Here is a 57,671-nt window from a genome sequence, read left to right as displayed (position 1 = left end):
TCGGCTGGGGATTCTTCACTGGTGACTGGAGCACCGCGGTGCTCAATGCCGTCGCCGTACTCGTGATTGCTTGCCCATGTGCCTTGGGCTTGGCCACACCAGCAGCGATCATGGCGGGTACCGGTATCGCCGCCAAGCACGGCATCCTGATCAAAGATGCCGAAGCGCTGGAAATCGCACACCGCGTCGATACGGTTGCGTTCGACAAGACGGGCACGCTGACTGCGGGACATCCGCAACTGGTGTCGATCCACCCGCTGGCGGGTGCGGAGTCGGATGTCCTGAAACTGGTCGCAGCGATTCAGTCGAACAGCGAGCATCCACTTGCGCGTGCGGCGCTGTCTTCCGCGCAGCAAGCCTCGATCACCTCCGTGGTGGCGACTGATGTTCGGGTACTGCCGGGACGCGGTATTGCGGCAGCCGTCGATGGTCGGTTGTACGAACTCGGCAGCACGCGCCTCATGCAGGAGCATGGTGTGGATATGCAGAGGCTCGACGGTCCACGCGCTGAGCTTGAGAGAGAAGGACGCACGCTATCGTGGTTGGCGGAAGCAGGATCATCGCCTCACCTGATCGGCCTGCTCGCGTTCAGTGATGCACCGAAACCCAGTGCAAGTACCGCAATCGCGCGACTTCGTGATCAGCACATCACGACGGTGATGATCACCGGCGACCTCGAAGCCGCGGCCCGTACCGTGGCGCAGGAACTCGGCATCGAGCAGGTTCGCGCCGAAGTGTTGCCTGCCGACAAGGTGGACGTCGTATCGACTCTGCGCAGCGAAGGCAGAGTCGTGGCAATGGTTGGCGATGGCATCAACGATGCACCGGCACTGGCCGCGGCCGACGTGGGCATTGCGATGTCGACCGGCACCGATGTTGCGATGCAGGCTGCTGGCATCACCCTGATGCGGGGTGATCCGGCACTGGTTGCCGACGCCCTCGACATCTCTCGGAGGACGTATCACAAAATTCGCCAGAATCTGTTCTGGGCTTTCGTATACAACGCGGCAGGCATTCCACTCGCCGCCTTCGGGCTGCTGTCGCCGGTTGTTGCCGGCGCGGCTATGGCACTGAGTAGCGTCAGCGTGCTTGCCAATGCCTTGTTGCTGATGCGCTGGACGCCGCGCCGCGTCAGCAATTCTTGATCAAACGGAGTTCACAATGGCATCGACAACGAAGCGACGCTCGCGCCCGACGCTGGAACTGGCTGATGCGCGCCATGCGGGTTACTTCAACATCGGGCAGGCCGCCGAAGCGACCGGTGTATCCGCAAAGATGATCCGACACTATGAGTCGATCGGACTGATGCCGGTGGCAGACCGCACGTTCTCGAACTATCGCATCTATAGCGACAACGACATCCACACGCTGCGCTTCATCAAGCGGGCACGGACGCTCGGGTTCTCGATGAAGCAGATCGAGGCCCTGCTTGGGCTATGGCAGGAGCGTCGTCGCAGCAGCGCACAGGTCAAGAAGCTTGCACTGCAGCATGTCGCCGAACTGGAACAGCGGATTGCCGAAATGCAGGCCATGCGCGACACATTGCAGGGACTGGCGACACGTTGCCACGGCGATGATCGACCGGACTGCCCGATTCTCGAAGACCTTTCAGGCGCTGGCGGTAGCTGCTGCGCGAAAGGTCATTGAACTTCCGCCATCTCCAGAGTCTAATGCTCGTCATGCGTCGTTTTTCCGCCCATATCGCGTTGCTGCTGATCTGGTGCATCGGGTTCCAGCCCGTTGCGCAGGCTATGGGCATGCACGGTGTGCTCTCTGGCAAGGCGAAGACGGCAGCGCAGGTGATGGCACTCAGTGACGTAGGCCCGCATGAGATGCACGCGATGCACGGCATGCACGGGCAGAAATGCCATATGGAGAAGTCGGCCGCCACGAAGGCTCAGGCGCCAACCGCGTCGAGCTGTCAGTGCGGCGGCCACTGCGTGATGCCGGGCTGTGTGGGTACGGTTGCCGCTATCGCACCGATGACGTTCACCCGTGCCTTCGATCGCTTCACCGATTCTTATGCTGTTGCCGAGGTTCCAGTGCGCCCGCTCGCGGCGCATGGCCTCGATCTGATTCGTCCCCCCAGTAAGTCCTGAAATAAAGCCGCGGTCGCGGCGCAGGTTCTGCCTGCGCGCGACTGTCCGCTGTCGCCGGCGCGATCTGCGTTGCGCGGCATTTTTCAGGGCTTTCTGGGAGATTCCTCGTGGTTCCCCGACATTTTCTGTTTCCTGTATCCCTGATTTTTCTGGGGATAGCAGGCTGTGCGAGCGTACCTGCTGATGGTGGACGTGGCGATGTTCTTCGCCTCACCGCGGAGCACGGCCGTGCCCCCCCTCACATCGCCGACGCCAACAGCTTCACTTCACAGGCACTGAGCGCTCCGCTGACGGCGGACACAGCAGTGCAATTGGCACTGATCAACAACCCTAACCTGCGCAAACAGACCGCGGCTCTCGGATTCGCAGCCGCTGATCTGTATGACGCCGGGCGGTTGGCCAATCCGACGTTCTCGCTGACGCGACTGGCCGGCGATTCGAGCGCGGGCGCGAACGTGCCGCAGCTGACGCTCGGTATCGCCTTCAACTTCGTCAATCTGCTGTTCCTTCCTGCGAACAGCCGCTTCGCCCGCGACCAGTTCGAGGCGACGAAGCTCGATGTTAGCGCCGCTACGCTCGATCTCGCGGCCGAGGTCGAGACGGCGTGGTACGAAGCAGTGGGCGCCGAACAGCTCGCGCAAATGCGCGAGGCCGCGGCCAAAGCCCAGCGGGCCTCGGCCGATCTCGCAAAACGTTACTTCGACGCCGGCAACATCAACGCGCGCGAACTGGCGATGGAGCGCGCATCGGCCAGCCAAGCGGTATTGGCTTCACTATCTGCGCGGGCCGCCGCTGTCGAGGCGCACAGCACGCTGAATCGCCTGATGGGTCTGCCGGCAGCGCAATCGAGCTGGACGCTCGATGCCCGTCTCGCCGAGCCATTGCCCCAAGAGGACGACGTGCAAGCCCTGCAGCGTCTGGCGCTCGACAGCCGCCTCGATGTCGCGGCGCTACGGCGTCGGTCGCAGGCGATTGCGTCGCGCTTCGGACTGACGCGCCACACGCGCTTCATCAACAGCGTCGAAATCGGTGTCGAACGCGAGCGTGACTTCGACGGCGCCCTCGATGTCGGTCCGACCCTCTCGCTGGAACTGCCGCTGTTCAACTGGGGCGGCGGCCGCGTGGCCGCTGCGCAGGCCGCACTCGACCAAGCCGAGGCGGAACTTGACGGTCGCGTGCTCGACGTGTCGAACGACGTGGCACGCGAGGCAGCCAAGGTGCAGGCGCTGCGGCAGCTCGCGCAGGAGTATCGCGATGTGCTGGTTCCGCAGCGTGAAGCTGTCGCCGCCCGCATGCAGGAAGAGCAGAACTACATGCTGATCGGCGTCTTCGAAGTGCTCGCGGCCAAGCAGCAGGAGTATGAGGCTTACGCCGGCTACATCGATGCGGTCCGCAGCTACTGGGCCAGCCGCAGCGCACTGGCGCGCGCGGTCGGTCGACGCCTGCCGAGCAGCGAGCAGGCGGCGGAAGCGACGATCGATGCGAGCCAGATTGTGGCGCCGAAGCGCAGTGGCATGGATCACAGCATGCACTCAATGAGCGGCATGGATCACGCGCAACACGGAGGCAGTCCGAAGCCATCCAGCGATCCGCATGCAGGACATGCGATGCCAAACATGACGCCACCCTCGTCCGGCATGGAAGGCATGGAAGGCATGGAAGGCATGGAAGGCATGGAAGGCATGGAAGGCATGGAAGGCATGGAAGGCATGGATCACGGTGCGATGCCGATGGAGGGCATGGATCACTCGCAGCACAAGATGCCTTCATCAGCGCCCGCGGCCGATCCACACGCAGGGCATTCGATGCCCGGCATGCACCACGCGATGCCCGATGTCGCCCCGGGCGGTGAGCCACCCGAAGCTTGCAAGCAAGCCACCGTACACCCGGACGACACTGTTAATCGGGCCTTGACGCAGAAGTGTGGTGAAACGCCCTCTGCCGATCCGCATGCGGGTCACGCAGCGATGCCCCTGGCCCCTGACACATCGCCCCCTGCAAAGGAGCCCTCCCATGAGCACTGAATTTCACAACCGCGGCGACCGTTGCCGCATCAACCGGAGTACCCCGATGAACAAGACCCTTCGCCTCGTTTCGATCGTTGCCCTCGGCGCGTTTGCGCAACTCGCCAGCGCACACGATCCGGCCGAACACGCCAAGGAAGCTGCCGCCAAGAACGCTGCGCCGGACTGCGCCGCTATGAACAATATGGATAGCTCGAAGATGGACATGAACGATCCGGTCATGAAGGCGATGATGGCGAAGTGCGGCGGTATGAACCATGACGACATGCAGGGCATGGACCATTCGAAGATGGACATGAAGTCCATGAAGATGCCGGCCAAGCCGGATGCACACGGGGACCACTGATGACCTCAAGACGCGATCTGCTGCAAGCGCTCGCGATGGGCGGCGCCGGCCTTCTGGCCGGCGTCTCCTCCGGCGCGCGTGCCCAGCATGAAGGCCACGACATGTCTGGCATGGACATGGGCGACATGAAAAAACCGATGCCGCCCGCAGCGGGATTGGTGCCCCCCAAGGCGTTGCAGCGACACCCGCAGGGCTATCTGCCAGTGCGTACGCTCAACGGATGGACGCTGCCGTACAAGCTCAACGGCGGCGTCAAGGAATTTCATCTGGTTGCCGAGGAGATCGAGCACGAGTTCGCGCCGGGCTGTCGCGCGAAGTGCTGGGGTTACAACGGCACGACGCCGGGACCGACGATCGAGGCTGTCGACGGCGATCGCGTCCGCATCTTCGTCACCAATCGCCTCGGCGAATACACGACAGTCCATTGGCACGGCATCGATCTGCCCAACGGCTATGACGGCGTCGGCGGACTCAACCAGCCGCACATCAAACCCGGCGAAACCTACGTCTACGAGTTCACGCTCAAGCAGCACGGCACGCACATGTATCACCCGCATGCCGACGAGATGACGCAGATGGCGTTTGGGATGATGGGCTTGTTCATCATCCATCCGCGTGAAGTCGAGGATGTGCCGATCGATCGCGACTATGCCTTCCTGCTGCATAACTGGGCGTTGCATCCGGGCACGTATCGGCCGGACCCCAGTGTTATGCAGGACTTCGATCTGTGGACGTTCAACAGCAAGGTGTTTCCGGCGATCGATCACCTCGTCGCGCGCACCGGTGAACGCATCCGCATCCGCATCGGTAATCTGTCGATGTGGAATCACCCGATCCACCTGCACAGCAATCCATTCTGGGTGACCGGATCGGATGGCGGCCGCTGGCCACGCGCGCAGTGGCGACGCGAGGTCACCGAAATCGTCGGCGTCGGCCAGATGCGTGACTTCGAGTTCGAGGCCACCGAACCCGGCGACTGGGCTCTGCACTGTCACATGGCCCATCACACGATGAACGCGATGGGTCACGGCATCCCCAATCCGGCCGGCGTCGATCAGAGCGGCGTTCAGGACGATATCCGCAAGCATCTGCCCGGTTACATGGCGATGGGGCGCTACGGCATGTCCGAACACGGTGAGCATCTGAAGATGGGCGTGCCGGGTCCGGTCAATACGCTGCCGATGATGGCCGGTGATGGACAGTTCGGACCGATCGAGATGGGCGGCATGTTCACCGTCGTGAAGGTTCGCAACGATCTCGCCGCCGGGGATTACCGCGACCCGGGCTGGTATCAGTTTCCGAAGGGAACCGTGGCACGTCGCGTCAGTGCCGATCCGGACTTCGGCAGTCCGCCACGCCGTCATCCCTATGGGAGCACTTCGCCGGCACCGGTGATGCAGCCGGAGATGCCGGCGATGGATCATTCCAAGCACGGTGGATAAGGGAGCCGTTTCATGAAGACACTGAAAGCGATCGTCGTCCTTGGGGTGCTCGGAGGCCTGAGTGCGCTCGGCGTTCTCTACTCGGGCTGGTATCCGATGGGCGCCGACGTACCGCACAACCGTTTGACGTACTGGGCATTGGAGACCTTACGGGAGCGCTCAATCGCGCGCGCGATACGCGACATCAAGGTGCCGCCACTTGATGAGCCGCAGATGCTGCTCGCGGGCGGTGCTGACTACAACGACATGTGCACGGGTTGTCACCTGAGGCCGGGCCAGACCGAGTCAGAGTTCACGCTCGGCCTGTACCCGCAGCCGCCGAATCTGGCACTCAACGCTGAAGGTCACGGCCATGCGCACGGCGACGCCGACGATACGGCGGCCGGTGCGGCACGCCAGTTCTGGATCATCAAGCACGGCATCAAAGCTAGCGGCATGGCAGCGTTCGGCAAGACTCATGACGACGCCCGCATCTGGGCGATGGTTGCGTTCCTCCAAAAGCTGCCGACGCTCAACGAGGTGCAGTACCAGATTCTGACGGCGCGCTCACCGTCCGATCCCGGACATGACGATCACGAAGCGGCCGAAACGACCCCGCAAGCGGAGAACACCCATGCGCACTGAATGGCGATTCAATCTGGTTCTCGCACTCGCGGTGCTGCTTGCCGCCTGCGGGCGACAGACGCCGGCAGGGCCTCAATACAGCATCGAAGTCTGGAAAAGCCCGACCTGCAGCTGCTGCAAGAAGTGGGTTGAGTATCTGCAGCGCGAAGGCTTCAAGGTGACGGTTCACGAAGAGCCGGCGATGAATCCGCTCAAGGCCAAGCTCGGAGTGCCCGAGGCCGTCGCCTCCTGCCACACCGGTTTGGTCAACGGCTATGTCATCGAAGGTCATGTGCCGGCAGAAGACATCCGCAAGCTGCTCGTCGAGAAACCCAAAACGCAAGGGCTCTCGGCGCCGGGCATGCCGATCGGTTCGCCGGGCATGGAGGTCGATGGCCAGCAAGAGCCGTACGAAACCGTTCTCTTCAATGCCGATGGAACGACCAAGACGTTTGCCGAGCATGGCGGTCGACCGGCGGTACCAACGAAGCCGTGAACGCACTTCGTCACGCATCCTGGATGCAGCCGCTCCTTGAACAGTGGCGCCGCGATCCTGGTGGCACCTACTTGGGCTGGTTCCTGTGGGAAGAACGGCTCAAGAATTTTCGCTCGATCCGTCGTGGCGTCGAAACCGTCGTCGAAGAGATCGAAGCCGATCGCTTCGGCAATGTCTACAAGGGCTCAACGCTCGAAACAGTCGTCGGATCGATTGCGGAGCAGCGGCAGATTTTCAAAGGCGCGGACCATGCATTTCTGTGGAAGCCGAAACTGCGCATCCCCGACATCTATGAGGATCGCGCCAACCAGCAGATATTCGGTCGCTTTCTCGACGCCTGTGCGTGTTGCCATCACGAAGCCGCGGTGCTCAGCGCGATTCGCCAGCTCGATGAGGCCAAGATCAAAGGGCTTGGGCCGGCAGCGGCAAACCTGCTCTATTTCCTGCATCCGACGCTGGTGCCGCCATTCAATACGGCGATCGTGCGCGGCTACAACCGTGTTACCGGCGCGAAAGTGAAGCTGGGTCGTTGGGACGAATACCTTGCGATGAGGCAGGGCATGCTCGAACTCAACGCCGCCTATCGAACGCAGCTGTCGAACGATCTCGGAGCGATCGCAGGCTTCCTGTTCGACGTTGGCTCCGATCGCTATCCGCTGCCGGTGGACTCAGCGGATGATGATGCGCTGCTGCATTGGCAGGCCGATCTCGCACGCGTTCGCGAAGAAGGGGCGCGCGAACTGAAGGCGCTGAATCAGGCACGCGAAGCCGATTTGACGCATACGCAGATTCAGGGCTGGCTGCGCGACCTTGGACGTGCGCTCGGTTTTCGCGTCTGGATCGCCAGCAATGATCGCGGTCGCGGCTACGAAGGCGGCCGGCTTGGTGATGGTTGTCTCGACAGCCTGCCGATGCCGATCGTCAATTGCGGCGCCGAGGACACCATCCGACTGATCGATGTGCTGTGGCTGGTGCCAGATCAGGATGTCGTCGCGGCTGCCTTTGAAGTCGAGCATAGCACCAGCATTTACTCGGGCATCGTGCGCATGCTCGATCTTGCGCTGGGCTTGCCCGATCACCTCGCCGGTGCGTACTTCCTCGTGGCGCCGGACAACCGTGAGGACGCCGTGCGCATGCAGTTTGCGCGGCCGGCGTTCAGCCGAGTCTCCGAACTCGACCTGCGTTTCTTGCCATACGACGCTTTGCGCGAGAATCGCCTTGCGATGGCGCGCTTCGGCAGCGGCTTGAAGGCGGTTCAGGCGATCGCCAAACCGCTCCGGGGATTGTCGTGAATGCCCCGTATCGACAACGGCCGAGCGTGCCGCATATCGGGGATGGCTTGACTTTCCCCCCATGGGAAGGCGCAGCCTACTTGGTACGGAATTCATCGAACGTTCTGACATTAACGATGGCCTTCTAAACCGATCGTCGCGCTTATCCCTACCTGTCCTCTCAATGCTTCGTCACTTGCTCGTGCTGCTGTTCATCGTCGCGAACCTGAGCGGTCAGGTCAGCGTGGCGTATGCCTGCGCGATGGGGGGCGGCGCACCGAAAGTGATGCGACATTGCTGCTGCAAGAAACCCGAAGTTCGGGCGGACTGTGATAAGGGCGCAATGGGCAAAGGTTGTTGCCAGACCGTCATTGATGTCTCGCCGGGTCCCGGCAATCAGGTCGGGCATGTGCAGGCCGAGTCCAAGCTGCCGGACCTGACGCCACAACTTCTGTCACCAGCGTTACTGCCGGCGTTGCTGTCGCTGGTACTCGAACCGGCTATTCCCGCTGAATTCCGGGAGGCGCAGCGAGGCTCTGCGCGCTATGGAACCGATCTCTATCTGCGTACGCAGAGACTGAGACTTTAAAACCCGCGTTTCGATCGGGGCGCCATGCCCCGCCTGTGGTTCGTCTGGCACTTCGCCAGCGCATCTACTCCCGTCGAAATACGAGGTGTCCCATGTCCAGCTTCCGTCTGTCGCGTGCCTTTGCCGGCACGCTCTTGCTTGTCTCCAGTGCACTGTCCTTTCAAGCCCAGGCACGCCCCAGCGATCCACTGTGGCATCCGCTCGCCAGCGTTCCGGCGAGTTCTGAAAAAACCTGTGGGCCCATCGTGAAACCGGCTTGGTTCGGTCCACGTGGTGGCGGTGTCGTCGTCGGCAATGAGGGGGCTTGCCCGAAGCCGAGCCATGTCATCGACCATTGGGTCGGACCGCGTGGCAACGTACCGGTCTACCGCTAACGCAAGGCTTGCGCGGCGCGGCATTTGCCGCGCCGCGCACCGCAGGGAGAGACACATGTTGGACTCACATCCGAGGCGATTCTGGTTCGCTTCCCTACTGACCATCGTGAGCACCGCGTATGCGGACGATTCCGCCCTCGTGCTGGATTTGCCTGCGGCGCAGATGCTGGCCATCACTCAACAACCGATGCTCGAAGCGCAGGTTGCAGCGATAAAAGCCGCGCGCGACGCAGCCGTCGCCGCTGCACAGCTTCCCGATCCGAAGCTAACCGGCGGAGTGTCGTCCTGGCCGATCGACGGACCTGATCGCTACTCGCTGCGGCGCGACGACTTCACAATGATCAACGTCGGCATCGAACAAGAGTTTCCGCTGGCCAGCAAGCGGCGCTTGCAGGGTGAGCGCGGCGAGCATGAAGCCGAGCTGGCTGAGCAAATGCTGTATGGAAGCCGCCTTGCTGTCGAACGCGATGCGGCGCTGGCGTGGATTGACGTGTGGCGGCAGGAACGCGCACTGGAACTGACCCGCGCTTCGTTGCGTGAAGCCGAGTTGCAGGCCAAAGCCACCGAGATCGCCTACACCACGTCGCGCGCTACACAAACCGACGTGTTGTCGGCTCGGATAACAGCCGGTCTGTTGCACGACGAGCTTGCCGCGCTGGAAGACGAGAGTCAGCTTGCGCGCAGCAAACTGTCGCGGTGGATCGGTGCCGCCGCTGCGCAGCGGCCATTATCTGATGATCTTCCGGCATGGGCGCCGCCACCGGCATTGCCGGATGCCGTGGCGCGGCTGCGCACGCATCCGCACCTCAACACAGAAGCGAAGCGTCTGGCGATCGCCGAGGATGAGGTGGCACTGGCCCGGCAGGCTTATAAGCCGGACTGGCGTGCGGGCCTTGCCTACGGCTACCGGCCGGACTTCTCCGATTACGTCAGCGTCAATGTTGCGATCGATCTGCCGGTGTTCACGAGCAATCGGCAGGACCGAAATCTCGGAGCCAAGCTTGCGGAACAAACCCAAGCCGAGCAGTCGCGTGAGGACATGTTCCGACAGGAGGAGGCTGACTTGCGGCTCAACTGGCTTGGCTGGCAGCGCCTGCAGACACGTATCGAGCAGTTCGATCGTGAAATTCTGCCGCAGAGCCAGCAGCGCATCAATGCGGCTTTGGCCTCCTGGCAGGTTGGTCAAGGCACGCTCGCTGCGGTCATCGATGCGCGACGCATGGCCTTGGACAACGGGATGAAACGCCTCGAACTCATGACCGCGGCCGCTCGCTATCGGGTGGCCTTGCAGTATTTCGCCGGAGACTCACCGTGAAGAACATTCTCGTGATCACAGCCGTCGCGCTGTTCAGCGCCGGAGCCGGCGCCTGGATGACCCAGCATCGCATGACCGGCTCTGCACCGGATACCTCGATGAAGCCGTCGAGCGATGGTCATGCCCAGCCGCATGCGCTTGTCCGGATGACCGATGCGCAGGGCAAGCCATATTACACCTGCCCGATGCATCCGCAGGTCCGTCAGGACAAGCCCGGCAATTGTCCTATCTGCGGCATGAAGCTGGTCGAGCGCGTGGATGCGCCGGCAGCGCCCGCTTCACAGGAGCGTCGCATCCTGTACTGGTACGACCCGATGATGCCGGATCAGCACTTCAAGGGTCCGGGCAAATCACCGATGAACATGGACTTGATCCCGAAGTACGCAGACGCTTCACCAGAGCGCAGTACCGGCGTCGTGGTTTCGATCGACCCGCGCATGGCGCAGAACCTCGGCATGCGCACCGCCACCGTGACGCGCAACGCAACCGGACAAGGCTTTAGCGCAGTAGGCAGTGTCGAGATCGACGAGACGCGGATCGTTGCCGTCGAAGCACGCGCGGCCGGCTGGGTCGAGGCGCTCGATGTGCGTGCTGTCGGGGAAACGGTGCATCGCGGTCAGCGACTTGCAGCACTCTATGCGCCGGAGATTCTGACTGCGCAGAAGGAGCTGCAGCTGGCGCGTCAAAGCGGAGACACCGCGCTAATTGATGGTGCGATGACCCGTCTTAAGCTACTAGGCGTTCCGGGCTCGGGAAGCGGCAACACGTCGCAGCGCGTTGCCATCATCGCCCCGAGCGCCGGCGTCGTCACTGAACTGATGGTGCGTGAAGGCGCGCAACTCGCGCCCGGTACACCGCTGATGAAACTCGCTGATCTGTCGCGCGTCTGGATCGTTGTACAGATTCCCGAGACGCAAGCTGCAGCGATCAAGCTTGGCAGCCGTGTCGAAGCCCGTCTGCGCGGCCTTCCGGATCGCCACTTCTCGGGAACGGTCGACTACATCTATCCAACACTCGATGTCTCGACACGCACGCTGCGTGCGCGACTGGGCTTCGACAACGCTGATGGTGCGCTCAAACCCGGCATGTATGCCGATGTGAGTGTCGCGGGTTCAGGTCGGAGCGATGTGTTGCTTGTCCCCAGCGAAGCAGTCATTCGCACCGGCACTCGCAATGTAGTCCTCCTTGCCGAGGATGCTGGGCGTTATCGGCCCGTCGCAGTGCAGTTGGGCGCCGAGCGCGGCAACCAGATCGAAGTGCTCGCGGGACTCGCTGATGGTGATCATGTCGTGGTTTCCGGCCAGTTCCTGATTGACTCGGAAGCCAGCTTGCTCGGTGCCTACAACCGCATGGGTGCCAGTTCGACAGCGAATGTGGAGCCTGCACCGTGATCGCACGACTCATTCACTGGTCCGTCCATAACCGCTTTCTCGTGCTGCTCGGTGCTGTCCTGCTGACGGCGGCTGGTCTGTATTCACTCAGTCGCACGCCGCTCGATGCATTGCCGGACCTTTCGGATACGCAGGTCATCGTGCGCACTGTCTATCCGGGGCAGGCGCCGCAAGTCGTCGAGGATCAAGTGACGTATCCGCTCACCACGACGCTGCTGTCCGTGCCCCACGCGAAGACGGTGCGCGGCTACTCGCTGTTCGGTGAATCGTTCGTCTATGTGCTCTTCGACGACAACGTCGATCTGTACTGGGCTCGCTCGCGCGTTCTGGAATACCTGTCTCAGGTGCAGGGCCGACTGCCGGCGCCGGCGCGATCGGCGCTGGGACCAGACGCGACCGGGGTCGGCTGGATTTATGAATACGCGCTTGTCGATCGAACAGGGAAGACGGATATCGCGCAGCTGCGTGCGCTACAAGACTGGTTTCTCAAGTACGAGTTGAAGACCGTCGAGAACGTCGCCGAGGTGGCGACGGTCGGCGGCTTCAATCGACAGTACCAGATCGTGCTCGACCCAGATCGGCTGCGCGCCTATCGCCTGAGTCTCGATACAGTCATGGCTGCCGTACAGGCAGCGAATGGTGAAGCGGGCGGCTCCGTGCTGGAACTCGCAGAAGCGGAGTACATGGTGCGCGCCCGCGGCTACCTGAAATCGCTCGACGATTTTCGCGTGACTCCGGTTGGTCTCGGCGACAACGGCACACCGATCCTGCTGCGCGATGTCGCCACGGTGCAGATCGGTCCGGAGACCCGACGAGGGATTGCCGAACTGGATGGTGAAGGCGAAGTGGTCGGCGGGGTCATCGTGCTGCGCTCGGGCGCCAACGCGCGTTCGACCATCGATGCGGTGAAAACGAAGCTCGCCATTCTCAAGGCCAGCCTGCCGGAAGGTGTCGAGATCGTCGAGACCTATGACCGTTCGGCGCTGATCGATCGAGCCGTCGACAACCTCTCGCATAAGTTGCTCGAAGAGTTTTTGGTCGTCGCAGTCGTCTGCGCACTGTTCCTCTGGCATCTGCGTTCGGCGCTGGTGGCGATCATCACGCTGCCGATCGGCATCCTGTCAGCCTTCATCGTCATGCACACGCAGGGCATCAACGCCAACATCATGTCGCTCGGCGGCATCGCGATCGCGATCGGCGCGATGGTCGATGCCGCTGTCGTGATGATCGAGAATGCGCACAAGAAGCTCGAAGCGTACCGACATACGAATGCTGGTTCTGATCCGAAAGGCACTACGCGACTACGGCTGATGGCCGAGGCTGCAGCGGAGGTCGGGCCGGCGCTTTTCTTCTCGTTACTGATCATCACGCTGAGCTTCGTGCCGGTGTTCACGCTGGAGGCACAGGAAGGGCGATTGTTCGCGCCGCTGGCCTATACCAAGACCTACGCCATGGCCGCGGCGGCGGGTCTGTCTGTGACTCTGATTCCGGTGCTGATGGTGGCGTTCATTCGCGGGCGGATCGTCGATGAGACGGTAAATCCGCTGAACCGCATGCTGATCGCGCTCTATCGTCCGCTGATCGACAAGGTTCTGACCTTTCCTAAGGCGACCTTGGCGCTGGCCGTTGCTATGGCACTGGCGACCGCGTGGCCGGCGATGCGCCTCGGCAGCGAATTCATGCCGCCGCTCGACGAGGGCGATCTGCTGTACATGCCGACCGCCCTGCCGGGCCTCGCGGTCGGAAAAGCGGCGGAAGTGCTGCAGCAGACCGATCGTATCCTCAAGACATTTCCTGAAGTCGAGCGTGTGTTCGGCAAGATCGGTCGCGCCGAGTCTGCGACCGATCCGGCTCCGCTGGAGATGGTCGAAACCACCGTGCGCCTGAAGCCGAAGTCGCAGTGGCGCGATGGCATGACCACCGAGCGGCTGATCGCCGACATGGATGCCGCACTGAAGATTCCGGGCATGGGCAACGTTTGGGTACAGCCAATCCGCAATCGCATCGACATGCTCGCAACCGGCATCAAGTCTCCGGTCGGCATCAAGATCGCGGGGCCGGACCTGAATGTGATCCAGCGCATCGGCAACGAGATCGAAGCGGTCGTCAAACGGGTTCCAGGCACAGTGTCGGCCTTCTCAGAGCGCGTTTCGGGCGGGCGCTACATTGAAGTCGTACCCGATCGCATCGCTGCCGCACGTCACGGCCTGAGCATTGCCGAGGTCCAGCGCGTCGTCAGTCTTGCGATCGGCGGTGAGAACATCGGTGAGACTGTCGAGGGCCTGCAGCGTTTTCCGATCAATCTGCGCTATCCCCGCGAACTGCGTGATTCGCTGCAGAAGCTGCGTGATCTACCGATCGTGACGGCACGTGGCGAAACCCTGACGCTCGGCAGCATTGCCAGCATTGCGATCACCGACGGGCCGCCAATGATCAAATCGGAGAACGCGCGCCCCAACGGCTGGATTTACGTCGATATCCGCGGTCGCGACCTGGGTGGCTACGTGGCTGATGCCAAGCAGGCGGTCGCTGCGCAAGTGAAGCTGCCGCCGGGCTATTCGGTCTCGTGGTCGGGACAGTTCGAATATCTGGAGCGTGCGACCCAGCGATTGAAGATCGTCGTGCCGTTCACGCTCGCCATCATTTTCCTGCTGCTGTATCTCACGTTCCGCAGCATCCTTTCCGCAGCGCTGATTATGACGACCCTGCCGTTCGCACTGATCGGCGGATTTTGGCTGATCTATGTGCTGGGCCATCACTTGTCGGTGGCCTCTGGCGTCGGCTTCATTGCCTTGTCTGGCGTGGCGGCGGAGTTCGGCGTGGTGATGCTGATCTATCTCGATAACGCCATCCGCGAGCGTCGTGAAAAAGGGCATATGCAGTCAGAGGCCGATCTTCGCGAAGCGCTGGTCGAAGGTGCCGTGTTGCGCGTACGTCCGAAGGCGATGACGGTTGCCGTCATCATCGCTGGCCTCGTGCCCTTGTTCATCGGCGCCGGCACTGGCAGCGAGGTCATGCAGCGGATCGCTGCGCCCATGGTTGGCGGCATGATTACGGCGCCGCTACTGTCGATGTTCGTGATTCCGGCGGCTTACCTATTGATTCACCGCCGCATGTTTCGAGCTGCACCATGACCGCCCTACCGCGTGCTTCGAACATGCCGGTCATCGCGCAGCGGGAGCATAGCCGTCGACCGGAAGCACTTGACCTTGAAGTCGCTATAGGGTGTTCAATCAGATCAAGCCCGGCATGTCACCGCGTTTACTTGTTGCTCCGATGCAGTCTGGAGCCTCACGGATCGCATTACCGCGTGACGGCAATGAATTACTTGAAGAAGCGCGTGCAGCCAACGACGTCAGCCGTTCCCCGTAAGGACTCTCCGTGACCTTGATGCTTCGCTATGTAGTGCTCGCGCTGCTGTGGCCACTGGCCGCAGCAGCGGCTGATGATGTCGATGTGAAGACGACCTGGCGCTTGCTTGATTACGTGTCCGTGGACTACCGCGGCGCTGTCGCTGCTGGTGTTGTGACGCGTGCCGAGGAGTACGCCGAGATGACGGACTTCGCGGCGACGATTCAACGCAACATTGAAGCCCTGCCGGCCGGCGCTGGTCGCAATGCGCTGCTGTCAGGCGCCACGCAGCTCCGGAACGCTATCGCTAAGCGTGACGATGCCGACCGGGTTGCCACGCTGGCACGCGATCTGGCCGGGCAGCTGTTGGCGGCATATCCGATCTCGTTGTCACCGAAACAGCCGCCAGATCTGGCTCTCGGGCGGCAGCTGTATGCCGAGCACTGCGCCGGCTGCCATGGTGCCAGCGGCCACGGCGATGGTCCTCTGGCCACGCAGCTCGAACCCAGACCGGTGGCTTTCAGCGACGCCACCCGCGCTCGCGAGCGCAGCCTTTTTGCCCTCTATCAGGTCGTCACGCAGGGGCTGGACGGAACGGCCATGCCCAGCTTCGCGCAGCTCACAGATGCCGATCGCTGGGCGCTGGTGTTCACCGCTGGTCAGTTCGCCTATCCGGCGACAGACGCAGGCAAGGCGCTCTGGAACGGCGATGCCGCACTACGGAGACTGCTCCCTGACATGGACGCCCTGACGACGCTGACGCCAGCTGCGCTGGCCAGCACGATTGGGGCCGAGCGCGCTGGTGCGTTGACAGCCTATCTGCGTCGGCATCCGGAAGCAGTCGTGCTCTCCGATAGTGGGGTGCTGCGGCTGGCACACGAGCGCTTGGCTGCATCTTTGCTTGCCTACCGCGAGGGTGACACTGCGGAGGCCTCGCGCTTGGCCGTGTCGGCCTATCTCGATGGTTTCGAGCCGGTCGAGCCGCAGCTCTCCGCGCGTGACGCTGGCTTGCTACGGAAGATCGAAGGTGAAATGACAGCCTTGCGATCAAAAATTGGCGCGGGTGTCAGCGCCGATGACATGGCGATCCAGATCGAGACGCTGCAGCGGTCTCTGGACGCAGCTGAAACTGCCTTGGGGACGCAATCGGGTGCTGCCTCGTCGTTCGCCGGTGCGTTCACCATCCTCCTGCGTGAGGGGCTGGAGGCCCTGCTGATCGTTGTAGCTATGATCGCGTTCCTGCGCAAAGCCCAGCGCACGGAAGCGCTGCCGTATGTCCACGCCGGCACGCTGGTCGCACTGGCTGGCGGCGTGGCCACTTGGGCAGTTGCGACTTATCTTGTTGCCATCAGTGGTGCCAGTCGAGAACTGACCGAGGGCACGGCCGCATTATTCGCCGCTACGGTGCTGCTGTTTGTCGGTATCTGGATGCATGGCAAGAGCCAAGCCGGCGCTTGGCAGCAGTACATCAAGGAAAAGGTCAGTGCGGCGCTATCTCGTCGCTCCGGCTGGGTTTTGTTCACACTGGCTTTCGTGGTGGTTTACCGGGAGGTCTTCGAGACCATTCTGTTCTATGTCGCACTTTGGACGCAGGGCAATCATCAAGCGGTGCTGTCTGGCGCCGGTGCCGCAGTTCTGGCGCTTGCCGCGTTTACTTGGTTGCTACTGCGCGCCTCCAAGCGCTTGCCGATCGGTCTGTTCTTCTCCATCAGCGCTGTTCTGATGGCAGTCCTGGCCGTCGTGTTGACCGGTAAGGGCATCGCGGCGCTGCAGGAAGCCAATATATTGTCATCGCGGTTACTGAACCTGCCGCGGCTGGAGCTTCTGGGCGTGTATCCGACGCTGCAAGGCGTATTGGCGCAGGCTGCCTGCCTTGCCATCCTTGGCGCTGGCTTTCTATACAACCGTAACGCAGGCCGCAAAAAACTCGCATGACGGCCGATCGAGCAATGTCAGCGCGGACACATCGGTGAGCGTGTGTGCAGTCTTTGAGTGGACAAAAGACCGCGCATCTTCAGCGCTCACCAACGTCTTGAATCTCCGCTGTCCCGGAGCAGCAGCACTGCGGAGTTTTCCTCGTCCTGAGAACCGGAGGCATGGCGGGTGACGTCGGCTTCGAGGGCGACACCTACCGCTGCCGGCCTTTGAGAGGCTAGACGCTGCAACATGCTTGCGGAAACATGGCCCTCTATGAAATAGGCCAAATACTTTCCGACATGGCATCCAGTGAACTGCTCCGGGGTATGCAGGGACCGGCGTATCGGATGCAGCGTCTCCGGTTCGAATTGCTCGACGACAAAGCCGGCTTCCTCTAATTGCCGAATCCACCGGCCAACGCAGGCACAGTCGTGGGTCCGGTAGACGGCGATCTGGCGTTCTGCCGGCACTGGGAAAATTCGATCCCATTGCAATGCAACACCGGCGATCATGGCGGTCATCAATGCGAATGCACAGATCAGCTTCAGCCGGAGGACCAATTGCCGTTGAGTACGATTGTGCTCGGCCTGCTGATCCCGGCGAGGCTTTGACGCACGTCGATCGGAACGTCGGCTCACGATTGCTTCGGCTTGAACGCAATGTTGCCCATCAGGAACGCTCTTGGCGAAGCAGGCGCAGCCCATTGGCGACTACCAGCAGGCTCGCACCCATGTCGGCAAACACCGCCATCCACATCGTCGCGCTGCCGAAAATCGCCATCAGCAGAAATACCGTCTTGATGCCCAGTGCGAGGCTGATGTTCTGCCAGAGCACGGAATGGGTTTTGCGCGAAAGACGAACCGCCTCCGGGATGCGCCGCAGATCGTCGTTCATGATGACGACGTCGGCAGCTTCCATCGCCGTATCGGTGCCGGCGGCGCCCATCGCGATGCCGATATCGGCCTTGGCCAAGGCTGGAGCGTCGTTGATCCCGTCGCCGGTCATGGCCGTTGCGCCGTAGCGTTGTTGGAGCGCTTCGATAGCGCTGAGCTTATCTTCGGGGAGCAGATTCCCACGCGCATCGGCGATGCCGGCGGCTTCTGCAATCGTGCGCGCCGTTGCCGGATTGTCACCGGTCAGCATCACCGGCGTGATGCCCAGCTCTTTTAGCTCAGAGATGGCCGCGCGTGAACTTTCCTTGATCGTATCGGCAACGGCGAAAAGCGCGAGCACTTGAGACTCCGATGCCAGCAACGTAACCGTGCGTCCTTGGTTCTCGTGTGCTTCAAGCTGCGCTTCGAGTTCCGGACTGCAGAGTCCGCGTTCTTCGATCAAGCGATGATTGCCGAGAACGTAGCTTGCCCCGTCTATGTTGCCCTGTACGCCACGTCCGGCAAGCGCGGTGAAATCACGTACGGAACCCGGCTTCATCTGGAGCCCTTCGGCGATTGCCTTCGATACCGGATGATCGGAACGTGCGGCCAAGCTCGCCGCCAGCATCAGGCGTGATGCCTCATCCGCCTTGCTGAAGCCTGCAAACTCCACCAGCTTCGGCTTGCCCTCGGTAATGGTGCCGGTTTTATCGAGTGCAATCGCCTTGAGCTTGCGTGCTTCCTCCAGATAGGTGCCGCCCTTGATCAGAATGCCGCTGCGTGCCGCGCGCGCCAGTGCGCTGACGACCGTGACCGGCGTGGAAATCACTAACGCGCAGGGACACGCAATGACCAGCAGCACCAGCGCCTTGTAGAGCGCCTGCATCCAGCTCCAGCCCATCAGGAAGGGCATGGCCAGTGCAACGGCGAGCGCCAAGACGAATACGGCTGGGGTGTAGATCGCGGCGAAGCGATCGACGAAGCGTTGCGTTGGCGCACGTGAGCCTTGCGCCTGCTCGACAGCGTGGATGATGCGTGCCAGCGTCGTGTTGCTGGCTGCGGCCGTCACGCGGAATTCGAGTTCGGCGGTCTGGTTAATCGTGCCAGCGAAGACGGCATCACCGATGGTCTTGTCGACGGGAATGCTTTCGCCGGTCACTGGTGCCTGATCGATCGCGCTCATGCCGGCGGTGACCACGCCATCAAGCGCAACGCGCTCACCGGGTCGGATGCGGACGATGGCATCAAGAGGGACTTCGGCCGCCGGTACGGCTTTCCAGCTACCGTCCGGCTGGCGTATCTCGGCCTGCTCGGGCGCCAGCGCCATCAGGCTTTGGATAGCGTTGCGAGCGCGATCGAGCGAGCGAGCCTCGATTAACTCAGCGATGGCGTAGAGCGCCATCACCATTGCCGCCTCCGGCCACTGACCAATCGCGAAGGCGCCGGTCACGGCGACGCTCATCAATGCGTTGATGTTCAGGCGCCCTCGAAGCAGCGAGCTGAATCCTTTCTTGTAGGTGTCCAGACCGGCGAGCCAGATCGCTGCGGCAGCCAATGCCATCTCGACCCCTTTTCCCACCACGCTGTCGCCACCCAGGAAGAAGGCAAGGCCCTCTGCCACGGTGGCGAGCAGCAAGGCGACGACGAGGCGTGGGAGCCCGCCAGGCGCCGCTTCTGCATCGCGAGAATCGCGACCGGAATCAGTGCTGCTTCCCGGCGGCGCGACAGGCTGCGGTTCAAAACCTGCGCGCCGGATCGCCGCCAGCGCTTCGGCGATAACCGATTCAGGCGCCGTCATGGCCAGCGTGCGGGTGCCAAGTTGAAACCGCAGCGCTTGAATGCCCGAAATCGACTCAAGTGCGCGCCGTATCTCAGCCTCCTCCGAGGCGCAGTCCATGGTCGGGATGCGAAACACCGTTGCGTTGCCCGGCACAACTTCTTGCGAAGATTCGGTCGTGCAGTTCTTGCACGTATCAGTTGAATGGTCCATTGAATATTCCGACCAGAAACCGTGAATAACGAGAAGACGCTCGTAGCAAGCAACGCGCGAAGGAAGACGGCAGCAGCTAAGGCGCGAGGTCTGACGGCCCGCCGATCGGCAATGCCTGCTCGACCGGGCTGACGTAGATGTATCCACAGACGTGCGCATGATGGCCAACGCGACCGACCGTCCGGATGATCGACGTCACCGCGTCTACTTCCTCATCCTCGACGACCAACGAGAGCCGCACCTCGGAAATCACCAAGCCTCCGGCGTCTGCGGTGTAGTCCCGTTCGTTTTCGGTGATGGGTTTGAGCATGCCCCTGACATCCTGCAGCGTCAGGTTGCGGTAGCCGGCATCCGCCAGCGCTTGAACCACGTCTGCAGCGCGGACGTGGTGGATAAATGCCTTGACCAGTTTCATGGTGAAACCTCCTTGAAAGAAGGCGGCGGCGCCAAGCGCCGCCGTAATTTGAGAGGGCCTATGCGGGCAGTTCTTCGGCAGTCACCGCAGCGCGCTTCGGCCGGTACGCCATGCGATAGAGCCCCGGCAGGATCAGCAGCGTTAGCAACGTCGACGAAAGAATGCCGCCAATGACGACTGTCGCCAGCGGGCGCTGCACTTCGGCACCGGTGCCGGTGTTGAGCGCCATCGGCAGGAACCCGAGCGCCGCTACGAGCGCGACCATCAAGATCGGCCGCAGACGCAGCATCGCGCCTTCGCGAATCGCCTCATCCACGGTATCGCCCTTGGCAAGCCGGTCGCGGAAGGCCGAGACCATGACGACACCGGTCAGGACTGCGACGCCAGACAACGTGATGAATCCGACGCCCGCGGTGATCGACAGCGGAATGCCGCGCAACCACAAGGCAATCACGCCACCGGTCAGGGCCAAGGGCACGCCACTGAAGACGAGGGTGGCGTCCTTGGCGGAGCCGAAGGTCATCATCAGCAAGGCGAAGATCATCACTAACGTCAACGGCACCAGTAGCGACAGACGCTGCGTAGCGGACTGCAACTGTTCGAATGTGCCGCCGTAGTCGAGCCAGTAGCCGGAGGGCAGCTTGACCTGCTGCGCAACCTTCTCACGCACCTCGGTGACGAAACCGCCGAGATCGCGGCCACGTACGTTTGCGGACACGACCAACCGGCGCTTGCCGTTCTCGCGACTGATCTGGTTCGGTCCCGGTGCGAGGTTCAGCGTGGCGACTTCACCGAGCGGCACGTAACCGCCCTCCGGCAGCCGTACCGGCAACCGCTCCAGCGCGCGCAGATCGCTGCGAAGATGCTCGGGCAGGCGCACGACCAGTGAGAAGCGCTGATCGCCTTCGAAGAGCTGTCCCGCTTCCTCGCCCCCCGTCGCGGCGGCGAGCGTGTCCTGCACGTCGGCGACGTTGAGTCCGTAGCGGTACAGCGCGGCGCGATTGGCGTCCACCGAGAGCACCGGCAGACCGGCGACCTGTTCGACCTTGACGCCTTCCGCGCCGGGCACGGTGTTGAGCACCTTGGCAATCGCATTGCCGGCTTTCAGTAGCTGGTCGAGGTCGTCGCCGTACACCTTGATGCCAAGGTCCGAACGCACGCCGGAAATCAGCTCATTGAAGCGCAGCTGGATGGGCTGACTGATTTCGTAGGCATTGCCGGGAATGCTCTCCAGGCGCTCCTCGATTTCCTTGGCCAACTGGGCCTTGGTCTTCTTCGGGTCTGGCCAGTCCTTACGCTCCTTGAGCATCACGTAGCCGTCGGAGATATTCGGCGGCATCGGGTCTGTGGCTACCTCTGCGGTGCCGACGCGTGCGAAGTACGTCTTCACCTCCGGCATGGCCTTGATCGCGTGCTCGATCTGGAACTGCATTTCCAGCGACTGCGATAGGCTTGTGCCGGGAATACGCAGGGCCTGTACCGCGATGTCGCCCTCGTCGAGGCTCGGAATGAACTCAGAGCCCATGCGCGACGCCAGTACGCCGCAGAGCAGCACCAGCATGACGGCACCAGCGAGGAAGGCCACGCGCAGCCGCAGCGCCGTTTCCAGCACCGGCGCATAGACGCGTTTTGCGGTGCGGACGATGAGGTTTTCCTTCTCTTCGATGTGCCCGCGCAACAACAGCGCGACGGCGGCCGGAACAAAGGTCAGCGACAGCGCGAGCGCCGCGAGCAGCGCCATGATCACGGCGAGCGCCATCGGGCGGAACATCTTGCCCTCGACGCCCGTCAGCGCGAGCAGCGGCAGATTGACGAGGATGACCACGAGCACGCTGACCAGACTTGGCGTGAACACTTCGCGTGTCGCGGTGAAGACGGCATGCAGGCGCTCGTCCAGCGTCAACAGACGCTTCTCGCGATGCTGGCGTTCGGCAAGGCGCAGGATGCAGTTCTCAACGATGATGACTGCGCCATCGACGATCAGGCCGAAGTCGAGCGCACCTAAACTCATGAGGTTGGCACTGACCTTCGTCTCCACCATGCTGGTCATCAGCATCAACATGGACAACGGAATGACCATCGCGGTCAGCAGTGCGGCGCGGACGTTTCCGAGCATCAGCAGCAACACGACAACGACCAGAACCGCACCTTCGAGCAGGTTCTTCTGTACGGTGGCGATGGTCTTGTCGACCAGCACGGTGCGGTCGTAGACCGGCTCGGCGGTCACACCTTCCGGTAAGGTCTTGTCGATCTCTGCGAGCTTGGCCGATACCGCGCTCGATACCGTGCGGCTGTTCTCGCCGATCAGCATGACAGCCGTACCGAGCACGGCCTCCTCGCCGTCGCGCGTGGCGGCGCCGGTGCGCAACTGTTTGCCGAAGCCGACCTCTGCGACGTCGCGTACGGTAATCGGGACGCCACTGCGGTGCGCGACGATGATGCGCTCAATCGCTGGAATGTCGGCGACCTGCCCCGGAGCACGGATCAGATACTGCTCGCCGTTCTTCTCGATGTAGCCGGCGCCAATATTGGCGTTGTTCTTTTCAAGCGCCTGCACCACATCGTCGAATGACAAGCCGTAAGCCAGCAAGCGCGCCGGATCGGGCGTCACATGGAACTGCTTCTCGAAGCCGCCGATGGTGTTGACCTCGGTCACGCCCGGCACTTGTCGAAGCTGTGGCCGGATCACCCAGTCCTGCAACGTACGCAGGGCGGTGGCATCCCAAGGCTGTCCGTTTGCCTGTCGCGCCTTTTCATCGGCGTGGACCGTGTAGAGGAAGATCTCGCCCAGACCCGTAGCAATCGGCCCCATCTGCGGCTCGATTCCCGAAGGCATCTGGCTCTTGGCCTGCTGCAGTCGCTCGTTGACGAGATTGCGAGCGAAGTAGATGTCGGTGTCATCGTCAAAGACGACCGTCACCTGAGACAGGCCGTACCGGGACATCGAGCGCGTGTATTCGAGATGCGGTAGACCCGCGATAGCTGTCTCGACGAGATAGGTAATGCGTTGCTCGACTTCGAGCGGTGAATAGCCCTCGGCTTGAGTATTGATTTGCACCTGAACATTGGTGATGTCCGGTACGGCGTCGATGGGTAGCCGCTGGTAGCTCCAGATGCCGGCCGCGACGATGCCGACAACAAGAAACATCACGACCCAGCGGCGCGCGATAGAAAAACGCAGGAGTGCGTCAATCATGGGAGTGCTCCGGATGTGAGGGCGCTTTAGTCTTCATGTGCGGCCTCGCCCTTACCGAGTTCGGCCTTGAGAATGAAGCTGTTGCGTGCCGCATAGCGTTCGCCGGCACGAAGACCACCGACGAGTTCGGTGTACTCGCTATCGTTACGGCCGAGCTGTACTGGGCGCGCCTCAAAACCCTCGCCCTCGCTGACAAAGACGACGCTGCGGTCTTCGAGGGTTTGCAACGCTGTGTTGCGTACGGCCAGCGGCACCTGCGTTTCGGCCAAGGTGACCTCGGCCGTTACATACAGGCCCGGGGCCCAGCGACGATCCGCATTGTCGAGCAGCACGCGTGCGGTCAGCGTCTGATTGCTGCTGCTGCCGAACGGTGCGACATAGACGACTTTGCCGTCGGTGGACATGCCCGTATCGTTGCTATGGACCTTCACTTGTTGGCCAACGTGCACCTTGGCCACGTCGCGCGGGAACAGCGACAGCTCGATCCAGACGGTCGACAGATCGGCCACGGTAAACAGCAGCTTGTCGCCGGTCTGCTCGCCGGGATTGGCATTCCGCGTGGTGACGACGCCTGCGAGCGGCGCAACAACCGCGTACGTCTGCAGGCTCTCATTGCTTTCTACCGTGGCGAGGGCTTCGCCCTGTCGCACGGTGTCGCCGACCTTCTTGTCGACGCTGCGGATCACACCGGGATAACGCGCGGCGACCTCGCGGACGCGCTCGGCGTTCGGTGCGATCACGCCGTACAGCGGCAGCGTCTCGCGAATGGACGCAGGCTGGGCTTCGGCCAATTCGATGCCGGCGGTCGCGATTTGCTCCGCCGTCAGTTTCAGTCCGCCGTGTTCATCCCCGTGGCCTTCTTCACCGTGACCGGCGGCCTCTTGGCTCTCGACTTGACCGGCTTCTGGAGACTTAGCGGGCGCATCGGCGGCCTGCGGCTCGGATCGGCCACAGGCGGTGAGCGTCAACAACAACATCGTTGCAGCAAACAGGTGGGTGTTCATGGTTCGGAATCTCGATTAGGGGTTCGTGCCAATAAGTGGAGCGTTCGTCAGCCTCTCGATTTCGGCACGCAGCACGTGGGCATCAGCCGCGGTTTCGATGAGGGTGCCCTGCAGGGCAAGGAACTCACGTTGCGCATCGACCAGTTCGAGGTAGCTGTAGCGCCCACGCTGGTAGGCATATTCGGTTTCCTTCAGCGCTTCCTCGGTTCGCGGCACGATGTCGCGAGACAGCGTCTCGGCCTCGGCGACGGTGCGGACGAGTTGGCGATGCAGCTCATAGAGCGTCGCTTCCGCCTTTACCTGCGCAACGCGGCGTTCGGCATCGACCAGCTCGCGATTGGCTTTGGCCTCGGCCACGAAGCTTTCTGCGCGACGGCCGCTGAACAGTGGAACCGACAGCGAGGCGACGAAGGCCTCATCCTTCGTGGCTTCCAGACGCCGGATGCCGGCGCCAAACGTGACATCGGGCCGGCGCTGGCTCACGGCAAGCCGAAGCTCGGCGTCACGTAAGCGGGCCTCGGAGGCAAACCGCAGCAGATCGGGATTCGACGACAGGCGCGCGACGAGCGTGGGGAACTCGCCGGGGTCTGGCAGCGTAAATAGGTTCGCCTGGACGTCGCCGATGACGCGACCGGCGATCATCGGCTGTGAGTCACCCCATGTCGCGGAGAGCTGCTTGCGTGCGCTGTCGAGTTCGGCGACGGCACGTCGTTCGTCGAGACGCGTTCGATCAAGCGCAATGCGCGCGCGGTCGAATTCGGCATGCGGCGACTTGGCCGCCTTGACGCGCATTTCCGATCCCTCGACCGTTTTCTGCGCCAGTTCGACGGCGCTACGGGCAAGCCGCAGCTGTTCCTGCCCGGCCGCCACAGCGATGAACCGGCGCGTGACCTCGGCCAGAACGTCGAGCTGGCGCGCTTGGCGCTCGATATCCAGCGAACCGCGCCCGGCCTGCGCCGCGCCCAAGCGCGCATCGCGCTTACCGCCTAGCTCAATGACCTGAGACAGCGCGAAAGTGTATTCGGCAGCATCGGTGCCTTTCGTCTCTCCCGAACCGAAGATGTTTTCGGCACCAAGAGAAACTTCCGGCGCGGGACGCAGCCCAGCCTGTTGGCTGCGTGCATCCTGCGCCTTGAACGCAAACGAAAAGGTCTGCAACTCGGGATTGCCGGCCAGCGCGGCATCGATCGCCTGACGCAAGGTGAGCGCCTGCGTAGGCTCTGCCGCCTGAGCGGAGAACATCGTGAACAGCAAAAGCATCGAACACGCGCGCAATGCGCGTGCGGGGTAAAGCCTCATGGAAACCTCCCGTCGGCACCGCGCTTGGAATGGCGGCGCCTGAATGGAGCCGCGCACCAGCAGCAGTGCGACGGCGAACGCTTAGGGAATCAGCGGGAGGTAAGAGGCGGCGGGCCGCGCAGCGGCGGCAGCAGAACGCGCGACGCGGACGGAGCAACCGGCGTCGAGGAGGGCGGAGTGAGGCGAATTGGCGTCCGCAGCAATGCCCAGAGCAGGAGTGCGGCGAGCAGTACAGGCGGAAAATCGAAGCCGGGCTGACTCGCCTTGAATAGCGCTTCATCCGACAGGGAAACGTCCTGATCCTGATGCGGGGCTGACACACCCGGTTCACTGCCGTGATGGATGCCGATGTCCAGCAGATGGATGCTGGCGGGCGGCTCATTGCCGTCAAAGCACAGGTGCAGATGAGCCCCTTCCACACGCAGCAGCAGCAGGACGCAGAGAAGCGTCAGCAGCCACGATTGGAGGCGGGGATCACGGATCATGTCGGCAAGGCTATCAGATCAGTATGAACTCGTACCCATAAGGGCTGGGCGTGCGCGGATTAAACACCCTGTAGTAACTTCAGGGTCAAGCGCTACTGGGAACCCCTCATGACCACTCTGAAAATCGGCGAACTGGCTCAGGCACTGGAAGTCCCCGTGGAGACCGTCCGGTATTACGAGCGTGAGCAACTGCTGCAAAAGCCAGCCCGCACTGGCGGCAACTATCGACTCTACACGCCGCAGGATCGGGAGCGGCTTGAATTCATCCTGCATTGCCGAGCGCTGGACATGACGCTTCAGGAAATCCGCCACCTGCTGAAGTTGCGGGACGATCCCGAACACGGTTGCGAAGAGGTCAATGCCCTTCTGGATGCGCACATCGAACATGTCGCAGACCGCATGCGAGTGTTGCGCCGACTGCAATCGGAGCTAAAGGCAATTCGAGCCCGCTGCGATACGCCGACTACAACCAAAGACTGTGGCGTACTCCGAGAGCTGTCAGCCGCGTCACCTACGCGGTCCACCTCGAAAAGTCACGTTGGGCGAACGCGCTGTGCGAACTGAAAAGAGCGCTTGAGTGCGTTGTGGGTTCAACCGCGCAAGCAGCTGCTAGAAGCTGCGCAGCTTCTATGGCAATGGGGTGCAGTTAGCTTGGCATTGGCTGCGCAACCCGCTGGCAATACGCACCACCCTGGGGCGGCAGGGTCAGCGAGCCCGCCGATTCACGGCCGAAGTGGGCGAGCAAGCCAAATGCATCGGCCTCTGGAACACCTGCGTCATTCGACAGCAGCGTGCGCAGCCCTTCTTCCGGAAGCAGGTTGTCGAAATACCACTGCACCGGCCGCTGGCTGGACCCGTCGCGATGAAGCAAGCTTCGCCGCGAAAGCGCGGGCGATAGATCGAACGCCTCGCCGCTGGCTTGCCATTCCGGGGCGTACTCAAACTCCCAGATGTCATCCTGTTCGCGTAGCTGGCCGACCCTATGGCCGCCCGCGAAAACTTCGAGGGCGCGCGCCATCAGCGCTTGTTCTCGCGCACGGAAGCTGTACCCGACTTGGCATCTTCCTGCCGCAGGCGGTTCAATACGGCTTCTACGTTATCGGGTACGTCTGCAGCCAGCCGAATCCCTAGTTCATCGAGCAGGCGAAGGACGTGGCCGATCTGTGCTGTTTCCTTGCCGCGTTCGACATGGCGCACGAACACGGGACCCGCCGTCGGCAAGTCGTCCATGCGGATTTTTCCCGCTTTCCGCGCGGCGCGGATCAGCAGACCCAGATCTTGTGTATTGGTAATGGGAACGCGCATAAAATCGATCACCTCTGATCGATTTTTGGCGCGCACGACACGCCTGTCAATAAAATCGATTCGCTCGAATCGATTGGCCTTCGTGCTCATGAGTATCGGCCGGAACGGAGGTCAATGATCGATCCGTCGGTTCGCCGTTTTTTGGCGAGCCGTCGGGCGGTCGTTGATCTCCGAGACGGTCAAAATAGCCTCGCCTCGGGAGCTGGGCAAATGGCCCAGCTCCCGAGCCTCACGGCGGCGAGTGTGGGGTGTGGGGCAAAGCCCCACGGTTTTGTTGGACTGGCAGGGGCATCCGCGATGCGGTAGCCCCTGCTGCTAGAGCAGTCTGTAGGACTGCTCTAGATGTTCTGAAGCGCCGGGCGGCTGCGGCACGCATCCGGGCGGGTACAGAACAGTCCGGGCGGATATGGAATGAGGTCGGGCGTCAACGGAACGCCGTGCCGTGAATCATATGGCCCTTAGTCTCCGGGACTGAAATCCACTAAGTTGATTCGATCCGAGAGGAGCGAGATGCCAAGTCGCGCGAGACCATCGGCGTCCCGGCGCAATTCATAGCGACGTTTTCTCAACGTTGCATCAGCCTGGGCGCCGCAGACAGCTTCAATCACAGTATCGATGTACCAACCTCCGGTTGGTTGCCGTTGCCGATGATGGGTGAGCAGCCATCGTGCAACCGCTTGTCCAATCCCTGTTGAGAGCCGCGCCACAAGGCCGGGGTCGTAGTACCGCCGGATGTCCTTGTCGAGGAATTCTTGAACGACTCGCCCCAGCTGAATCGTCCACCGAACTCGGCATTCACCGGCGAGAGCGCCGGTCAGGATTTCCCCATCAACGCGGTACCTTGCGATATCGTTGATGATGCCTCCAAGCGCTTGAACTCTTGGAGTGTAAATCTCCACGACAGCTTCTCGTAATTCTGTTGCCAATTGCCACATCTGCTGATGGCTGTAGCGATCCGAAAGTACCCGCCGCAGCTGCGACGCATCGACATCAATGACGTGAGCTTCGATCTCCTTCGTTTGGGGATTCCTATGCGGCTTTGCATGCCGCAAGATGCCTTCATAGAGGTCGGCATGTCGTTGTCCCAATCGGCCGGAAACGATCAGGCGGCCATGCTCAGTTTCGATGGTGGCTTTGTTGAGACGCTGAGGCCGGATGGTGGCTTGGAACATCCGCACTCTGGCCGGCACTGCCGTGGTCGTCGGATTCCGTTCGCGCAGCGCTGCCATCAAGTGCCTCGTGATGCGGTGCGATACTTTTCCGATCGCATGGCAATGTCGAGGGCGGACGGCTCTCTGCCGCTGTGATGCTTAACCCGTCGTTTTCCTGAGCTTGCTTTCAGCTGCAGGTTTGGATCAGGTAGTAAGACCCCGCCCGGATGCCGGCGCAGCCATTTTTCAGCGGTTGGCGCGCCATAGTTCACTTTCGAAAGCCCGAACTTTACGAAGTGCCCGCGTTGCTCAGGATCAACGTCGAGTTCCTTTGCAGTCTCTGCGGTCATTCCGATCAGATAGGCCTGCCATCGGATGTTATCGGTCAAAACTGACGCACCGCGGCTGGCCTGCTGCTGATCGCCATGTCCGTTCAGGGCTGCGGCCTTGGCAGCGTGATGCAGAAAGATGATCGTGCAGCCGGACTCGGCTGCGATGGCTTCAAGTCTGGCAACAACTTCCGCCATCTCCCCTGAGTGATTTTCATCGGCACGGTGGAATCGCCGCAGCGTGTCGATCACCAACAGGCGACGGCCATCAGCAACCTTGCGAATCTCGCTGCGCCAGTGGTCATCATTCAGGTCGGGCATCGTCCCAACAAGCGGATGAATCGAAATCCGTTCGCGGGCCATTTCGTACTGCTCCGCAGTCAGATGCGACTTGAGTGCGTGCAGTCGATGTTGAATCGCGATGTCCGGGTCTTCCGCCGGCATATATGTGACCGGTCCCGTACCCCATTCGCCGCCGAGCCCAATCAAATCGTTCGCGCTGGCGACCAACAGCAACAGCTGCAGGATCAGCATCGACTTGCCCATGCCACCCGGAGAAACAAGAGCCCCGACTGTTCCAGCCAGCAGGCCTGGCAGCACGTAGTCGAGGGGTGGCGGTGATTCATCCCAATCTGGCCACTGCAGTGAGCGAAGCGTCATGGCGTGCCCAATCTGCTTACTTGGCCACAGCTTTTCGCCCTTTGGCGAAAGCATGTGCTATCCGTTCTTTTGACCGGCCTGCGTGCGGTTTCTCTTCGGCGCGCGGCTGGTTTCCCGGTTCGACCGGATCGGCTGGCTGCTGATTGAGAGAAAGTTGAACGCGTTCTTCGATCTCGACCAGATAGCGGCGCAGGCTATCGACATGAACCTGGAGCCGTCCGCGGTTGCCGCCCATCTTCACTACTGCGAACGCAAGCGGTGCGGGGGAGCGCGGATGCGCGCGATTTCTAATCGTCTGTGGTGCGAGTCCCACGAGATGGGCGACTGCCCCGACGGGGACGAACGCTCGCCCCGCCGCGATTTCGGCAAGAAGAGCAAGAGATGTGGGAGTTGGCGGCGACTGCATATAGGCACCTGACAGTGATCCCCGACGTGCGGGAAGAGGCGTTGTCTTTCACTGTCCTGTGCCGCTGCTCACTGAGCCGCGACGCCCTCAATCTGCCATAGCTCCCGTTGCTATACAACTCGATTGTTCCGGGACTTGCGGCTCACTGTGAGATAACGACTTTCTCTTCCTGGCCGCCCTGAAATTACCGGCGCTCCCGGTTGTCCTGCGCATCCCGAATGGTTGCAATTTTGGTTGCAGGATCGTTGCTCAAACACGGGATGGGCGGTACCATAGGGACGTAGCAATCACTCCTAAGTCTTTGTTTTATTGTCGGAGTGAGGCTGAACGATTATGTTCTGGTAAGACGTGGAAAGCGTTCGCAATGCGAAGGTCGGGAGTTCGATCCTCCTCCGCTCCACCATTCGACAAGCTGTTCAAAGGACCGCGCTTCTTGCGCGGTTTTTTGTTGGGCGGCTTTCTGGCGGCGGCAGCAGGCAGCTTTCCGGAAAATCAGTAAAAATACCGGCCTCATGTCCCGACGCTTTCACCGTCTGCAGCTGCTGCTTGCCGTGCTGGCCTGGCTGGCGCAGCTGTGGCTGCCGGTGGCGCATGCCACCATGGCGCGTGGCGCCGATGGGACCGGCAGCTGGTGCGGAAGCTCGCCGGCGTATGCCGCGCAGCTGGCGCAGCTCCCTGCCGAGATTCGCCTGCTGCTGGATCAGCAGGCCCCGCACAACCCGTCGGCGCAGGACTGCACACATTGCGGGGTGCCCTCGACGGCTGCGGCGCTGCCGCCGGTAGCCTTCACCCTGATTCTGCGCGCGGCCGGGCTCGAAACGCTTCCGGCCGCCGTCATTCCCGCCCAGCGCGCCTCGCTGGGCGCGCCTCCACCCGCACGCGGGCCACCGCAGTCCTCCTGAAGCCTCGTCCGCATTGAGCGGCGGTGTCCTTCGACGCCGCCATCTTGAAGGCTTGCGGCCGCGTCGTGACGCGGCCAGGAGACTCAAACCATGATCCCGTTTGTCATGCCGGCGGCCCGGTGCCGCTGCACTTCGTTTGCTTTTGCCTGGGGCCGGCCTGCTGCCGGCGTTCTGACACTCATCGACGGAGCCTCGCGCCATGAGTGTCGCTGAGAAGACTGATGCCGGGCTCGCGCGCCGTGGCACCGCCAGCGACTGGACGCGCGGTCTGAAGACGCGCACCGCCAATGCCCTGCGCGCGCATGGCTTCACCTCGCGCGAGCAGGTGGAGGCCACGCCGCTGCGGCGCCTGCGGCGCATCAACAATCTCGGCGAGCATTCGCTGGATGATCTGTTGCGCTGGCTGTCCGCCAAGCCGCGCCGCACAGCCGCAGCCAGCCTGCAGCTGCAGGTGCTTTTCTAGCGCCTCTGAGGTGCAAGACATGGGCTGGCGGGCGGATGCCAGCCCTGTCTTCACGCGGCCTCCGGGAAGCGTGGCAAAGCCGCGCTGCTTTGAAGCGGGATGCAAAAAGGTCATGGATGAGCTTTTGCATCCTCGCTGTGTAAATCTCCGCAGACTGCAGCTGTTCGCTGCGCAAATCTCGACAGAACTTTCTCCGTCGCTGCGGCGCGGCGTCATGACCCGCAAAAAACGCGCATGACATCAGGCGTTTGAAGCGATCGCGCAGCTGGCACGCTTGCTGCTCTGAACCTTGCTCCCAAGCATCTTTCGAGCATTGGTTCGCACCGTGAGCAGTTTCGCCGATCATGATTCCGAGGATTACGGCTGGCGTCGCCGCCGTCATCTGCCCTCGCCACCGCTGACGCCGCCGCTGGTGGCGATCCCCCTGTCGCAAGTGCGCAGCGCGCAGGATGAACTCGCGCCGCCGCGCAAGCGCAAGGCCTTGCCGCTGATCGCCGCCGTGGCGGTGTTCGCGCATGTGCTGCTCGGCATTTATCTGAGCCAGGCGCAGGACGCGCGCGCGAAGATCAAGAAGCACCTGGTGCAACTGGAATTCACGCAGCCCAAGCCGCCGGAGCCCAAGCTGCAGGAGCCACCCAAGCCGCCGCCCAAGCCCAGGAGCGAAACGCCGCCACCGCCACTGCCCGTAGCCACGCCGACGGTGTCCAGCGAACCGGTAGCCGCCGGCGAGCCGGTGGCCGCCGTGGAGCCACCGCCGCCGCCACCGGCGCCAGAGCCGCTCACCGCGCCCGTCGGTCGCGCCGGCTATCTCAACAATCCCGCGCCTGCATATCCGGCGATGGCCGCGCGCATGGGCTGGGAAGGCAGCGTGCTGCTCAAGGTGCATGTGCTCGCCGACGGTCATCCCGACCTCGTCGAGATCAAGCAGTCCAGCGGGCACAAGGTGCTGGACGACTCGGCGCTGAACGCGGTGAAGCAGTGGTCGTTCACGCCGGCCAAGCGCGGCAGCACGCCGGTCGATGGCTGGGTGACCGTGCCCATCGACTTCGCAGTCTCGGGTTGAAGGCTTGCGCCGTTTGCCGCATTCCGATTCACAGACGATTCTTTATTTGAAGGAAGCAAGATGATCGACACCTCCTCCATTCCGGCCGTACCGGCCACGCTCTGGGCGCTGGGCGCATTCTCCGCCGCGACCTGGACGCTGATTGCCGCCAAGGGTGTGCAGTACTGGCGACTGCGGCGCGGCAACCGCCGTTACCAGCAAGCCTTCTGGGCGGCGAGCGATCTCAATCAGGCCGCCGCCGAACTCGATCACAGCATCGGTGCGGTGGCGCGTCTGGCCGGAGCCGGCTTCAAGGCGCTGGGCGAAAGCAGCGAGCAGCATGCCGATCTGGAACACGCCTGGGACCGCCGCGATCTGCTCGAACGTCAGCTGCGCCGGCAGATTCACGGCGAGCGCCGCACGCTGGAGAGCGGCTTGTCGGTGCTGGCCAGCATCGGCAGCACCTCGCCCTTCGTCGGTCTGTTCGGCACCGTGTGGGGCATCATGAATGCGCTGACCCACATCGGCAGCTCCGGGCAGGTTTCGCTGGAAGCCGTCGCCGGGCCTATCGGTGAAGCGCTGATCGCCACGGGCTTCGGCATCGCCACGGCGGTGCCGGCGGTGCTCGGCTACAACTACTTCCTGCGCAAGCTCAAGCTGATCGTGGCCGACCTCGACGATTTTGCGCACGACTTTCTCAATCTCTCGCAGCGTGCGGGCTTTCGCGTGCAGCTGCCGCCGAAGTCCAACAACAGCCGTGGTGCGCAGAGCGCCGCAGCGGCCCCTGAGACGCGCGGCGCCGCTGCGGTCAACGCGCAGGGGGCGTACGCCTGATGGCCTTCTCGACGCAGGACAGCGAGGAAGCGCTGAGCGAGATCAACATCACACCGCTGGTGGACGTGATGCTGGTCTTGCTGGTGGCCTTCATCGTCACCATCCCGGTGATCAACAACGCCGTGCACATCAGCCTGCCCAAGACCGTGCAGACCACGCCGCCGGATCTGGACAAGCCGGTGACCGTGAGCGTGGACAAGGACAGTCGCGTCTGGCTGGACCGCCGGCAGGTGCCGGTCGAGTCACTGGAGCGCGAACTCCTCGCACTCAAGGCCGCGCGCCCCGATGTCGCGCTGCAGCTGCAGGGCGATGAGACCGCACCCTATGGACCCGTGGCCAAGACCATGGCGGCCATCGAGCACGCCGGCATCACGCATCTGTCGGTGCTCACCGCGCAGCAGTGACTGTGACCGGAGGCGCGGCGATGTCGGAAGTCAGTCACGATCAGCGGATCGCGATGGGGCAGGCCACTGCTGCACGCACAATAAGGTTAGTCATTCAAAGTATTGGGCGGCATCGACGATTCTTCATAGAGTCTTTCTGACAGCGTGGCCTCAATCCGCGTCTGCTTCAGGGAGAACAAGATGCGTGAAGGACAACATCGCGAAGGCAGTGTGCTGCAGCTGCATGGCGTGAACGCGGAACAGATCACCATCCGGGCCAAGGCCCTGGTGTTCGCCGATCCGGTATCGGTGCAGATTCACGAGTATCTGGAGCGCGTGGCGCCCAGCGAAGCGCCGGTGCTGGTGATCGGCGAGACCGGTACCGGCAAGGAGTTGCTGGCACGTCATATCCACGAGCTGAGCGGACGCAAGGGTCCGTTCGTGGCGGTGAACTGCGGCGCGATCAGCGAGCAGCTGGCGGAGAGCGAGCTGTTCGGACACGAGCAGGGCGCGTTCACCGGCGCCACCTCGCGTCGCGAAGGCTGGTTCGAATCCGCCAACGGCGGCACGCTGTTTCTCGACGAGATCGGCGATCTGCCGCTGGCCTTGCAGGTGAAGCTGCTGCGGGTGCTGCAGGAACGCGAGGTGGTGCGCGTGGGTTCACGCAGGACCATTCCCGTCGACATCCGCCTGGTGGCCGCCACCAATGTCGATTTGCGCGACGCGGTGGCGGCGGGCCTGTTCCGCGCCGATCTGTTCTACCGTCTCAACGTCGCGCAGCTGCGTCTGCCGCCGCTGCGGGAGCGGCCCAAGGACATCCTGCCGCTGGCGCAGCACTTCGTGGCGCACTACAGCCAGCGCCTCAAGCGGCCGCGTCCGGTGATCTCCGATGCCGCCTGCCGCGCGCTTCAGGAATATGCCTGGCCCGGCAATATCCGCGAAGTGGAAAACGTCATGCACTTCGCGATGCTGGTGGCGGGCGCCAGCGAGCTGCGGCCGGAGCATCTCAAGCTCAATGGCGTGGTGGTCCTGGCGGGTCGCCAGGGCGCGGACAGCGATCCCTGCGTGGCGCCGCGCGAACAGATCGGCAAGGCGGTGCGCTGCCTGCTCGATGCGCCCAGCGACAATCTGTTCAACGAACTGGAGCGCCTGATCGTCGATGAAGCCTATCGGCACAGCCGCTACAACCAGGTGCGGGCCGCCGCCGTGCTCGGCCTGTCGCGCAGCGTGCTGCGCACCCTGCTCAAGAAGCATGGCTATCTCGGTGACAAGCCCGGCGAGGGCGGTGATGCCGAGGACGACGATTCTCCCTCCTGGCGCGCACTCAGCGCAGGCTGATCGCGCCGCTTTTTTTTAGAACCGGACACCATGACTTCGAACCGACTCGTATCCCCCGCGCTGCTGCTGTCTGTGACGCTGATCGGCGCCTGCGCGCAGCAGCCTGCGCAGAGCGTCGCGGTGGCGCCGCCACCTGCAGCACCCGTCGCCGCGCCGGTGCAGGCCGCACCGGTGGCGCCGCCGCCGGCAGCCAGCGTCGCCGTGCAGACGCCGCCCAAGGCCGCGCCGGTCTACAAGTTCAAGACGCCGCGCCTGAGCCGCAAGCAGTTCGATGCGCTGCTGGCCAAGCCGCAGAACCTCTTGCTGATCGATGTGCGACGCCCCGACGAGCTGAGCAAGATCGGCGGTCTGCCGGTGTATCTGAGCCTGCAGTCGGAAGACATCCAGCGCGATCCGGCGCGCTACCTGGCGTTCATTCCCAAGGGGCGCGTCATCGTCACCCTGTCCAATCACGCCTTCCGCGCCGGTGCGGTGGGCGATCTGCTCGCCAGGCACGGCTTCAAGGTGGTGGGCGCCGTGGGCGTGCAGACCTATGAGGAAGAAGGCGGCAAGCTGGCCAAGATCGCGCCGCCGGCGCCCAGTCCGGCCAGCGCCAGGACCTGAAGCCGCAGCCCGGCTCGCGGCTCACGAAGCGCCGCGTGCAGGCTTGGGCGTTGTGGCCGGCGTTTCGCGGCGAATCTGCACCGCCTCGCCGGCCTGCAGCAGATCGGAAGGATTGGCGACGATGCGATCCTCCGCACGCAGGCCGGCGATGATTTCAATCTCCTTGCCCAGATCGCGGCCCAGTTTCACGGCGCGAAACTCGATGCGCGCCTCGTCATTGACCAGCGCCAGCTGCGGGCCATCGACAGCGAAGAGCAGCGCGCTGGACGGCACGCGCAGCGCCTGCTGCCCGTCGCGCAGCTCGATCTGCACCTGCGCATAACTGCCCGGCAACAGTCGAGCGTCCTCGTTGGCGAGCAGGATGTCCACCTGACGGCTGCGGGTGTTGGCGTCGATGGCGCCGGAGGCGTGTTCGATGTGTGCGCTGAAAAGCTGTTCGGGAAATTCGCGCAGCTGCAGCTGTACGGCCTGACCGGCGCGGATGTTCTGCGCATAAGCCTGCGGCACCCAGACCGTGGCGCGCAGCGGCCGGGTCTGGGCGATGGCGAACAGCTCGCCGCTGCCGGGCGTGACCAGCGCGCCGACTTCGATGCTGCGCCGGGTGATCACGCCATCGTAGGGCGCAACGATGCGCAGCTGCGCCAGCAAGGCCTGCAGACGCGCGATATTGGCATCGGCGGCGGCAAGATCGGCGTGGGCCTGCTCCAGCTCGCTGCGCTTCTCGTCCGCCAGCTGTGCGGCCACCGCGCCGATGGCCAGCTGTGCCTCTAGGCGCGCCAGCGAGCTTTGCAGCAGGTTCACACGCGCCCGCACCTGCTCGCGTGCCGCGCGTGCCTGCGCCAGCTCCTGTTCCTGCTCGGGCGCGCTGAGCGTGGCCAGCAGCTCGCCGCGCCGCACCGCTTCACCGATGTTCTTGTGCCAGGCGCTGACATAGGCGCTGCTGCGCGCGTAGATCGCCGACTCCTGATAGCCGCGCAGCGTCGCCGGCAGCTGCACGCTGCGCACGGCGGGGGCGGGCGTGGCCCGCACCAGATTCACGCTGCGCAGCAGCGAAGCCTGCGTGCTGTCCGCCAGCTCGCGCTGCTCGCGATGATCCAGCCACAGGCGCAGGCCGCTGCTGGCCGCCAGGCTCAGGCCCAGCAGCAGCGCGCCGCGTGTCGCCCAGACGTTGACGCCAGGACTGCGCGCTGTGTCGAGCAGGGCTTGGAAATCGGCAGGGGTATCGGCATCGCTCATGGCGTGGCGGACTCGGGGCGCGGAACAAGAGAGACTGCGGACCAGCGCCGGGCGCGGGCCTCGTGCAGGGCGGTGAACAGGGCCGGCACCAACAGCAGCGTGGAGCAGGTGGCCAGCAGCAGGCCGCCGATCACGGCGCGGCCCAGCGGCGCGTTCTGTTCGCCGCCTTCGCCCAGGCCGAGGGCCATGGGCAGCATGCCGACGATCATCGCCAGCGCGGTCATCAGCACCGGCCGCAGGCGCGTGACGCCCGCCGCGAGCGCGGCGGCGGCCGGTGCGGCGCCGGCGGCCAGGCGCTCGCGGGCAAAGGACACCAGCAGGATGGCATTGGCGGTGGCCACGCCGATGGTCATGATCGCGCCGGTCAGCGCCGGCACGCTCAGCGCGGTGCCGCTCAAGAACAGCAGCCAGATGATGCCGGCCAGCGCCGCCGGCAGGGTCGCCATCACGATCAGGGGATCCAGCCAGGACTGGAAGTTGATGACGATCAGCAGGTACACCAGCAGCACCGCCAGCGCCAGGCCGGCGTACAGGCCCTGATAGGAACTGCGCAGCATCGGATACTGCCCGCGCAGGCTGATGCTGGACGTGGCCGGCAGCTGCGGACGATAACGCGCGAGGAGTGCTTCGATGTCGGCGCCGACGCGGCCCAGATCGCGGCCGTCGATGTTGGCGTGGATGTCGATCACGGTCTTGCTGTCGTAACGGGAAACCACCGCGCTTTGCGCTTCGCGGCGCACCTGGACCAGATTGCCCAGCAGCTGCGGTGCGCCGCCGGCCTGCGCACCGACCGGCGTGCGCAGCAGGGCATCGAGACTGTCGAGATCCAGCTCGCGGCTCTGCACGCCGACGTTGTAGGTATTGCCGTTGGCGGGATTGAGCCAGTACGAAGGCGTGGTCTGCATGCTGCCGCTGAGCGAGACGAGCAGGTTCTGCGCCAGATCGCGCGCGTTCAGGCCCAGGGCCTGCAACTGGTCGCGATCCATGTCCAGGCGCAGCACCGGCTTGGCCGCGCGCTGATAGACGCGCGAATCCACCACGCCCGGAATCGCGCGCAGTTCGCGATGCAGGGCATAGGCGAGCTTCAGGTTCTCGGCGCTGCGATTGCCGGCGATCTGGATATCCACCGGCGCCGGCGTGCCGAAGTTGAGCGACTGGCTGACCTGATCGGCGCTCTGGAAGAAGAACTCGGTCTGCGCAAAGCGCTGCGGCAGTTCGCGGCGCAGCAGGCGCATGTAGTGCTGGCTGGAGCGGCGGTGTTCCGGGGCAAGCGAGAGCATGATCTCGCTGTCGGAAGCCTCGGCGGTGCCGGAGTTGCCGTACAAGGTGTTGCGCGGCGAGTAGGGGCCGCCGACGATGTCCAGCACATTGCCGAGTTCATCAGCGGGAATCAGCTCGCGGATGCTGGCTTCGATGCGGTCGATCAAGGCCGGCATCGCCTCGATGCGGGTGCCCGAGGGCGCGCGCACATGCAGGCGCAGCTGGCCGGCATCGACCTCGGGAAACAGTTCCTGCCCCAGCAGTGGAAACAGACCGGTGGTGGCCAGGCAGATCAGCAGGAACGCGGGGGCGAAGCGCGCGCGACGCAGCAACAGCGCGGCCAGCAAGACGCGGTAGCCGCGCTGCAGGCAGGCAAAGCCGCGTTCGAAACGCTGTTGCAGCGGCCAGTGCATGCGCCCGCTGTGCGCATCGCGCAGCAGATACAGCACCAGGGTCGGAATCAGGGTGCGCGAGATCAGATAGGAGGCGAGCATGGCGAACATCACCGCCTCGGCCAGCGGCACGAACAGATGCCGCGTCACGCCGGTGAGAAAGAACAGCGGCAGGAATACCACGCAGATCGACAGCGTGGAGACCAGCGCCGGCTGCGCGATCTCGGCGGCACCGTCGAGAATCGCCTGGCGCGGCGGCTTGCCCAGCGCCATCTGCCGCTCGATGTTCTCGATCTCCACCGTGGCATCGTCCACCAGCACGCCCACCGCCAGCGCCAGTCCGCCCAGGGTCATCAGGTTCAGGGTCTGGCCGATCAGATGCAGACCCAGCAGCGAGCAGAGGATGGCCAGCGGAATCGTCAAGGCGATGATGAAGGTGCTGCGCCAGTTGCCGAGAAACAGCAGAATCATCGCCGCGGTCAGCGCCGCCGCAATCAGGCCTTCGCGCAGCACATTGCCGACCGCCGCGCGCACGAACAGCGACTGGTCGAACATCGGCTGGATCGCCAGCTCCGGCTGTTCCCGGCGAATCTCGGGCAGCTTGCGCTGGATGGCGTCGATCACGCTCAGGGTGGAGACGCTGGATTTCTTGAACACCGACATCAGTACGCCGCGCTCGCCGTTCTGGCGTACCAGCGTGGTCTGCGGCGCATAGCCGTCGCGCACCTGCGCCACATCGCGCACGTAGACCGTGCCCTGGGCGTTACTGCGCAGCGGCACATCGCCGATCTGCGCGATGCTGCCCAGTGCGCCGTTGAGACTGACATCGTATTCACTGGCGCCGAGCTTGAGCGTGCCGGTGGGCAGAATCAGGTTCTGCGCGCCGATCGCCGTCACCACCTCGTTGGGCGTGAGGCCGCGCGCCAGCAGCGCGGCGCCGTCCAGGTCCACCGAAACCTGACGGCTCTTGATGCCATAGGGATTGGTCACCGAGGCGCCGGGGATGGTGACCAGTGCCTGGCGCACGGCATTGCCGGCCAGATCGCCCACTTCCGACTCGGACAGCGTCTGGCTGGAGATGCCCAGTTGCAGCACCGGCAGTTCGGTGGCGGAGAGCTGATCGACCTGTGCCGGCATGATGCCGGCCGGCAGCGAGCGCTGCGCGGTGGTGGTGGCAGACAGCACCTGCGCCAGCGAGGTGCGGATGTCGGTGCCGGGCTGGAAGAACACCTTGATCACCGACAGGCCGTTCAGCGACTGGGATTCGGTGTGCTCCATGTCGGTGACCGTCAGCGCCAGACCGCGTTCGCTGGGCGTGGTGATGCGATCCGCCATCTCCTTGGCGGAAAGCCCGTTGTACTGCCAGAGCACCGCCACCACCGGGATATCGATCCTGGGAAAGATATCGGTGGGCATCTTGCGCAGCAGCAGCGGCGCGGCCAGCAGCAACAGCAGCGTGATCACCACGAAGGTGTAGGGGCGGCGCAGCGCGAGCTGGACGATCCACATGGCCAAGGGGACTCGCGCGCCCCGGGGCCTAAGGCTTTGCCACGCTGGCCAGCGTCTGCACCACGTCCAAGGCCTGCGCGACGTTCTCGGCCGGCGCCACGCCGCTGATGGTGGCGGCGATGCGGCCATCCGGCGTGACGATGAAGGTGCTGCGCTCGGCAAAGCCATGCGTGATCTCGGCGCCGCGCGTGTCCTTCTTGCCCGCCTGCGCCTCGCGGATGTTCAGCTCGAAGGCGCGCGCGATGCTGCCGTCGGCATCCGAGGCCACGGCCAGCTTGCCGGCGCAGTAGTCGGGATCGGCGGAGAAATCCTTCAGGCGCTCGATGCTGTCCAGCGACACCCCGATCACCGAGGCACCGGCCGCCGCGAACTTGTCGGCGTTCACCGAGAAACTGTGCGCCTGGATATTGCAGCCGCCGGTGTAGGCGGAAGGATAGAAGTACACCACCACCGGCCCGCGCTTGAGCGCGTCCTTGAGGGTGAACTGGAAGGTCTTGCCGGCCAGCGCCGCCGGTGCGCTGAAGCCCGGTGCTGCACTGCCTTCCGGCAGCGCGGCCCGCGCCGGCAGCGTCAGAATCGTGCCCAGTGCAGCGGCCAGCAGCAGCGCCCTGGGGCTGAATCGTTTCTGCATGATGGGTATCTCCCGCTTATTTGGTCAGTGGTTTGTAGGCGTCGTGACAGGTCTTGCAGCCCTTCGAAATCCGCCGCGCCGTGGCGGCGGCAGCGTCGAAGTCCTTGGCGCCGAGCTGCTGGCCCAGCGCCAGCGCCTGCGCCTGCTGGTCGCGGGCATAGCCCACGGCATCGTCCACGCCCTTCTTCGCGAAATAGGCCTCGGTCTGTGTGAAGCCGTCCTGCAGGATCGCCAAATCCTCCAGCGCCGCCTTGCCATTCTTCGCGGCGATGGCGGGTTCCAGGTCCTTGGTCGCATCGTCCATATTGCGCATCAGATCATCATCGAAATCGCTGAGATCGAGTTGCGCGAAGGCGACGCTGGCGCAGCACAAGGCTGCCGCCAGCGCCGCGTACCGCCATGGTTTGCGCATGCGTCAATCAGAAGCTCAGGCGGAACGACACGCCGTAGGTGCGCGGATCGCCCAGGCCCACGGTGGCCGGCGCATTGGTGGTGCCGGCGGACTTGGACACGAAGAATTCCTGGTCGAAGACGTTCTTGCCATACAGGGTGATGGCCAGGGTGTCGTCGCTGCGGCGCAGGCCGATGCCGGCATTGGTCACGTAGTAGGTCTGCTGTCCGAGCCAGGTCTGCTCGTAAGGGTTGGAGTAGCGCGTGCGGCCGCGACCGGACTCGTTGACATAGCCGAACCATTCGATGGGCTTGTTCTGGAAGCTGCCGGCGGCATGCGAGTAGTCGGCGCCGAGGTTCACGTTCCAGGGCGAGATGCCGGTGTTGTTGACCGCGATCTGCTTGCCGGACAGGCTCAGGGTCTTCGGGCCGCCGCTATAGCCGTAATCCGCCGGCGCCGCCGCATTGTCGAACTTCTGGTACTGCGCCTCGGTGATCGCGCCGTTGAAGAACAGGTTCAGCCTGGGCAGCGGCGCCCAGACGGTCTCCAGCTCGATGCCGCGCAGGCGCACCTGCGGCACATTGCCCAGATAGCTCACGAACAGCTGCGTGCCATCAGGATTCTTGTAAGTGGTGTTGTCGGTGATGGTGCCCTGGTAGTCGTGGATATTCTCCCAGTACAGGCCGAGGTTGATGCTCAGGCGGCGGTCGAACAGGGTGTTCTTGATGCCGACTTCGTAATCCTGCGCCACTTCCGGCTTGGTGATCACCGGATAGCTGCCCTGCACCACGCCGGCGACATACACCGGACGCGTGTCGGTGTTGACCGCGCCGGACTTCGCGCCGCGCGCCACCGAGCCGTAGACCAGCACCTGCTCATTGAGCTTGTACGAGGGATTGATCAGCCAGGACCAGGTGCCGTTGCGTTCCTGTCCGGAGATATCGAAAGTGCCGCCGGTGCTGAGCAGCGTCTTGTCACGCAGCGCCTGATCGCTGGTGGACAGGTTCTGGGCGCCGCCGAAGCTGTAGCCGCGGTCGCCGCCCTTGCGCTTCTCGTGCGTGTAGCGCAGGCCCGCGGTCAGATCCAGGGCCGATGTCACATGCCAGGTGGCCTGACCGAAGGGCGCCAGGCTGTTGTTGCGCGCGGTGCCGAAGTGATCGTATTCGACGCCGTCGAGGATGTCCGGATTGACGCTGGCGTTGTTGTTCTGGAACGCCGCGGCGTCGCGGCCATAGATGTAGCGGAAGTTGGAATCACGGTTGTCGATCAGGCCGTAGACGCCGACCTGATAGTCGAGCACGCCGTTGAGCGAGGACGCCAGACGGAATTCCTGCGAGAGCAGGCGCGCATAGACGTCATAGCCGGTGCTCACCACGTACAGGCCGTAATAGCCCTGCGTGTTGCGCGGCCAGAGCTGGAAGCGGCGCCAGGCGGTGACCGAGGTCAGGGTGTAGTCACCCACGGCCCAGTTCAACTCGTTGGACAGGCCGTTGACGGTGGCGGTCAGTGTCGAGGGATTGGTGTAGCTGCCGACGTAGGGATTGTGGTTGGGATCGCTGATGCCGAACAGCGAATTGATCTTCTGATCGTAGGTCGTGTACGCGCTGCCGTCGGCGTAGTGCGTCAGGACCGGCGCCACCGTGCCGCCGTAGTTGTTGTACTCATTGGACTCGGTGTGCTCGACGATCAGCCGCGATTTGAGATTGTCGCTGAGCTTGAACAGCAGCTGCCCGCGTGCACCCCAGCGGTCGGTGTTGAGCAGGCCCAGGTCGCCGCGACGATCGTCGGGGATGCGCGGGTAGGCGGGATTGTGCACGCGGCCGTCATCCTTGGCGCTGAAATAGCTGACGCGATAGGCGACGCTGTCGCCGATCAGCGCGCCGGTGCTGTGCGCCTTCACCTCCAGGGAGTTGAAATTGCCCGGCGCGATCTCCACCGAATTCTCCGGCTTGAAGCTGGGCTGATTGGTGGTGATCTGCACCGCGCCGATGGTGGTGTTCTTGCCCAGCAGCGTGCCCTGCGGGCCGCGCGCCACTTCCACGGCCTGCACGTCGAACAGGCCGCCCCAGGCAAAGCCCACATGCGTGAAGAACACATTGTCGATGATCAGGCCGACGCCGGACTCCGAGCCATCCGAGCCGCCGAGCACGCCGCCGGCGCCACGGATCGACAGCGAGGAGGTGCGCGGATTGCTGGTGTTGGGCTGGAAGTTGGGAATCTTCAGCGAGAATTCCTGCAGCTTGTCGAGATGCTGCAGTTCCTGCGTGTCGCCGTCGATGGCGGAGACCGACAAGGGCACGTCCTGCAGAAGTTCTTCACGCTTGCGCGTGCGCACCACCACGCGGCCGAGCTGCGCGGCGTTATCGCTGCTGCTTTCCGGCGCGAGGCCGGCGGCCTCGCTGGCGGCCTTGTCGGCAGACGGATCGGCCGCCTGTACCGGCAGTGCCGCGCCCAGCAGGCCGCTGCCGAGCAGCAGCAGCGGAACGGCGCGACGCGAGACGCTGGGATTGCTGGCGGGCGCGCTCTGCGCGTCCCGGAATACGGAAGTGGATGTCACGATGCTGATCCTTGAAAAGATAAACACAGCCCGCCGCGAGCGGAGGCCGCGGACAATGGCAGGAGTGGGAAAGAAGTCGGTGTCGCGATCAGCGCGCGCCGCGGCGAAGCCAGGCGGCGCGCGAGATCAGCGGATGCGCAACGTCGATGGTCAACAGAATAGACACGCCATGCCTGGTCCCTGAGTGGATTCGTGCATCGTCATCTGCCCGAAGTGTTGATGAAGTTATGGCGCGTCGCCTGCTCCCTGTGCTGCACGCATGCGGCGACGCGAGAACCTGAAAACGCAAGGTCCGTACCAGCGGTTTTGCTGGGTAAAACCAGCGGATCAGGCGTCCGTCTGTGGGCATTTGAACAGTGCGCCGCGCAACGCTGCGCGAATCGCGACAGCACGCGTGAAGCGCGAGCGGCCTGCAGCCGGCGCTTCATGCGCGGCGGTGGTCCCCGAGGTATCGGGCGCTGGCTGTCGATCACGCGACAGCGGCAGCGACAGGCTGACGACATTTCAACAGCGCCCTTCTCGATGAGGCTTGCCCGGATGTCGGGAAAGATCGGCTGGTCTGCGCTTAAGACAGCGCAAATATGCACATTCCATCAGGGGTTTGGCGTTGATGCTAAGCGCAAGAGCGGCGTGAGCCAGAGCCTTGCGGCGATGCTGGCACGCTAGCTGCAATCAAGCCGCTCACGGCCGGCGGCAGGCAGATGCGTGCGGCCGACTTTCAACATAAGCCAAACGCCCAGGGAAAATGACTGACACGACTGTTGTGATTCGCCGCATTCGCCATGCCGCCGTATTCCTCGCGCTGAGTGCGGGCCTGAGCGCCGCTGCACTCGCGCAATCCGCCGGCGGTCCGCCGACGCCGGCCAAGCAGGCCATCGATGCGCGCAAGGCCATCTTCACGCTCACCGGCGCCAACTTCAAACCGCTGGGCGATGTGCTCGGCGGTCGCGCCGGCTATGACGCTGCCGAAGCCAAGAAGCGGGCGACGCGCGTGGCCTTTCTCACCACCCTGCTGCCGGAAGCCTTTCCGGATATCTCGGCCACCGGTGAAACCCGCGCCAAGCCTGAGATCTGGAGCGAGCGCGCGGATTTCGACCAGCGCCTGAAGGATTATCTCGATCACACCGAGGCGCTGGCGGCTGCCGCCGACAAGGGCGAGGCGGCGTTCAAGACCGCGGCTGCGGCCGTGGCGCAGGACTGCAAGGGCTGCCACGACAAGTACCGAAGCAAGTAAACCCCGTCGCGCCGCCGGAGTCGCAAGCGATGTCCTCCAGTCTGGAAGTGGAATTCGATGCCGTCGAGGTTTCGGCGCCGCCGCGTGCGGCGCCGGCTGCACAGCATCTGGTCTGGGATCTGCCGGTGCGGCTGATGCACTGGTCGCTGGTGCTGGCGTTTGCCGGCGCCTATCTCACGCATCGTCTCGGCGTGAATTATTTCAAGTATCACGTCTGGAGCGGCTACGCGGTCTTGCTGCTGGTGACGCTGCGCATCCTCTGGGGGCTGGTTGGCACGTATCACGCGCGCTTTGCCAGCTTCGTGCGCGGCCCGCGCACGGTGCTGCGCTACACCAGGGCGCTGTTGCGTGGCGGCAGCGGCGCCTACGCCGGCCACAACCCGCTGGGCGCCTGGATGGTGCTGCTGCTGCTCGCCGGTCTCTTGCTGCAGGCGGCCATGGGCCTGTTCGGCAATGACGAGATCATGAACGTCGGGCCGCTGGCCGGCTGGGTGAGCAATGCGCTGAGCGTCAAGCTGACCTCCTGGCATCGTCAGCTGTTCTATGGACTCGCCGTGGCGGTGCTGCTGCATGTGCTGGCGGTGCTGGCGCATCTGCTGCTCAAGCGCGAGCCGCTGCTGCGCGCGATGCTCACCGGCCGCAAGCCCGCCGCGCAGGTGCCGGCGACACAGGCAATCGCGTCCTCGCGCCTGTGGCTGGCGCTGTCCTTGTTCGTGCTGCTTGCCGGCACGCTCGCCTTGATCGTGGCGCAGGCGCCCGGCGCCGAGTCGTCTCTCTATTGATTGCTGTTTCTTCGGAGGCATCCATGTCCCGCAAACCCTTTTATCTGCTGCCCTTGCTGGCCCTGCCCCTGCAGGCCGGCGCCGCGACGCCGGCGCAGACGCTGAGCGAAGTCGCCAGCGCGCTGGGCGCCGAGTCGCTGCAGTCCATCCAGTTCTCCGGTGCGGGCAGCGACTACGCACTGGGCCAGTTTGGCCATGCCGGCGAAGCCTGGCCGAAGTTCATCGACAAGTCCTATCAGCGCGTGGTCAGCTTCGCGCCCTGGGCCACCGAGCTGCAGCGCACGCGTCTGCAGGGCGAGAACCCGCCGCGCGGCGGCGGCGGGCAGCCGATCTTCGGCGAGCAGCAGCAGACCCAGAGCGTGACGGCGGAAAGTCCGAGCGCGATTTCGCTGCAGAGCGAGCTGGCGGTGACGCTGCCGCAGGCCTTCATCAAGGCCGCGCAACAGGCCAGCGACCTCAAGGCCGAGGAACAGCACGCCGGCGGCAAGCACTACACGGTGCTGAGCTTCACCGCGCCCAACAAGGCGCGCACACGCGGCTGGGTCAATGCCCAGCACCAGATCGAGCGCGTGGAAACGCAGATCGACAATCCGGTGTATGGCGATGTGAACTATGAGGCGCAGTTCTCCGGCTATCGCGACTTCGGCGGTGTGCAGTTCCCCGGGCACATCGTGCAGAAGGCCGGCGGCTATCCGGTGCTGGAGCTGAACGTCAGCGAGGTGAAGCTCAATGTACCGGCGCAGATCAAGGCCAGCGTGCCGCCGACGCCGGTGCTGGCTTCGGAGCCGCTGGGCAAGGACGTGTGGCTGATCAGCGGCGGCTATGCCGCCGTGGCGGTGGGCTTCAAGGATCATGTGCTGATCATCGAGGGCGGTCAGAACGATCAGCGCTCCGAGGCGGTGATCGCCGAGGCCAAGCGCCTGTTCCCGGGCAAGAAGATCGGCGCCCTGGTCAACACGCACGCGCATTTCGATCACGCCGGCGGTCTGCGCAATTACGTGGCCGAAGGCGCGACCATCATCACCCACGAAAGCAATGTGCCGTACTTCCAGAAGGTCTGGGCCAATCCGCATCGTCTGGCGCCGGACCGTCTCGCGCTGCACCCCAGGCCGGCCAAGTTCCGCGCGGTGAAGGATGAGCTGCTGCTCAGCGATGGCGAGCACAGCGTGCAGCTGTTCCGGCTGCAGGACTTCGGTCACAACGACGGCACGCTGGTGGCCTATCTGCCCAATGAGAAGGTGCTGGTGGAGGCCGATGCCTTCAATCCGCCGGCCTCGCCGCTGACGCAGACGCCGGCCAGCATCAGTCCCTTCCAGCAGAGCCTGGTGGCCAATATCGAAGCCCGCAAGCTGGTGGTGGAGCGCATCGTGCCGATCCATCTGCCGGCCGACAACCGCAAGATCGCCTACACCGAGCTGCTCACCGCCGTGGGCCGCATCGACAGCAAGGCGCAGCTTTCCCTGACGGAAACCAAGTGATGAAGAAAGTACACGGCATTCTGTTGTTCTCGCTGGGGCTCGCGGCCAGCACCGCGGCGGCGCTGGCTGCGGATGAGGCGCCGGCGGCCAAGGCCGCGACCGCCAGTGCCGCCAAGACCTGGTGGTCTTACGAGCCGGTGCAGGCGCCGGCCGCGCCGGCCGTGAAGAACAGGCAGTGGCTGCGCACGCCCATCGACGCCTTCGTGCTGGCGCGTCTGGAAGAGCAGAAGCTCAAGCCTTCGCGCGATGCCGATCGCGCCACCTATATCCGCCGCGCCACGCTGGACACCCTGGGTTACATCCCGCGTCCGGAGGAAGTGCAGGACTTCGTCAACGACCGTTCGCCCGACGCTTATGAAAAGCTGGTGGACCGTCTGCTGTCCTCGCCGCATTACGGCGAGCGGCAGGCGCGGCGCTGGCTGGACTACGCGCGTTATGCCGACAGCACGGGTTTTCAGAACGACCAGACCCGGCCCAACATCTGGCGTTATCGCGATTACGTGATCAATGCCTTCAACAGCGACAAGCCCTACGATCAGTTCGTCAGGGAGCAGATCGCCGGCGACGAGCTGTACAACGGCAGCAACAAGGATGCGCTGGCGGCCACCGGCTTTCTGGCCAATTATCCGGACAACTACAACTCCCGTGATCTGATTCAGCGCAAGTACCAGATCACCACCGACATGGTGGACACGGTGGGCGAGGTGATGCTGGGCCAGACCATCGGCTGCGCGCGTTGCCACAATCACAAGTTCGACAAGATCTCGCAGCAGGAGTACTTCCAGCTGCAGGCCTTCTTCGCCAACACCAGCGAGCTCAACGACATCCCGGCCGGCCTGGGTCCGCAGGAACTCGTCTATCAGGCGCAGCAGGCCAAGTACCAGGAAGCCACCAAGGAGATCCGCGCCCAGCAGAAGGAGATTCTCGACTCGGTGCGCGACAAGGGTCTGCAGTATCACAAGGAGCGCTATCTCACCGACAGCCGCGAGGCCATCTTCAAGCCCAAGGAGCAGTGGACGGCGCTGGACCGCTGGGTCAATCACCGGCTCGACAACGTCACCACCGATGCCGACATCGCCGCCTATCTGAAGCTCTCGGCCGAAGAGAAGGACAGCCCCGAGCTGTACGTGGCCGAGAACGTCGAGAAGTGGGCGAAGTTCAAGAAGCTCAGCGAGGATCTCAAGCAGTACGAGGACCTCAAGCCCGAGGGCGGCTCGGACAAGATCACCGCCGTGGGCGAGCTGGGTCATGCCGATGCGCCGCCGACCTTCGTGCTGTTCGGCGGCAGCCATGAGCGTCCGCTGGATCAGGTGCAGCCGGGCTTCCCGGCGGCGATTGCGCGCGGCGAGCAGCCGGTGATCGCGCCGCCGCTGACCGCGCTGGGCAATGCCTATTCCTCGGGCCGCCGCATCGCGCTGGCCAACTGGATCGCCAGCGCCAGCAACCCGCTGACCGCGCGCGTCTACGTCAATCGCGTCTGGAACGATTACTTCGGCCGCGGCATCGTGCGCACGGTGAGCGACTTCGGTCGCGCCGGTGAAAAGCCCAGCAATCCGGAACTGCTCGATTATCTGGCCAGTGACTTCGTCAGCCACGGCTGGAGCGTCAAGCATCTGCATCGGCAGATCCTGCTGTCCAGCGTCTATCGCCAGGCTTCGGACTACCGGCCGGAGCTGCAGAAGGCCGATCCGGAGAACAAGCTGCTGGCGGTGTTTCCGCGCAAGCGTCTGGACGCCGAGCAGATCCGCGATTCGCTGCTGGTCGCGGCAGGCCAGCTCAACGAGACCATCGGCGGCCCCAGCGTGTTCGCGCCGCTGCCGGATGCGATCAAGGCCGGCAATCTGTGGAAGGTGTCCAAGGATCAGAGCCAGTGGAACCGGCGCAGCCTGTACATCTTCACGCGCCGCAGCGTGGCCTATCCGATGCTGCAGACCTTCGACATGGCCTCGCCGCAGCAGGCGCATCTGAAGCGTGACGTGACCACCACGCCGCTGCAGGCCCTGACCCTGTACAACAACGAGCTGGTGTTCCAGTGGTCGCAGCAGCTGGCCGGCCGCATCATCCGCGAAGCCGGGCGCGACGAATCCAGGCAGCTGGATCGCCTCTACGAGGTGTTGTTCGCGCGCAAGCCCGATGCGCAGGAGAAGGCCACGCTGCTGTCCTTCCTCGGCGAGCACGAGAGCTTCATCAAGAACAAGGTCGTGGACGGCAAGCTGGCGCTGGCCGAGCCCATCGGCGTGAAGGATGCCAAGGGCCTGGACCCGATCCGCGCCTCGGCCTTCGTCGATCTGGTGCACACCGTCGCCAATTCCAACGACTTCAGCTACCGCTTCTGAACGACAAGCATTCAAGGACTATTTCATGAGCAAGCACACCACGCGACGCGAACTGCTGATCAAGGGCGGCCTGGGCCTTGGCGGTCTGGCGCTGAACGGCCTGATCCCGGGCGGCCTGAACGCCGCTTATGCCTCGGAGCTGGCCAATGGCAGCGCCGATCCGCTGGCGCCCAAGCCGCCGCATTTCGCGGCCAAGGCCAAGTCGGTGATCTGGCTGCATCAGGACGGCGCGCCCAGCACCCTGGATCTGTACGACTACAAACCGCAGCTGGAAAAGCTTGCGGGACAGGAAGTGCCGGCCTCGTTTCTCAAGGGTATCAAGACCAGCACGCAGGGCGGCGTCGGCAAGCTTTACGCTTCCAAGCGCAGCTGGAAGCAGTACGGTGAAAGCGGCGCCTGGTTCTCGGACCTGCTGCCGAATCTCGCGCAGCACGCCGACAAGCTGACCTTCATCAAGTCCAGCGTCACGGTCGGTGCCACGCACGACATCTCCATCCTCAAGCTCAACACCGGCGATCTCAATCCGGGCCGGCCGACGCTGGGCGCCTGGACCGCCTATGCCCTGGGCTCGGGCAATCGTGATCTGCCGCCTTATGTGGTGCTGTACTCGGGCAAGAAGGAGCCTTCGGGTGGTTCGGTGAACTGGAGCTCGGGCTTTCTGCCGGCCGTGTATCAGGGTGTGGCCTTCCGCTCGGGTCCTTCGCCGATTCTCTACCTGCAGCCGCCGGAACTGGTGGCGCTGGCCCAGCAGCGCGACAACCTGGATCTGCTCAAGCGTCTGAACCAGCATCGCGCCGCGCGCTATCCGCAGGACACCGAGTTGCAGGCGCGCCTGAATTCCTACGAGCTGGCCTATCGCATGCAGGCGGCGGCGCCGGAGTCGGTGGACCTGAGCAAGGAAAGCGATGCGACCAAGGCACTGTACGGCCTGGACGAGGAGGCCACGCGCGATTACGGCACCAATCTGCTGCGCGCGCGGCGTCTGGTGGAACGCGGTGTGCGCTTCGTGCAGGTGGTGACGGGGGCCGTCGACATCGACGGTGAGGATCAGAACTGGGACGCGCACAAGAACCTGGAGCGCAACCACGCCGTGCATGCGCGCGCGGTGGACAAGCCCATCGCCGGACTGCTGGCGGATCTGAAGTCGCGCGGCCTGCTCGACTCCACGCTGGTGGTCTGGACCTCGGAGTTCTCGCGCACGCCTTATGGCCAGAGCGGCAATGGCCGTGATCACAACCCCTGGGGTTATACGCAGTGGATCGCGGGTGGCGGCGCCAAGGCCGGCTTCACCTTCGGCGAGACCGACGAGATCGGCCTGAAGTCGCAGGGCGTGACCGTGGACACCTACGATCTGCACGCCACGGTGCTGGCGCTGCTGGGTCTGGATCATCTCAAGGTGACCTTCCTCAACAACGGCCGTTCCGAGCGTCCGACCGTGGTGTACGGTGAGGTGATCAAAGACCTCATCGCCTGAGCCGGGTGGTCTGTGCGGGGCGCCGGTTCGCGAGGCAGCGCGAATCCGGCGCCCCGTTTTTTTGTGCGCGCGGCGCCGTGAACGACATCACAGCGTCGCGGCCGTACTTGCCGCGAGATGGCTGCACACCTGCGCGTGCTTGAAACCGCCACAGATGCAGTAAATGAGCCTGGAGTGGCGCATCATCATGCCGGCGGATGCAGCCACTGCCAGGCCCGCTCCACACAGCGAGCAGCGCGTGTGCCGCCGGCCGTGGCTTGAATGAAGGAGTCGATCTCATGGCACAGAAACGCAGCAGGGCGAAGGCCAAGGGCTATTCGCTGCACATCGGTCTGAACCGCGTCGATCCCGCGCAGTACGAAGGCTGGGATGGCCAGCTGACGGCCTGCGAGGCGGATGCCCGCGACATGGCCAAGCTGGCCACGGCACGCGGTTTCAAGGTGACGGCGCGGCTGCTCACCAAGGCGGCGACCGCACAGGCGGTGATCCAGCATCTTGGCGAGCTGGCCACGCAGCTGAAGAAGGGCGACATCCTGTTTCTCACTTACTCCGGTCACGGCGGTCAGGTGAAAGACCTGAACGGTGACGAGGAAAAGGACCGCATGGACGAGACCTGGGTGCTCTACGACCGCCAGCTGGTCGACGACGAGCTCTACCAGCTCTACACCCGATTCAAGGCGGGCGTGCGCATCGTGGTGCTCTCCGACAGCTGTCACAGCGGCACGGTGCTGCGCGACGTTCCGCCGTTTCTGCGTGGCGGCGCGCGCATCCGCGCGATGCCCACGGTGGTGGGACAGCGCGTGGAGAAGGCACATCGCGCGCTGTACGCCGGCATACAGAAGAAGCTCAAGGGCGCGGAACGCAACAAGCCTGCCGCCAGTGTGTTGCTGGTGTCCGGCTGCATGGACAATCAGTATTCGCAGGACGGCGACAAGAACGGTCTGTTCACCGGCACGCTCAAGCAGGTGCTGCGCGGCAAGCCGGCGAACTATCGGCAGCTGCGCGATCAGGTCGTGGCGCGGATGCCGAGCACGCAGACGCCGAACTATTACTTCGTGGGTGCCGCCAACCCTGCTTTCGAAGCGCAGGCGCCGTTCACGATCTGAATCCGCAGCGGGAGACTGGCCATGAGCATCCGCCTTGCCGACCGGCAGTCCTGGCAGTTACGCAGCTATCGGCTGCCGGTGTTGCGCGGTGCGCGACGCGGCGCCGTGCAGGACACGGTGCTGCCCGCCCTCATCGCCGCGCAGCTGCCGGCCGGTGCAAGCCTGGAGGATTACGCGCAGATCACGCCGGGGCCGGCCCTGCGTGGCGCCGCGCCGCCGGAGTTGCTGGAACTGGAGGCCGATGTCGAGGCCACGCAGGGCGCGGTGCTGATCGTGCGCCACGCTTCCGGCGCGGTGAGCTTTCACGCGCCGGTGCTGCGGGAAGCGCGGCGCGGTGCGCGCAGCGCCGCCACGGTCGCGCATTTTCGCGTGCCGCTGGCGCCGCTGCAGCCGCAGCTGCAGCAGCGCGGCCTGCTCAGCCGTGTGCTCAAGGTGGCGGTGCTCAAGCTGCGGCAGGCGCTGATCGACAAGGTGGTGGCGATCGGCATTCGTCAGGCCGGACGTCTGGCGGAGAAGGCTTGGTGGCACGGCGGCGCCCTGGGCTGGAACGAAATACGCACGGCCGCCGGCGCGCTGGAACTCAAGCCGCTCCAGCAGCTGCCGCGTGCGCAGGGACGTTCGCTGCTGTTCCTGCACGGCACCTTCTCCAACACGCAGGGTTCCTTCGGCAAGCTGCTCGGCGAGGGCTATCTGGCGCAGCTGCGCAAGCGCTATGACAACCGCGTCTACGCCTTCGAGCATTACACGGTGAGCCGCTCGCTGGAGGAAAACGCGCAGGCGCTGCTGGCGGCGCTGCCGGAAGGCCAGCATGAGTTCGATGTGGTGTCCTACTCGCGCGGCGGGCTTTTGCTGCGCACGCTCGCCGAACAGCCCGAGCGTTTTGGCGCGCAGGGCGCGCGCTTCGTTCTGCACCATGGCGTGCTGCTGGCCACGCCCAATGCCGGCACGCCGCTGGCCACGCCCGAGCGTTGGGAAGACACCTTCGGCATGGTCGCCAATCTGCTGGAGCTGTTCCCCGGCGACAATCCCTGGGTGATGGGTGCGTCCTTCGTCGCTGACGGTCTGGTCTGGCTGGCCAGCAAGCTCAGCGGCAGTCTCGACGGGCTGTCCGACATGGACGGCGCCGGCAGCACCATCAGCGCGCTGCAAGCCGGCAGCGGACCGCGCAGTGGCGCGTATTCGGCCGTCGGCGCCAATTACAACCCCAATGCCGCGCTGTGGCAGAAGCTGCTCGATATCGGCGTCGATTCCTTCTTCGGCGGCGCCAATGATCTGGTGGTGCCGACCGATGGCGCCTGGCGCGTGGACCCCACGGTATCGCCCGCGCCGGTGGTGCCGGCGCCGCGCGTGGCCTGTTTTGGTTTCGACGGCAATCTGCGCCCGCAGAACACCGATGTGCATCACTTGAGCGTCTGCGCGCAGCCCGAGGTGCGCGGCTTCATCGACCGCGCCTTTGCCGGCGAGAACCAGGGCCTGCCGCTGCTGGATCTCACGCAGCCGCGTCGCAGCCGCAAGTTGTTTCGCGGTGCGCCGCTGGCAGAGCCACTGCCGGCGCCCGTGGCGGCGGCGCCTGCCGCTGCACCGGCCCGGGCGCTGGTGGCGGCAGCGGCGCCGCTGCCGGCGCCGGCCGGCTTGCTGGTGCCGGCGGCGCATGATGATCACAGCCTGCATCTGGTGATCTCGCAATCCGTCGGCGATCGCGACAATGCGCAGCTGCTGGCGATGTATCGCGGCGCGGTGATCATCGAGCCCTTTCCGCTGCGCAATCCCGGTCGTGGCCGCACCTCGCGCGCCGAGCGCGCAGTGCGCAAGACCGTGGCCAGCCTGCTGCCCGGCGAGCGCTTCAGCGAAATCATCCGCCGCCACGAAGCGATCCGGAAGCATCTGGATACCGGCGCCGGCGAACTGCCGGGCGATGAGGAGCTGCGCATCTTCGGCGCCCTGCTGTTTGAAGCCCTGTTCGTGGGGCGCGTGCGTCGTCTCTACGATGTGGCGCGCAGCGAGCAGCTCAATGCCACGCTCAATGTCATCTTCACCTGCACCATCCCCTGGGTGGCGAGCAAGCCCTGGGAATTCGTCTACGACCCGGTGCGTGAAAAATTTCTCGCCACCGAAGACGTGCACTTCATCCGCAATGTCCCCACCTCGGTGCCGGCGCAGCTGATGCCGGGCCACGCGGCGCCCTTGCGGATGCTGGTGGTGGCGGCGCAGCCGGTGGGTACGGCGCTGCTGTCACTGGACGACGAGGAAGCGCGCATCCGACTGCGTTTCGCGCCGCTGCTGGCGGCGGGGCTGGTGCAGCTGGAGGTGCTGGCGGCGGCCACTGTGGACCTGCTGCAGGATCGCATCGTCGATGCGCAGCGCCAGAACCAGAGCTTCGACATCGTGCACTTCATGGGCCACGGCGAGTTCGACAGCCAGGCCGATCAGGGCCGGCTGATCTTCAGCGGTCTGGATGGCGAGCCCGAATTCGTCGACACGCAGACCCTGCGCGAGATCTTCTGCGGGCGCGGCATCAAGCTGGTGTTTCTCAATGCCTGTGAAAGCGGGCAGGACTCGCGCAGCCGCAGCAATCGCGGCATCGCGCAGTCCCTGGTCAAGGGTGGTCTGCCCGCAGTGGTGGCCAACCAGTACAAGGTGCTCGATCCCTCGGCGGTGAGCTTCGCGCAGCGTTTTTACGCGGAGCTGGCCCACGGCGGCACGCTGGGCGAAGCGGCGCGCGAGGCGCGTATCGCGGTGAACTATGCCAGCGACAGCGAGACCATCGACTGGGCGGTGCCGATGCTCTACGCGCGCGATCCCAATCTGCGGCTCTGCGCCCTGAGTCCGCAGCAGCGTGCGCCGCGTGCGCGGCCGCTGCTGGAGACCGGGCCGGAAGCCGGCGTGGCCTTGCGCGGCGCTGCGGACGCGCGGCAGGAAGTGGGCGTGGCGGATCTGGCGGGCTACTTCCCGGAACTTTCCGCCACGCTGACCGCGCTCAATGAATGCCAGTCGGTGTTTCTGTTCCGGCCGGTGAAAATCGCCGTGCCCCTGGGCGTGTGGAAATGGGAGGCGCAGCGCAAGCGCAGCTCTCTGCGCGCGCGGGACTTCGCCGAGGCGATGCGCGAGCGCGTGCAGCGCCTGCACCTGGACTTCCTGTCCTGCATCACGCCGCGCTGGATCTGGGACGAGCATGCCGAAGATCTCTACGCCTGGTGGAGCGGGGACCCGGCACTGCCGGTGACGGTTTTCTCCATCGCCGGACTGGCGCTGCCGCCGCGCGGTCAGAGCGCTGCGCGGGTGATCGCCAATGCCCTGGTGCAGACCCTGGCGGCGCAGATGCTGCGTGCCGAACGGCCCAGGCTGAACGCCGCGTCGCCGTATCCGGTGCACACCGCCACGCGCGGCAGCTGCCCCTTCAATCGCGATGCGCAGCACAAGCTGGAGCATCTGCTTTCGCCGCAGCGCTTCGACGCGCAGTGTGAAAAAGAGCTGCGCCGCAAGCTGACGCACGGCGAGGTGATCTTCGCCGCCTTCACGCAGATGCTGGAGGCCTTCGATGGCGCCTCGCCGGACGCGGCAGCGCCGGCGCGCAAGGCCCGCGTCAGGAAGCGCGCGCGCCGGCGCTAGCCGGCATCACCCTGCCAAGGCCGCGCCGCTGCGATCAGCGCCGCGGCCTTCTCGGCAATCATCATGGTCGGCGCATTGGTGTTGCCCGAGGGGATGGTGGGCATGATCGAGGCGTCGGCGATGCGCAGCCCGGCCAGGCCACGCAGGCGCAGCTGCGCATCCACCACGGCCTGTTCGTCGTCGGCGCGGCCCATGCGGCAGGTGCCGACCGGATGGAAGATGGTGGTGCCGATATCGCCGGCGGCGCGCGCGAGTTCCGCATCGCTTTGCAGCTGCGCGCCGGGCAGGAACTCCTCGGGTTGATACGGTGCCAGCGCCGGCATGCCGACGATGCGCCGGGTCAGGCGCAGCGCGGCGGCGGCGATGCGACGATCCTGCTCGCTGCTCAGGTAGTTCGGCGCAATCAGCGGTGCCTGCGCCGGATCGGCGCTGGCGATACGCACCTGGCCGCGTGAGCTGGGGCGCAGATTGCAGACGCTGGCGGTGAAGGCCGGGAAGCGGTGCAGGGGCTCGCCGAACTTGTCCAGCGACAGCGGCTGCACGTGGTATTCCAGATCGGCGCGTTCGATCGCGGGATCGGATTTGGTGAACACACCGAGCTGGCTGGGCGCCATGGTCAGCGGTCCACGCCGGCGCAGCGCGAAGTCCAGACCCATGCCCAGCTTGCCCCAGAGGCTGTTGGCCACCTGATTGAGCGTGCGGATGTTGCGCACGCGATAGATCGCGCGCAGCTGCAGATGATCCTGCAGGTTCTCGCCGACGCCCGGCAGCGCGTGCTGCAGGGCAATGCCCAGGCGCTGCAGCAGTTCCGGTGCACCGATGCCGGAGCGCTGCAGAATCGCCGGCGAGCCGATGGCGCCGGCGCTGAGCACGGTTTCGGCGCGCGCCTGCACGTGGTAGCGGGCCTCACCGACGGCGAACTCCAGGCCGCTGATGCGCCGGTTCTCGATGCGCAGGCGATGCACCAGCGCGCCGGTGAGCACCGTCAGATTGCGCCGCTGCCGCACCGGCTTCAGAAACGCCGTGGACGCGCTCCAGCGCAGGCCGCGCCGCTGCGTGACCTCGAACTTGCCGGAGCCTTCGTTGTCGCCGCCGTTGAAGTCGGCGCTGGGCGCGATGCCGGCCTGCGCGGCGGCTTCGGCGAAGCGGTCGAGAATGTCCCAGCGCAGACGCTGCTGTGCCACGCGCAGTTCGCCGCCGGCGCCGTGCAGGGCGTCGCCGCCGCGCCAGTGGTCCTCGTGACGCTTGAACAGCGGCAGCACGGCGTCCCAGTTCCAGCTGGCATCGCCGCTCAGCGCCGCCCATTGCGCATAGTCCTGCGCCTGGCCGCGCATGTAGATCATGGCGTTGATCGAGGAGCAGCCGCCCAGCACGCGGCCGCGCGCGTAGAGAATGCTGCGGCCGTTGAGGCCGGATTCCGCCTGCGTGCGGTAACACCAGTCCGTGCGCGGATTGCCGATGCAGTAGAGATAACCGACCGGGATGTGAATCCAGTGCCAGTTGTCGGGGCCGCCGGCCTCCAGCAAGAGCACCGAGACCTTCGGGTCCTGTGAGAGGCGATTGGCCAGCAGGCAGCCCGCGCTGCCGCCGCCGACAATCACGTAATCAAAGCTGCCGTAAGGCTGTGCGCCGCTGTCGGGCTGGCTCATGTTCTGATGTCGCTCCCCCACATCCGTTTTTCATTCTAGCGCCGGCGCAGAACGACGAAACCCGGTCCGCAGGCGGCTGCGGACCGGGTTTGCGTGCGAGGGTCTTTTAACCCTGCGAGGTGGCGTCGGCGT

50 protein-coding genes (2 of these 50 cut by a window edge) are annotated in these 57,671 nt (G+C 64.2%); 32 read left to right on the top strand and 18 right to left on the bottom strand.

Annotation, left to right across the window (positions count from 1 at the left end):
- From BMY12_RS06625 to BMY12_RS06560, 15 genes are all read left to right on the top strand, one after another.
- Window positions 1–1,145, top strand: partial view of a heavy metal translocating P-type ATPase gene (locus tag BMY12_RS06625; RefSeq protein ID WP_051277903.1) — the 3' portion only. Its footprint begins 1,045 nt before the window's first position; 1,145 of the gene's 2,190 nt are visible here — the last part of the coding sequence; its start codon lies off the left edge, out of view; its stop codon occupies window positions 1,143–1,145.
- 16 nt (window positions 1,146–1,161) lie between these two features.
- Entirely contained in the window at window positions 1,162–1,647 is a 486-nt protein-coding gene (gene cueR / locus BMY12_RS06620; RefSeq protein ID WP_051277904.1) for a Cu(I)-responsive transcriptional regulator, read from the top strand.
- Between the two features lie 23 nt (window positions 1,648–1,670).
- Window positions 1,671–2,099, top strand: coding sequence for a hypothetical protein (locus tag BMY12_RS06615; protein WP_028006861.1), 429 nt, complete (start codon window positions 1,671–1,673; stop codon window positions 2,097–2,099).
- Between the two features lie 305 nt (window positions 2,100–2,404).
- The gene (locus BMY12_RS06610; protein ID WP_245732381.1) at window positions 2,405–4,123 is read left to right on the top strand and encodes a TolC family protein; all 1,719 of its coding nucleotides are present in this window, start codon (window positions 2,405–2,407) and stop codon (window positions 4,121–4,123) included.
- The gene (locus BMY12_RS06605; protein ID WP_211226155.1) at window positions 4,113–4,469 is read left to right on the top strand and encodes a hypothetical protein; all 357 of its coding nucleotides are present in this window, start codon (window positions 4,113–4,115) and stop codon (window positions 4,467–4,469) included. The genes BMY12_RS06610 and BMY12_RS06605 overlap by 11 nt, the downstream gene beginning before the upstream one ends.
- On the top strand, window positions 4,469–5,911 hold the full coding sequence (locus BMY12_RS06600) for a multicopper oxidase family protein (RefSeq protein WP_028006863.1): 1,443 nt from the start codon (window positions 4,469–4,471) through the stop codon (window positions 5,909–5,911). Before BMY12_RS06605 ends, BMY12_RS06600 begins: the two co-directional genes overlap by 1 nt.
- 12 nt (window positions 5,912–5,923) lie before the next feature.
- Window positions 5,924–6,535: a c-type cytochrome gene (locus BMY12_RS06595; protein WP_051277906.1), complete on the top strand. Its 612-nt coding sequence runs from the start codon at window positions 5,924–5,926 to the stop codon at window positions 6,533–6,535.
- The gene (locus tag BMY12_RS06590) at window positions 6,525–7,010 is read left to right on the top strand and encodes a DUF411 domain-containing protein (protein WP_084615635.1); all 486 of its coding nucleotides are present in this window, start codon (window positions 6,525–6,527) and stop codon (window positions 7,008–7,010) included. Before BMY12_RS06595 ends, BMY12_RS06590 begins: the two co-directional genes overlap by 11 nt.
- 23 nt (window positions 7,011–7,033) lie before the next feature.
- Window positions 7,034–8,302 (top strand): type II restriction enzyme NmeDI-related protein, encoded by a 1,269-nt coding sequence (locus BMY12_RS06585; protein ID WP_043112089.1) that lies wholly within the window; start codon window positions 7,034–7,036, stop codon window positions 8,300–8,302.
- A 175-nt stretch (window positions 8,303–8,477) separates the two neighbouring features.
- Window positions 8,478–8,870 (top strand): hypothetical protein, encoded by a 393-nt coding sequence (locus tag BMY12_RS06580; protein WP_143068869.1) that lies wholly within the window; start codon window positions 8,478–8,480, stop codon window positions 8,868–8,870.
- 92 nt (window positions 8,871–8,962) lie between these two features.
- Window positions 8,963–9,244, top strand: a complete 282-nt coding sequence (locus BMY12_RS20250; protein WP_161628850.1) for a hypothetical protein — start codon at window positions 8,963–8,965, stop codon at window positions 9,242–9,244.
- Between the two features lie 55 nt (window positions 9,245–9,299).
- Window positions 9,300–10,559, top strand: a complete 1,260-nt coding sequence (locus tag BMY12_RS06575; protein ID WP_028006866.1) for a TolC family protein — start codon at window positions 9,300–9,302, stop codon at window positions 10,557–10,559.
- Window positions 10,556–11,950: an efflux RND transporter periplasmic adaptor subunit gene (locus BMY12_RS06570; RefSeq protein ID WP_051277907.1), complete on the top strand. Its 1,395-nt coding sequence runs from the start codon at window positions 10,556–10,558 to the stop codon at window positions 11,948–11,950. Before BMY12_RS06575 ends, BMY12_RS06570 begins: the two co-directional genes overlap by 4 nt.
- Window positions 11,947–15,084 (top strand): efflux RND transporter permease subunit, encoded by a 3,138-nt coding sequence (locus tag BMY12_RS06565; RefSeq protein WP_093283649.1) that lies wholly within the window; start codon window positions 11,947–11,949, stop codon window positions 15,082–15,084. Before BMY12_RS06570 ends, BMY12_RS06565 begins: the two co-directional genes overlap by 4 nt.
- A 256-nt stretch (window positions 15,085–15,340) precedes the next feature.
- Complete coding sequence (locus BMY12_RS06560; RefSeq protein WP_051277964.1) at window positions 15,341–17,236, top strand: FTR1 family protein; 1,896 nt, start codon at window positions 15,341–15,343, stop codon at window positions 17,234–17,236.
- Window positions 17,237–17,322: 86 nt separating this feature from the next.
- Here the strand turns inward: BMY12_RS06560 and BMY12_RS06555 are convergent, their stop codons facing one another.
- The 7 genes from BMY12_RS06555 to BMY12_RS19920 all read right to left on the bottom strand — a co-directional run bounded on the left by BMY12_RS06555 (window position 17,323) and on the right by BMY12_RS19920 (window position 26,479).
- Entirely contained in the window at window positions 17,323–17,856 is a 534-nt protein-coding gene (locus tag BMY12_RS06555) for a DUF411 domain-containing protein (protein WP_161628851.1), read from the bottom strand.
- Between the two features lie 31 nt (window positions 17,857–17,887).
- Window positions 17,888–20,080 carry a heavy metal translocating P-type ATPase gene (locus tag BMY12_RS06550; protein ID WP_084615640.1) on the bottom strand — a complete coding sequence of 731 codons (2,193 nt, stop codon included), beginning with the start codon at window positions 20,078–20,080 and terminating at the stop codon, window positions 17,888–17,890.
- Between the two features lie 76 nt (window positions 20,081–20,156).
- Entirely contained in the window at window positions 20,157–20,495 is a 339-nt protein-coding gene (locus BMY12_RS06545; RefSeq protein ID WP_028006869.1) for a P-II family nitrogen regulator, read from the bottom strand.
- 58 nt (window positions 20,496–20,553) lie between these two features.
- Window positions 20,554–23,691, bottom strand: a complete 3,138-nt coding sequence (locus tag BMY12_RS06540; protein ID WP_028006870.1) for an efflux RND transporter permease subunit — start codon at window positions 23,689–23,691, stop codon at window positions 20,554–20,556.
- A gap of 26 nt (window positions 23,692–23,717) precedes the next feature.
- The gene (locus BMY12_RS06535) at window positions 23,718–24,695 is read right to left on the bottom strand and encodes an efflux RND transporter periplasmic adaptor subunit (RefSeq protein WP_043112093.1); all 978 of its coding nucleotides are present in this window, start codon (window positions 24,693–24,695) and stop codon (window positions 23,718–23,720) included.
- A 15-nt stretch (window positions 24,696–24,710) separates the two neighbouring features.
- Window positions 24,711–25,994 carry a TolC family protein gene (locus tag BMY12_RS06530; RefSeq protein ID WP_093283647.1) on the bottom strand — a complete coding sequence of 428 codons (1,284 nt, stop codon included), beginning with the start codon at window positions 25,992–25,994 and terminating at the stop codon, window positions 24,711–24,713.
- Window positions 25,995–26,083: 89 nt separating this feature from the next.
- On the bottom strand, window positions 26,084–26,479 hold the full coding sequence (locus BMY12_RS19920) for a hypothetical protein (RefSeq protein ID WP_143068868.1): 396 nt from the start codon (window positions 26,477–26,479) through the stop codon (window positions 26,084–26,086).
- 108 nt (window positions 26,480–26,587) lie between these two features.
- On the opposite strand from BMY12_RS19920, the gene cadR reads away from it, so the two are divergent.
- Window positions 26,588–27,043, top strand: coding sequence for a Cd(II)/Pb(II)-responsive transcriptional regulator (gene cadR / locus BMY12_RS06525; protein WP_084615644.1), 456 nt, complete (start codon window positions 26,588–26,590; stop codon window positions 27,041–27,043).
- A gap of 82 nt (window positions 27,044–27,125) precedes the next feature.
- Here the strand turns inward: cadR and BMY12_RS06520 are convergent, their stop codons facing one another.
- The 4 genes from BMY12_RS06520 to BMY12_RS06505 all read right to left on the bottom strand — a co-directional run bounded on the left by BMY12_RS06520 (window position 27,126) and on the right by BMY12_RS06505 (window position 29,924).
- Window positions 27,126–27,497 carry a HipA N-terminal domain-containing protein gene (locus tag BMY12_RS06520; RefSeq protein ID WP_028006872.1) on the bottom strand — a complete coding sequence of 124 codons (372 nt, stop codon included), beginning with the start codon at window positions 27,495–27,497 and terminating at the stop codon, window positions 27,126–27,128.
- The gene (locus BMY12_RS20245; RefSeq protein ID WP_177188878.1) at window positions 27,497–27,874 is read right to left on the bottom strand and encodes a helix-turn-helix domain-containing protein; all 378 of its coding nucleotides are present in this window, start codon (window positions 27,872–27,874) and stop codon (window positions 27,497–27,499) included. The genes BMY12_RS06520 and BMY12_RS20245 overlap by 1 nt, the downstream gene beginning before the upstream one ends.
- A 368-nt stretch (window positions 27,875–28,242) precedes the next feature.
- Window positions 28,243–29,013, bottom strand: a complete 771-nt coding sequence (locus tag BMY12_RS06510; protein ID WP_093283644.1) for a hypothetical protein — start codon at window positions 29,011–29,013, stop codon at window positions 28,243–28,245.
- A complete protein-coding gene (locus tag BMY12_RS06505) occupies window positions 29,013–29,924 on the bottom strand; it encodes a helicase RepA family protein (protein WP_084615645.1) in 912 nt (303 codons plus the stop codon). Before BMY12_RS06505 ends, BMY12_RS06510 begins: the two co-directional genes overlap by 1 nt.
- 82 nt (window positions 29,925–30,006) lie before the next feature.
- On the opposite strand from BMY12_RS06505, the gene BMY12_RS06500 reads away from it, so the two are divergent.
- From BMY12_RS06500 to BMY12_RS20240, 8 genes are all read left to right on the top strand, one after another.
- A complete protein-coding gene (locus BMY12_RS06500; protein WP_028006874.1) occupies window positions 30,007–30,342 on the top strand; it encodes a hypothetical protein in 336 nt (111 codons plus the stop codon).
- Window positions 30,343–30,842: 500 nt separating this feature from the next.
- A complete protein-coding gene (locus BMY12_RS06495) occupies window positions 30,843–31,232 on the top strand; it encodes a hypothetical protein (protein ID WP_093283642.1) in 390 nt (129 codons plus the stop codon).
- A 199-nt stretch (window positions 31,233–31,431) separates the two neighbouring features.
- Window positions 31,432–31,695: a hypothetical protein gene (locus BMY12_RS06490; RefSeq protein WP_093283639.1), complete on the top strand. Its 264-nt coding sequence runs from the start codon at window positions 31,432–31,434 to the stop codon at window positions 31,693–31,695.
- Between the two features lie 325 nt (window positions 31,696–32,020).
- On the top strand, window positions 32,021–32,758 hold the full coding sequence (locus BMY12_RS20795; protein WP_218140109.1) for an energy transducer TonB: 738 nt from the start codon (window positions 32,021–32,023) through the stop codon (window positions 32,756–32,758).
- 60 nt (window positions 32,759–32,818) lie between these two features.
- A complete protein-coding gene (locus tag BMY12_RS06480) occupies window positions 32,819–33,571 on the top strand; it encodes a MotA/TolQ/ExbB proton channel family protein (protein ID WP_093283633.1) in 753 nt (250 codons plus the stop codon).
- Complete coding sequence (locus tag BMY12_RS06475; protein ID WP_093283630.1) at window positions 33,571–33,975, top strand: ExbD/TolR family protein; 405 nt, start codon at window positions 33,571–33,573, stop codon at window positions 33,973–33,975. Before BMY12_RS06480 ends, BMY12_RS06475 begins: the two co-directional genes overlap by 1 nt.
- Window positions 33,976–34,155: 180 nt before the next feature.
- The gene (locus BMY12_RS06470) at window positions 34,156–35,292 is read left to right on the top strand and encodes a sigma-54 interaction domain-containing protein (RefSeq protein ID WP_093283628.1); all 1,137 of its coding nucleotides are present in this window, start codon (window positions 34,156–34,158) and stop codon (window positions 35,290–35,292) included.
- 30 nt (window positions 35,293–35,322) lie between these two features.
- Complete coding sequence (locus BMY12_RS20240; protein ID WP_177188877.1) at window positions 35,323–35,895, top strand: rhodanese-like domain-containing protein; 573 nt, start codon at window positions 35,323–35,325, stop codon at window positions 35,893–35,895.
- 21 nt (window positions 35,896–35,916) lie between these two features.
- On the opposite strand, the gene BMY12_RS06460 is transcribed toward BMY12_RS20240, so the two are convergent.
- Genes BMY12_RS06460 through BMY12_RS06440 form a run of 5 tightly spaced genes read right to left on the bottom strand, consistent with a single transcriptional unit; the run spans window position 35,917 to window position 43,871 of the window.
- Window positions 35,917–37,131: an efflux RND transporter periplasmic adaptor subunit gene (locus BMY12_RS06460; RefSeq protein WP_093283625.1), complete on the bottom strand. Its 1,215-nt coding sequence runs from the start codon at window positions 37,129–37,131 to the stop codon at window positions 35,917–35,919.
- Complete coding sequence (locus tag BMY12_RS06455) at window positions 37,128–40,292, bottom strand: efflux RND transporter permease subunit (protein WP_093283622.1); 3,165 nt, start codon at window positions 40,290–40,292, stop codon at window positions 37,128–37,130. Before BMY12_RS06455 ends, BMY12_RS06460 begins: the two co-directional genes overlap by 4 nt.
- 28 nt (window positions 40,293–40,320) lie before the next feature.
- Window positions 40,321–40,923, bottom strand: coding sequence for a peroxiredoxin (locus BMY12_RS06450; protein ID WP_093283621.1), 603 nt, complete (start codon window positions 40,921–40,923; stop codon window positions 40,321–40,323).
- Window positions 40,924–40,939: 16 nt separating this feature from the next.
- Window positions 40,940–41,335: a hypothetical protein gene (locus BMY12_RS06445; protein WP_093283618.1), complete on the bottom strand. Its 396-nt coding sequence runs from the start codon at window positions 41,333–41,335 to the stop codon at window positions 40,940–40,942.
- A 7-nt stretch (window positions 41,336–41,342) separates the two neighbouring features.
- Window positions 41,343–43,871, bottom strand: a complete 2,529-nt coding sequence (locus tag BMY12_RS06440) for a TonB-dependent receptor (protein WP_143068867.1) — start codon at window positions 43,869–43,871, stop codon at window positions 41,343–41,345.
- A 192-nt stretch (window positions 43,872–44,063) separates the two neighbouring features.
- Here BMY12_RS06440 and BMY12_RS19915 point away from each other — a divergent pair, with 192 nt between their 5' ends.
- The 8 genes from BMY12_RS19915 (at window position 44,064) to BMY12_RS06405 (ending at window position 55,890) form a co-directional block, all read left to right on the top strand.
- Window positions 44,064–44,537 carry a hypothetical protein gene (locus tag BMY12_RS19915; protein ID WP_143068866.1) on the top strand — a complete coding sequence of 158 codons (474 nt, stop codon included), beginning with the start codon at window positions 44,064–44,066 and terminating at the stop codon, window positions 44,535–44,537.
- A 97-nt stretch (window positions 44,538–44,634) separates the two neighbouring features.
- Complete coding sequence (locus BMY12_RS06435) at window positions 44,635–45,105, top strand: c-type cytochrome (protein WP_177188876.1); 471 nt, start codon at window positions 44,635–44,637, stop codon at window positions 45,103–45,105.
- A 29-nt stretch (window positions 45,106–45,134) separates the two neighbouring features.
- On the top strand, window positions 45,135–45,887 hold the full coding sequence (locus tag BMY12_RS06430; protein WP_093283611.1) for a cytochrome b/b6 domain-containing protein: 753 nt from the start codon (window positions 45,135–45,137) through the stop codon (window positions 45,885–45,887).
- A 23-nt stretch (window positions 45,888–45,910) separates the two neighbouring features.
- A complete protein-coding gene (locus BMY12_RS06425; protein WP_093283608.1) occupies window positions 45,911–47,365 on the top strand; it encodes an MBL fold metallo-hydrolase in 1,455 nt (484 codons plus the stop codon).
- Window positions 47,365–49,701, top strand: coding sequence for a DUF1549 and DUF1553 domain-containing protein (locus tag BMY12_RS06420; protein ID WP_093283605.1), 2,337 nt, complete (start codon window positions 47,365–47,367; stop codon window positions 49,699–49,701). The genes BMY12_RS06425 and BMY12_RS06420 overlap by 1 nt, the downstream gene beginning before the upstream one ends.
- Before the next feature lie 25 nt (window positions 49,702–49,726).
- Window positions 49,727–51,175: a DUF1501 domain-containing protein gene (locus BMY12_RS06415; RefSeq protein ID WP_093283603.1), complete on the top strand. Its 1,449-nt coding sequence runs from the start codon at window positions 49,727–49,729 to the stop codon at window positions 51,173–51,175.
- Window positions 51,176–51,453: 278 nt separating this feature from the next.
- On the top strand, window positions 51,454–52,281 hold the full coding sequence (locus BMY12_RS06410) for a caspase family protein (RefSeq protein WP_093283600.1): 828 nt from the start codon (window positions 51,454–51,456) through the stop codon (window positions 52,279–52,281).
- Between the two features lie 21 nt (window positions 52,282–52,302).
- Window positions 52,303–55,890, top strand: a complete 3,588-nt coding sequence (locus tag BMY12_RS06405) for a CHAT domain-containing protein (protein ID WP_093283598.1) — start codon at window positions 52,303–52,305, stop codon at window positions 55,888–55,890.
- Here the strand turns inward: BMY12_RS06405 and BMY12_RS06400 are convergent.
- A complete protein-coding gene (locus tag BMY12_RS06400; protein ID WP_093283596.1) occupies window positions 55,887–57,539 on the bottom strand; it encodes a GMC family oxidoreductase in 1,653 nt (550 codons plus the stop codon). The two genes, BMY12_RS06405 and BMY12_RS06400, sit on opposite strands and share 4 nt — an antisense overlap.
- Window positions 57,540–57,645: 106 nt before the next feature.
- Window positions 57,646–57,671: the end of a sterol desaturase family protein gene (locus BMY12_RS06395; protein WP_093283593.1), read on the bottom strand. It continues 778 nt past the right edge of the window; only the last 26 of its 804 coding nucleotides appear in the window; its start codon lies beyond the right edge, outside the window; it ends in the stop codon at window positions 57,646–57,648.

Source organism: Solimonas aquatica, assembly GCF_900111015.1.
In the GTDB taxonomy this organism is placed as follows: Bacteria; Pseudomonadota; Gammaproteobacteria; order Nevskiales; family Nevskiaceae; genus Solimonas; species Solimonas aquatica.
This window is presented reverse-complemented; position numbering and strand designations above follow the sequence as displayed.

Coding starts and splice junctions, on each gene's coding strand:
- BMY12_RS06430 (WP_093283611.1), top strand. CDS start 45,135: ATGTCCTCCAGTCTGGAAGTGGAATTCGATGCCGTCGAGGTTTCGGCG.
- BMY12_RS20240 (WP_177188877.1), top strand. CDS start 35,323: ATGACTTCGAACCGACTCGTATCCCCCGCGCTGCTGCTGTCTGTGACG.
- BMY12_RS06615 (WP_028006861.1), top strand. CDS start 1,671: ATGCTCGTCATGCGTCGTTTTTCCGCCCATATCGCGTTGCTGCTGATC.
- BMY12_RS06535 (WP_043112093.1), bottom strand. CDS start 24,695: ATGAACACCCACCTGTTTGCTGCAACGATGTTGTTGTTGACGCTCACC.
- BMY12_RS06455 (WP_093283622.1), bottom strand. CDS start 40,292: ATGTGGATCGTCCAGCTCGCGCTGCGCCGCCCCTACACCTTCGTGGTG.
- BMY12_RS06590 (WP_084615635.1), top strand. CDS start 6,525: ATGCGCACTGAATGGCGATTCAATCTGGTTCTCGCACTCGCGGTGCTG.
- BMY12_RS06420 (WP_093283605.1), top strand. CDS start 47,365: ATGAAGAAAGTACACGGCATTCTGTTGTTCTCGCTGGGGCTCGCGGCC.
- BMY12_RS06600 (WP_028006863.1), top strand. CDS start 4,469: ATGACCTCAAGACGCGATCTGCTGCAAGCGCTCGCGATGGGCGGCGCC.
- BMY12_RS06505 (WP_084615645.1), bottom strand. CDS start 29,924: ATGACGCTTCGCTCACTGCAGTGGCCAGATTGGGATGAATCACCGCCA.
- BMY12_RS06475 (WP_093283630.1), top strand. CDS start 33,571: ATGGCCTTCTCGACGCAGGACAGCGAGGAAGCGCTGAGCGAGATCAAC.
- BMY12_RS06425 (WP_093283608.1), top strand. CDS start 45,911: ATGTCCCGCAAACCCTTTTATCTGCTGCCCTTGCTGGCCCTGCCCCTG.
- BMY12_RS06605 (WP_211226155.1), top strand. CDS start 4,113: ATGAGCACTGAATTTCACAACCGCGGCGACCGTTGCCGCATCAACCGG.
- BMY12_RS06545 (WP_028006869.1), bottom strand. CDS start 20,495: ATGAAACTGGTCAAGGCATTTATCCACCACGTCCGCGCTGCAGACGTG.
- BMY12_RS06410 (WP_093283600.1), top strand. CDS start 51,454: ATGGCACAGAAACGCAGCAGGGCGAAGGCCAAGGGCTATTCGCTGCAC.
- BMY12_RS06585 (WP_043112089.1), top strand. CDS start 7,034: ATGCAGCCGCTCCTTGAACAGTGGCGCCGCGATCCTGGTGGCACCTAC.
- BMY12_RS06520 (WP_028006872.1), bottom strand. CDS start 27,497: ATGGCGCGCGCCCTCGAAGTTTTCGCGGGCGGCCATAGGGTCGGCCAG.
- BMY12_RS06470 (WP_093283628.1), top strand. CDS start 34,156: ATGCGTGAAGGACAACATCGCGAAGGCAGTGTGCTGCAGCTGCATGGC.
- BMY12_RS06490 (WP_093283639.1), top strand. CDS start 31,432: ATGAGTGTCGCTGAGAAGACTGATGCCGGGCTCGCGCGCCGTGGCACC.
- cueR (WP_051277904.1), top strand. CDS start 1,162: ATGGCATCGACAACGAAGCGACGCTCGCGCCCGACGCTGGAACTGGCT.
- BMY12_RS06575 (WP_028006866.1), top strand. CDS start 9,300: ATGTTGGACTCACATCCGAGGCGATTCTGGTTCGCTTCCCTACTGACC.
- BMY12_RS06495 (WP_093283642.1), top strand. CDS start 30,843: ATGTCCCGACGCTTTCACCGTCTGCAGCTGCTGCTTGCCGTGCTGGCC.
- BMY12_RS06480 (WP_093283633.1), top strand. CDS start 32,819: ATGATCGACACCTCCTCCATTCCGGCCGTACCGGCCACGCTCTGGGCG.
- cadR (WP_084615644.1), top strand. CDS start 26,588: ATGACCACTCTGAAAATCGGCGAACTGGCTCAGGCACTGGAAGTCCCC.
- BMY12_RS06450 (WP_093283621.1), bottom strand. CDS start 40,923: ATGCAGAAACGATTCAGCCCCAGGGCGCTGCTGCTGGCCGCTGCACTG.
- BMY12_RS20250 (WP_161628850.1), top strand. CDS start 8,963: ATGTCCAGCTTCCGTCTGTCGCGTGCCTTTGCCGGCACGCTCTTGCTT.
- BMY12_RS06405 (WP_093283598.1), top strand. CDS start 52,303: ATGAGCATCCGCCTTGCCGACCGGCAGTCCTGGCAGTTACGCAGCTAT.
- BMY12_RS06445 (WP_093283618.1), bottom strand. CDS start 41,335: ATGCGCAAACCATGGCGGTACGCGGCGCTGGCGGCAGCCTTGTGCTGC.
- BMY12_RS06400 (WP_093283596.1), bottom strand. CDS start 57,539: ATGAGCCAGCCCGACAGCGGCGCACAGCCTTACGGCAGCTTTGATTAC.
- BMY12_RS06560 (WP_051277964.1), top strand. CDS start 15,341: ATGCTTCGCTATGTAGTGCTCGCGCTGCTGTGGCCACTGGCCGCAGCA.
- BMY12_RS19920 (WP_143068868.1), bottom strand. CDS start 26,479: ATGATCCGTGATCCCCGCCTCCAATCGTGGCTGCTGACGCTTCTCTGC.
- BMY12_RS06460 (WP_093283625.1), bottom strand. CDS start 37,131: ATGAGCGATGCCGATACCCCTGCCGATTTCCAAGCCCTGCTCGACACA.
- BMY12_RS06550 (WP_084615640.1), bottom strand. CDS start 20,080: ATGGACCATTCAACTGATACGTGCAAGAACTGCACGACCGAATCTTCG.
- BMY12_RS06540 (WP_028006870.1), bottom strand. CDS start 23,691: ATGATTGACGCACTCCTGCGTTTTTCTATCGCGCGCCGCTGGGTCGTG.
- BMY12_RS06415 (WP_093283603.1), top strand. CDS start 49,727: ATGAGCAAGCACACCACGCGACGCGAACTGCTGATCAAGGGCGGCCTG.
- BMY12_RS06530 (WP_093283647.1), bottom strand. CDS start 25,994: ATGAGGCTTTACCCCGCACGCGCATTGCGCGCGTGTTCGATGCTTTTG.
- BMY12_RS06595 (WP_051277906.1), top strand. CDS start 5,924: ATGAAGACACTGAAAGCGATCGTCGTCCTTGGGGTGCTCGGAGGCCTG.
- BMY12_RS20245 (WP_177188878.1), bottom strand. CDS start 27,874: ATGAGCACGAAGGCCAATCGATTCGAGCGAATCGATTTTATTGACAGG.
- BMY12_RS06510 (WP_093283644.1), bottom strand. CDS start 29,013: ATGGCAGCGCTGCGCGAACGGAATCCGACGACCACGGCAGTGCCGGCC.